Raw genomic sequence first — 42098 nt, 5'->3', positions numbered from 1 at the left:
TATGAAGACCGAAAAGCTCAGGGTAGACCCGCAAATCGGATCCTTACTCGTGCCCGGCAGCTCGCCGAACGTACCGCTGGCGCCTGCGGCTTCGTCAACCGCTTCGTTACTTCGGACTGCGCCCTCGATCCCCTCGAAGCGAAAGCTTCACAGGCTCTGAGTCTGGCCAACCCGGCCGTCGCCGGCTACACGACCTATACCTTCGCCGATGAGGGCGATGTGCTGATCCACGCGCGCATCGCCGCCGACGCCGCTGGCGCGACCAAGATGGACCGTCCGGAGTGGGGCAACCTGAACCCGTCCAACGGCGAGCTCTACATCACGCTCACGAACAACAGCAACCGCCGGCTGAACCCGACCGGCTCGCAGGTCGCGCCGAACGCCGCCAACCCGCGTGCCTACAGCGACGTGCGCGGCGGCACGACGGTGCAGTCGGGCAACGTCAACGGCCACATCGTGCGCATCAAGGATGCCGACCCGGCCGACACCACGTTCACCTGGGACATCTTCCTGTTCGGCGCCGAGTCCGATGCGTCGTCGGTACTGGTCAACCTCTCGGGCCTGACCGACGACCAGGATTTCTCGAGCCCGGACGGCCTCGTATTCACGAAGAGCACCGGCCTGTGCTGGATCCAGACCGACGACGGCGCGCTGGCCGACGAGTCGAACTGCATGATGCTCGCAGCGGTGCCCGGTGCCGTCGGCGACGGCGGACAGGTCACGCTCGACTACGGCAGCACGACCGTGACGACGCGCATGGGCAAGAAGCCCACCGCGACGACGCTCAAGCGCTTCCTCGTCGGGCCGAAGGACCAGGAGATCACGGGTCTGGCCGAAACACCCGACGGGAAGTTCATCTTCATCAACGTGCAGCATCCTGGCGAGGACACGTCGGCGGCCGACATCGCCGACCCGAGCAAGTACACCAGCCACTGGCCGGGCAACGCGGGCTACGGCGTGGGTGGTGCCAATGCGCGCCCGCGTTCGGCCACGGTGATGATCTACAAGAACGACGGCCGCCGCGTCGGCACCTGAGCGCTGCCGCCCCAGTAGCGTCTTTCGCGGGCCCGCTTCGGCGGGCCCTTGTCATTCAGGCGGCCGGCGCCTCGGGTTCGCCGAAGACGTCGACGAACGTGAAGTACAGCGACACATAGAACACGCAGGTGAACATCAACCCGGCCGGCAGTGCGACGAGGCCGGCGAGCTGGCGCGTGCCGAGCAGCCCGAACAGCGCGCCGACGGCGACGCTGAACAGCGCGATCATGCCGACCCACGCGACGACGTACACCGTCATCGCGGCGCGGTTGCGCCACATCGCCAGCGTGCTCGAGAACAGCGACTGCAGCACGCCCTGCCCACCCCAGTGCACGAGCGCCGGCGCGTGCCAGAACGGGATCGCCAGCAGCGCCGCCAGGCCGAAGCGCACGACGAGGCCCCAGGTCAGCCGGTCGTCGGCCAGCAGCGCGTCGAGTTCGGCGTTCTCGCTGGGCGTACGCTCGGGCGTGGCCAGCAGCAGTTGCACGCGCTCGAAGCGCCCGCCGTCGACGGCATCGGCGAGCAGCAGGATCACGACGGTGGCCAGCGCGTAGACGGCGCACAGCTGCAGCAGCGCCGCGCGCCGACGCGGTTCGCCGCGCAAGCCCTCGACCAGATGGCCCGGCTGCGCCGTGCCGCCGCCGAGCACGGCGCGCGCGGCGATCATGTAGCCCAGCGACAGCAGCGGCAGCGCACCCATCACGACGATCTGGCCGACGTAGGGCAGCGCGAGCACGAGGATCGCGCTGAACAGGAAGACGACGAACAGCATCGTCAGCCCGAGCGGGCGCTTCGCGTAGGTGGCAAAGGCCGCGCGCAGCCACGCCAGGCCCTGGCGCGCGGCGACGGTGTGCAGGCGCAGCGCCATCGTGCGGCTATTCGGCCGGCGGCGGGTGCCACGGCGTGGCAATGCGCTCGCGCAGCACGCGCTCGAAGTGTGTCGGGTCGTGCGGCTTGAGCAGGCTCGCGTCGCGCGGCAGGTACAGGTCCCACAGCCGCGACAGCCAGAAGCGCAACGCCGCCGCCCGCAGCAGCGCCGGCAGCAGGCGCCGCTCGCCGCCGGTGAGTGGGCGCACGCGCTCGTACGCGGCGACGAACACGGCGGCACGTGTGTCGACGCCACGGCCGCTGTCGAGGTCGACGCACCAGTCGTTCAGGCACACCGCGAGGTCGAACAGGAAGGTGTCGATGCCGGCGAAATAGAAGTCGAAGAAACCGGTGAGCCGCTCGCGGCCGGGCAGGCCGTCGAACATCACGTTGTCGCGAAACAGGTCGGCGTGGATCGGCCCGCGCGGCAGCGCCGCATAGGCCGCCGACGCGGCCAGCTCCTGCTGGAACGCGAGTTCGCTGGTCAGCAACTCGCGCTGTGCGGCGTCGACGAACGGCAGCACGACCGGCACCGTCTCGGTCCACCACGCCAGCCCGCGCAGGTTGGGCTGGTGGCGCGGGTAGTCGAGCCCGGCCAGGTGCATGCGCGCGAGCATCTCGCCGACCTGCGCGCAGTGGTGGTCGTCGGGCGCGAGCTGGTGGCGGCCGGCGAGCTTGTCGACGAGTGCCGCCGGCTTGCCTTTGAGCGTGTGCAGGATCTCGCCGTTGGCGTCGGCGCGCGGCTCGGGCACTGGGATGCCCTTGCGCGCCAGATGCTTCATCAGGTGTAGGTAGAACGGCAGCTGCTCGAACGTCAGCCGTTCGAAGATCGTCAGCACCCACTCGCCGCGGTCGGTGGTGACGAAGTAGTTGGTGTTCTCGATGCCGGCCGTGATGCCGCGCAGCGCCGTCAGCGTGCCGACGTTCAGGCGTGCGACGAAGGCGCGTGCCTCGTCGAGCGAGACCTCGGTGAAGACGGCCATCTCAGAAGCGCAGGATCGTCCACACGCGCTGGCCGGCCGCGCCGCGGCCCGACGCGGGGCCCGGGCTCATGTCGCGCGCGCCGTCGGCCGGCACGACGTGGTACGTGCCGCCGCGCTCGCCCTTGGTGTGCACCGTGATCTGGCGCACCTCGCCGCGCACGCGCAGTTCCTCGACGCGCACGGCGTCGTCCTCGATCACGGTCGTGCGCACCTGCGGCTCGGGCACCGGTGAGAGCGACGCCGCGGCCGCCGGCGTGGCCGCGTGCACCGCACCGGCGGCGCACGACAGCGCGAAGAGGGCGGCGCAGCGGCGGAGCATGCGCGCGATTCTATCGGCGCGGCCCACAGCGGCGGCCGTACCATGCCGGCATGACGCAAGACACGCTGCTGCTGGTCGACGGCTCGAGCTACCTCTATCGCGCGTACCACGCGATGCCGAACCTGACCGCGCCCGACGGGTTTCCGACCGGTGCGATCCACGGCTTCATCGCGATGCTCAGGCGCCTGCGCGAGCAGATCCCGGCCGCGCACGCCGCGTGCGTCTTCGACGCCAAGGGCCCGACGTTCCGCGACGCGCTGTACCCCGAGTACAAGGCGCACCGCGCGCCGATGCCAGAGGCGCTGGCGCGGCAGATCGGGCCGATCCACGAAGTCGTGCGCCTGCTCGGCTGGCCGGTCCTCGAGGTGTCGGGCATCGAGGCCGACGACACGATCGGCACCCTGGCGCGGCGTGCCGCCGAGACGGGCCACCGCGTCGTGATCTCGACCGGCGACAAGGACCTCGCGCAGCTCGTGACGCCGCAGGTCACGCTCGTCAACACGATGACCAACGAGACGCTCGACGTCGAAGGCGTCAAGGCCAAGTTCGGCGTGCCGCCCGAGCGCATCGTCGACTACCTGACGCTGGTCGGCGACGCGGTCGACAACGTGCCCGGCGTCGAGAAGGTCGGCCCGAAGACGGCGGCCAAGTGGATCGCCGAGCACGGCTCGCTCGACGGCGTGATCGCCGCCGCCGGCACGATCAAGGGCGCCGCCGGCGAGAACCTGAAGAAGGCGCTCGACTGGCTGCCGCAGGCGCGCCGCCTCGTGACGGTGGCCACCGACTGCGACCTGTCGGCCGCCGTGCCCGGGTGGCCGTCGCTCGACGCGCTCGCGCTGCGCGACGTCGACCGCGAGGGCCTGCTCGACTTCTACAACCGCTATGGCTTTCGCACCTGGAAGCGCGAGCTCGAGCAGGCGCTCGGCGGCGCGCGCGCGGCGGCGCCGTCGCCGGCGGCCGGTGCCTCGGCGCCGCTGGCGCGGCACTACGAGACGGTGCTGACCTGGGGGCGGCTCGAACACTGGCTGCAGCGCATCGCCGCGGCCGAGCTCGTCGCGCTCGACACCGAGACCGACTCGCTCGATCCGATGCGCGCGCGCATCGTCGGCATCAGCTTCGCGGTGCAGCCGGGCGAGGCGGCGTACGTGCCGCTCGCGCACGACTACGCCGACGCGCCGGTGCAGCTGCCGCTGGCCGACGTGCTCGCGCGCCTGAAGCCCTGGCTCGAGGACGCGCGCGCACCGAAGATGGGCCAGCACCTGAAGTACGACACGCACGTGTTCGCGAACCACGGCATCGCGCTCGCGGGCATCGCGCACGACACGCTGCTCGAGAGCTACGTGCTCGAAGCCCACCTCGCGCACAGCCTCGAAAAGCTCGCCGAGCGCCACCTGCACCGCAAGGGACTGAGCTACGAGGACCTGTGCGGCAAGGGCGCGAACCAGATCCCGTTCTCGCAGGTCGACGTGCAGCGCGCGACCGAGTACTCGGGCGAGGACAGCGAGATGGCGCTGCACGTGCACCAGGTGCTGTGGCCGCGCCTGCAGGCCGAGCCGGGGCTGCGCTACGTGTACCAGGACATCGAGCTGCCGGTGAGCGCGATCCTCGCGCGCATCGAGCGCCACGGCGTGCTGATCGACACGCGGCTGCTCGAGCAGCAGAGTCGCGAGCTCGCCGAGCGCCTCGTCGCGCTCGAGCGCGAGGCGCACGCGCTGGCCGGCCAGCCGTTCAACCTCGGCAGCCCGAAGCAGATCGGCGACGTGCTGTTCAGCAAGCTCGGCCTGCCGGTCAAGAAGCGCACCGCCAGCGGCGCGCCCTCGACCGACGAGGACGTGCTGACCGAACTCGCCGCCGACTACCCGCTGCCGGCCAAGATCCTCGAGCACCGCAGCCTCGCGAAGCTCAAGGGCACCTACACCGACAAGCTGCCGCAGATGGTCGACCCGGCCACCGGCCGCGTGCACACGAGCTACGCGCAGGCGGTCGCGGTGACCGGGCGGCTCGCGAGCAACGAGCCGAACCTGCAGAACATCCCGATCCGCACGCCCGAGGGGCGGCGCATCCGCGAGGCCTTCGTCGCGCCGCCGGGGCACGTGATCCTGAGCGCCGACTACTCGCAGATCGAGCTGCGCATCATGGCGCACATCAGCGACGACCCCGGCCTGCTGCGCGCGTTCGAGCAGGGGCTCGACGTGCACCGCGCGACCGCCGCCGAAGTGTTCGGCGTGCCGCTGGAGGCCGTGAGCGCCGAGCAGCGCCGCTACGCGAAGGTCATCAACTTCGGCCTGATCTACGGCATGGGCGCGTTCGGGCTGGCGAGCAACCTCGGCATCGAGACCAAGGCGGCCAAGGACTACATCGACCGCTACTTCCAGCGCTTCGCCGGCGTCAAGCGCTACATGGACGAGACGCGCCAGCGCGCGGCCGAGCAGGGCTACGTCGAGACGCTGTTCGGCCGCCGCGTGTGGCTGCCCGAGATCAAGGGCGGCAGCGGCCCGCGGCGCGCCGCGGCCGAGCGGCAGGCGATCAACGCGCCGATGCAGGGCACCGCAGCCGACCTGATCAAGCTCGCGATGATCGCGGTGCAGGGCGCGATCGACCGCGAAGGCAGGGCCACGCGGATGATCATGCAGGTGCACGACGAGCTGGTGTTCGAGGTGCCCGATGCCGAGCTCGACTGGGCGCGCGCCGAGGTGCCGCGGCTGATGGCCGGCGTCGCGCAGCTGAAGGTGCCGCTGCTGGCCGAAGTCGGCGTCGGGGCGAACTGGGACCAGGCGCACTGAAGGGGCCACCCCTGCAGCGCCTGCGGTGCTCCCCCTCGAGGCGGCCGAGCCCGGACACCGAAGGTTCAGTGGACGTTCGGTGCCTGGCGAGGGGCCGGGCCGCAAGGCCCGGCGGGGCCTGCAAGGCCCGCCGGCGCAGCGGCGAAGCCGGATCCGCAGCGGCCGCTTGACGACGTGGCGCGGGTCGGGGCATGCGGGTCGCGCCGGCGCCACACGTCACGGTCGCGTCACGGGCTCGACGTGGGCGTGTCACGGCGGCGGCCGAGCATGCGCGCATGCAGCGCGACCTGCCCCCGTACCTGCACGCCCTGCCCGGCGACCACGACGAGCACGACGACCCGCTGGTCGACGTGCTGCGCGTGCGCACCGTCTGGATCTCGGACCTGCACCTGGGCACGCCGGGCTGCCAGGCGGCGGCGCTGCTCGACTTCCTCAAGCGCGTGCGCTGCGACACGCTGTACCTCGTCGGCGACATCGTCGACGGCTGGCAGCTGCGGCGCAGCTGGTACTGGCCGCAGGCGCACAACGACGTCGTGCAGAAGCTGCTGCGCAAGGCGCGCAAGGGCACGCGCGTCGTCTTCGTGCCCGGCAACCACGACGAGTTCGCGCGCAAGTACGTGCAGCACAACTTCGGCGGCATCGAGGTCGTCGACGAGGCCGTGCATCACACCGCCGACGGCCGCGCGCTGTGGATCACGCACGGCGACCACTTCGACGGCATCATCCAGTGCGCCAAGTGGCTCGCCTACGTCGGCGACTCGGCCTACGAGTTCACGCTCAAGCTCAACCGGCACCTGAACTCGCTGCGAGCGCGCCTGGGGCTGCCGTACTGGAGCCTATCGAAGTACCTCAAGCTCAAGGTCAAGCGCGCGGTCAGCTACGTCAGCGACTTCGAGCACGCGGTCGCACGCGAGGCCAAGCGCCGCGGCGTGCATGGCGTCGTGTGCGGCCACATCCACCACGCCGAGCTGCGCGAGGTCGACGGCATCGTCTACGCCAACGACGGTGACTGGGTCGAGAGCCTGACCGCGCTCGTCGAGCACGCCGACGGCCGGCTCGAGATCGTCGACTGGTCGCAGCGGCACGGCCGCCCGCGCCCGCTGGCGGTGTCCGTGCCGCGGCCCGTCGGTGTCGTGCCGGCCGCGGCGGCGCCGGCGCAGGAGCCGCTGCCCGTGGCCCGCCAGACGGCCTGAGAGCCGCCGGCGCGCCGGCGGGCGGCGCGTCCGATAATCCGCCCGATGAGTCTCGACCGCGCTGCCGACACCACGCCCGCGGCCGCTGCGGCGGCCACGCCGCGCCTGACGCTGCTCAACCGCGAACGCTCGACGCTCGAGTTCAACCGCCGCGTGCTCGCGCAGGCGCGCCGCGCCGACGTGCCGCTGCTCGAGCGGCTGCGCTACATCACGATCGTCTCGTCGAACCTCGACGAGTTCTTCGAGGTGCGCTTCGCCGACTACCTCGAGATGGCGCGCCAGCCCGGCACCGGCGTGTCGCAGCGCGACCTGAAGGACGTCGCCGCCGAGGCGCACCGGCTGATCGACGAGCAGTACGCGCTGTTCAACGACGAGGTCATGCCCGCGCTCGCGCGCGCCGGCATCCGCATCGTCAACCACGCCGAGCGCGACGACGCGCAGCGCGCATGGGTCGCCCGCTTCTTCGAGCAGCAGGTGCGCCCGCTGCTGGTGCCCGTCGGGCTCGATCCGGCGCACCCGTTCCCGCAGGTGGCCAACAAGAGCCTGAACTTCATCGTGCGCCTTGGCGGGCGCGACGCGTTCGGGCGCGAGAACAGCATCGCCATCGTCAAGGTGCCGCGCGTGCTGCCGCGCGTGATCCGGCTGCCCGACGAGGTCAGCCACGGCGAGCAGGTGTTCGTGCTGCTGACCAGCGTGATCCGCGCGCACCTGGGCGAGCTGTTCCCGGGGCGCGAGGTGACGTTCTTCTCGCAGTTCCGCGTCACGCGCGACAGCGACATCGACATTGACGACGTCGAGGTGACGAACCTGCGCCAGGCGATGCGCTCGGGGCTGACGCGGCGGCACTTCGGGCAGGCGATCCGCCTCGAGGTCGTCGCCAGCTGCCCCGACGAACTGGCGGAGCTGCTGCTGCGCCAGTTCGCGCTGCCCGAGGAGGCGCTGTACCGCGTCAACGGCCCGGTCAACCTGGTGCGTCTGACGCGGCTGATCGACGCGGCCGATGCCGACCACCTGCGCTTCCCCCGCTACGAGCCGAGCTGGCCCGAGCGGCGGCTGCCGCGCGAGCGACCGGTCTTCGAGCGGCTGCGCGATGGTGACGTGATGCTGCACCACCCGTTCGAGAGCTTCGAGCCGGTGATCGAGTTCCTGCGCCAGGCCGTGCACGACCCCGACGTGCTCGCGATCAAGCAGACGATCTACCGCACCGGCGAGCAGAGCGTGCTGATGGAGTTGCTGCTCGAGGCGGCGCGCCGTGGCAAGGAGGTGCTCGCCGTCGTCGAGCTGAAGGCGCGCTTCGACGAGGAGGCCAACATCAACTGGGCCGAGCGGCTCGAGTCGGTCGGCGCGCAGGTGGTCTACGGCATCGTCGGGCTGAAGACGCACGCCAAGCTGATGGTCGTCACGCGCCGCGAGGGGCAGCGGCTGCGCCGCTACGCGCACTTGTCGACCGGCAACTACAACCCGAAGACGGCGCGGCTGTACACCGACGTCGGCTACCTCACGGCCGATCCCGACCTGACGGCCGACGCCGACGCCGTGTTCCACCAGCTCGCCAGCCTCGTCAAGGTGCGCGCGCCGCGCCACCTGCTGACGGCACCGTTCGTGCTGCACCGGCGCATGCTGCGCCACCTGCAGCAGGTGGCCGACGCCGCGCGCGCCGGCCGGCGCGCGCGCGTCGTCGTCAAGGTCAACGCGCTGACCGACGTCGCGCTGATCGAGGCGCTGGTGGCCACGGCGCAGGCCGGCGCGCAGATCGACCTCATCGTGCGCGGCGCGTGCATGCTGCCGCCGGGCGTGCCCGGGTTCACCGAACGCGTGCGCGTGCGCTCGATCGTCGGGCGCTTCCTCGAGCACACGCGGGTGATCTACTTCGCCTGGGGCGAAGGCGACGCCGACGAGGTGCTGTACCTGAGCAGCGCCGACTGGATGAGCCGCAACATGTTCCGCCGCATCGAGGTCGCGTGGCCGGTGCGCGACCCCGCGATGCGGCAGCGCGTGATCGACGAGTGCCTGGTGCCTTACCTGTACGACACGCTCGACGCGTGGGAGCTGCGCGCCGACGGCCACTACGAGCGCGTGCGGCCGCAGCGCGGCGAGGCCGTCAGTGCGCAGCAGGCGCTGATGCGCCGCTACGGCGGCTAGCGCAGGGGCTGCGATGGACCTGATCCTGTGGCGCCACGCCGAGGCCTTCGAGACCGCCGACAGCGGCGACGACCTCGACCGTGCGCTCACGCCCAAGGGCGAGCGCCAGGCGCGGCGCATGGCCGAGTGGCTGGGGCGTCACCTGCCGTCGACGACGAAGGTGCTCGCGAGTCCGGCCAAGCGCTGCCAGCAGACGGCGCAGGCGCTGGACCGCAAGTTCAAGACGGTGCCCGCGCTCGCGCCCGACGGCACCGTCGAGTCGCTGCTCGCGGCGGTGCGCTGGCCCGACGCGCGCGAGCCGGTGCTCGTCGTCGGCCACCAGCCGACGCTCGGGCTGACGGCGGCGTACCTGATGGCCGGCGTGATGCAGCCGTGGAGCGTCAAGAAGGCCGCGGTGTGGTGGCTGCGCTCGCGCCAGCGCCTGCTCCAGCGCGAAGTGGTGCTGGTGACGGTGCGCGGCCCCGACAACGTCTGAAGAGCCCCATCCCCGTCGCGCCTTCGGGGGCCCCTCGAGGGGGCCGAGTCCGGACACCGAAGGTCCAGTGCACGTTCGGTGCCTGGCGAGGGGCCGGGCCGCAAGGCCCGGCGCGGCCTGCAAGGCCCGCCCGCGGACCGCCATAGCCGGCTTCGCGGCGCTGGACGTGCGCTCAGCCGGTGAAGTAGCGCTTGACGCCGGCCAGCAGCATCTCGACGGCGATCGCCGTCAGCACCAGCCCCATCAGCTTTTCCATCGCGGTGACCATCGAATCGCCGAGCAGGCGGCGGATGCGGTCGGCGGTGATCAGCACGACGGTGCACACCGCCATCGCCACGGTCAGCGCGCCGACCCACTGCCACAGCTGGCCCGGCTGGCGCGACGCGAGCAGCAGCACGGTGGCCATCGCCGACGGCCCGGCCAGCAGCGGCACCGCGAGCGGGAAGATGAACGGCTCCTTCGCCGCGCCGTCCTGGGCATAGATCTGGGTGCTGCTGCCGAACACCATGCGCATCGCGATGACGAGCAGGATCACGCCGCCGGCGACCTCGAGCGAGCGCTCCGACAGCCGCATCACGTGCAGGAAGGCCTGGCCGCCGACCATGAACGCCAGCAGCACGCTGAACGCGATCGCGCCTTCGCGCAGCGCGACGGCGTTGCGCCGCGCCGGGTCGATGCCGCGCAGCACCGAAATGAAGATCGGCAGGCTGCCGAACGGGTCGAGCACCAGCAGCAGCAGGATCAGGGCCGAGGCGAAGGTGTGGTCCATGGGGCGGTGGGCGCGGGCGGCGGCGTGCCGGCGGCGCCGCGATTGTCGAGGGGGCGCCGCGGCTCAGCTCACGAGCACGAGCTGCAGCGGGCCGGAGCGGTTCCAGGTCTCGGCTTCTTCCTCGAGCAGGAACACGGTGCGTGGGTGCGCGGCGGCCCACTCGGGGCCGAACGACAGTGTCGCGCGCGAGCCGGCGCGCGTCAGGCGCAGCGCGTGCGGGTCGACCTCGCCGCGCGCGTGGCACTTGATGACGGCCAGCCGCAGGCACAGCACCTGCCACGTGAAGGTGTCGTTGACGAAGGCGTGTTCGATCTTGCGCAGCCCGCCGCGCTGGCCGAGCACGAGCTCGCCGATGCGCCGCTGCTGGCTCTGCGAGAACCCCGGCGCATCGACGTGCGCGAGCAGGTACGCGCTGTGGCGGTGGTGGTCGTGGTGCGAGACCATCATGCCGATCTCGTGCAGGTCGCACGCCCAGCCGAGCTCGCGCCGGCTGTCGGCCGCACCGTCGGGGGCGACGCCTTCGTACAGCGCCATCGCGACGCGGCGCACGCGCTGCGCCTGCGCGACGTCGACGTCGAAGCGCCGCTGCAGCTGTGCGACCGACGCGTCGCGCATGTCGCCGCCGCGGGCGCGCTGCCTGGCCATCAGGCGCTCGTGCAGGTCGACGATGACGCCCTGGCGCAGCGCACCCTTGGTCGGGTGCAGCGCATCGATGCCGAAGTGCGCTGCCAGCGTGTACAGGATCGACAGCCCGCCGGCGAGCACCGGGCGGCGGTCGTCGCGCAGCCCGGGCAGCTTCAGGCGGTCGACGTGGCCGGCGTCGATGCAGCGCGCGATGCACCAGCGCAGCGCCGCCGGCGTGATCTCGCCGCCGGTCACGCCGCTGGCCACCAGCAGCTGCGACACCGCGCTGACGGTGCCCGACGAGCCGAGCGCCTCGCTCCAGCGTCCGCGCGCGAACGTCGTCATCGCCTCCTCGAGCTCGGCGCCGGCGGCCACCTGCGCGGCGCGGAACGCCGACTCGGTGAGCCGCCCGTCGGCGAAGAAGCGCTGCGACAGGCTGACGCTGCCGACGCGGAACGACTCGGCCTCCAGCGGCAGGCGTCCCTGGCCGACGATCATCTCGGTCGAGCGCCCGCCGATGTCGACGACCAGCCGCCGGCCTTCCGACGGCTGCACGTGCGCGACGCCGGCGTAGATCAGCCGCGCTTCCTCGCGCCCGGAGATCACCTCGATCGGGTGGCCGAGCACGCCCTGCGCGCGCAGCAGGAAGGCGTCGCGGTTGCGCGCCTCGCGCAGCGTCTGCGTGGCCACCGCACGCACCTGCGACGGCGCGAAGCCACGCAGCCGGCTCGCGAAGCGTGCCAGGCAGTCGAGGCCGCGCTGCGCGGCCGCGTCGGTGAGCAGCCCGTTGGCGTCCAGACCGGCGCCCAGACGCACGGTCTCCTTCAGGTAGTCGATGCGGCGGTAGCGGCCATGGGCGATCTGCCCGATCTCGAGCCGGAAGCTGTTGGAGCCCATGTCCACCGCCGCGAGCAGGCCGGCGGTGCGGGGCGGCGGCGATGTACCCATGAGCGCATTGTGCGGGCATTCGCCGTGCACTCCGCCGGCTTCGAAGGCCGCATTCCTAGAATCGCCGCTCCACCGCTCGCAGGAGACACGACATGCTGGAACAGGACATCGACAGCCTCACGCCGAGTCGGACGTTCAGCCGCCGCGACTTCGTGCGCACCGGCATCGGCACCGGCTTCGCCGCCGCGGTGCTGCCGACGCTGGCGCAGTCGACGATCACGACCGACGCCAGCGGCCTGACGGTCGGCGAGGCGATGATCCCCGTCGGCGGCTTCAACCTGCCGGCCTACGTCGCGCGCCCGCAGGGCAAGACCGGCGCGCCGGTGGTGCTCGTCGTCAGCGAGATCTTCGGCGTGCACGAGCACATCGCCGACGTCGCGCGGCGCTTCGCCAAGCAGGGCTACTTCGCGATCGCGCCCGAGCTGTTCGTGCGCCAGGGCGACCCGATGTCGTACGGCGAGCTGGCGCGGCTGATCGCCGAGGTGATCAGTAAGGTGCCCGACGAGCAGGTCATGGGCGACCTCGACGCCTGCGCCGCGTGGGCGCGCACGCAAGGCGCCGACGCGACCAAGCTCGGCGTCACCGGCTTCTGCTGGGGCGGGCGCATCACGTGGCTGTACGCGGCGCACAACCCGGCGGTCAAGGCCGGCGTCGCGTGGTACGGCCGCCTCGTCGGCGAGCCGAACCCGCTGCAGCCGCGCCACCCGATCGACGTCGCGGCGTCGTTGAAGGCGCCGGTGCTCGGGCTGTACGGCGGCGCCGACACCGGCATTCCCCTTGACACGGTCGATAAGATGAAACAGGCGCTCGCCCAGGGCGGGCCGGCGGCGCGGGCGTCGCAGTTCGTCGTCTACCCCGACGCGCCGCACGCGTTCCACGCCGACTACCGGCCGAGCTACCGCAAGGAGGCCGCCGAGGACGGCTGGAAGCGCTGCCTGGCCTGGTTCCGCAGCCACGGCGTGGCCTGAGCAGGCCGCGCTTCGGCGACGCCACCGCGCCTTCGGGCGCGGTTGTTTTTTGCCTTCGACCTGAGAACGGACATGACGCTCGGCTACATCATCGCGGCGACGCTGTTCGGCGGCGTGCTGTCGGTGGTGATCGCCGCCGCGCTGACGGTGGGCGTGCTCAGCCGCATCGTCAAGAGCCTGGTGAGCCTGTCGGCCGGCGTGCTGCTGGGCACGTCGCTGCTGCACCTGCTGCCCGAGGCGTTCGAGAGCGACGCCGGCGCCGACCGCCTGTTCGCGACGCTGCTGGCCGGGCTGCTGTTCTTCTTCCTCCTCGAGAAGGTCGAGCTGTACCGCCACAGCCACCACCACGAGGGCGACGACCCGCACCACCACCACGCACACGGCTTCGACGCCGAGCAGGCCGGCCGCGGCGGCTGGAGCGTGCTGCTCGGCGACAGCATCCACAACTTCTGCGACGGGCTGATCATCGCCGGCGCGTTCCTCGCCGACCCGACGCTGGGGTGGGTCACGGCGCTGGCCGTCACCGCGCACGAGATCCCGCAGGAAGTCGGCGACTACATCGTGCTCGTCAACGCGGGCTTCAGCCGCTCGCGCGCGCTGCTGTACAACGCGCTGTCGGGCGCCGCCGCGGTGGCCGGCGGGCTGATCGGCTACTTCCTGATCCGGCCGTGGGAAGACGTGTTCCCGTACCTGCTCGTCGTCGCGGCGAGCAGCTTCGTCTACGTCGCGGTGGCCGACCTGCTGCCGCAGCTGCAGCGCCGGCTGCACCTGCGCGAGACGCTCGCGCAGGTGCTGTGGATCGCGGTCGGGCTCGCCGTCGCGCTCGGCGCGATGGCGCTCAAGCACGCCGGCTGACGGCGCGCGGCCCGCACGCCGCGCGCCGTCACTTGACGACGAGCACCGGCGTCGTCGTGTGCGTCAGCACCTTCTGCGTCTCGCTGCCGAGCAGCAGCGCCGCGACGCCGCGCCGACCGTGCGAGGCCATCACGATCAGGTCGCAGTTCTGCGCCTTGGCGTGCTCGCAGATCGCCTCCCACGGGTGCAGCGCCTCGATCGTCGTCGACGTGCACTTGACGCCGGCAGCAGCGGCCTTGTCGGCCACTTCCTTGACGCGTGCGCTGGCGATGCGCTCCTGCGCGTCGTAGAACTCCTGCGGCGGCGTCGGCTGCATCTCGGAGATCGCGCTGTACGGGAACGGCTCCTTGACGCTCATCACGCTCAGCGCCGCCCCGGTCAGCTTGGCCAGCGCGATCGCGTGCTCGGCGGCCTTGGCCGAGATCTCCGAGCCGTCGGTGGGGACCAGGATGTGCTTGTACATGGCGTTCTCCTCGGTGGGTGTGCGGTGCCGACGAGTGTCGCACCGGCGCGCCCCCACGGATTGAGGCACGTCAAGTTGTGCGCGGCTCACCGCCCGTGCGGCGGTGGCGCGTCAGCCGACGGCGATCGGGCGTGCCGGGTCGGACGACCACTCGCTCCACGACCCCGGGTACAGCACGCTCGTACCGAGGCCGGCGTGCTCGAGCGCGAGCAGGTTGTGGCAGGCCGTGACGCCCGAGCCGCACTGCTGCACGATCGCATCGGCGCCGTGGCCGGCCACCAGCGGCTGCCACTCGGCGCGCAGCGTCGCCGCGTCCTTGAAGCGGCCGTCGGCGCGCAGGTTGAGCTGGAAGAAGCGGTTCAGCGCCCCGGGGATGTGGCCGGCGGCGGCATCGAGCGGTTCGACCTCGCCGCGGAAGCGCTCGCCGGCGCGCGCGTCGACGATGCACACGCGGCCCAGCCGTGCGGCGAGCGCATCGGCGTCGATCACCGGCATCGCCACAGGCCGTTGCGGATACGGGGCGGCGTCGCGGCGCGGCGGCACGTCGGCCGACAGGCTGCCGCCGGCGTCGATCCAGGCCGCGACGCCGCCATCGAGCACCGCCACCGCGTCGTGGCCGAGCCAGCGCAGCAGCCACCACGCGCGCGCCGCGTACGGGCCGCCCTGCGCGTCGTAGGCCACGACCGGCACGCCTGGCGCGATCCCGAGGCGGCCGACGGTGGCGGCCCACGCCGCGCGCTCGGGCAGCGGGTGGCGGCCACGGAAGCGCCCCGCGGCGTCGTGCTTCGGGCCCGAGAGATCGCGCTCGAGGTGCAGATAGTGCGCGCCGGGCAGGTGGCCTTGCGCGTAGGCGCGTTCGCCGGCGCTGGCGTCGAACAGGTCGAAGCGGCAGTCGAGCAGCACGAGCGGTGAGCCGCTGCGCTGCAGCGCGAGCAGCGCGTTCGCGTCGATCAGCGTGCGCAGGGGTGCGGGGCGCGGCTCGGCCATCGGCAGTGTCCTCGGTTCACGATTCGGTGGCGGGGCCGCGCGCGTCGGGCGGCGTCGCGCGCGCGCGCAGCAGCGTGGCGGTGATGCCGGCGGCGACGATCAGCGCCATGCCGGCGAGCGCCATCCACGTCACCGGGTCGTCGAACAGCAGCACGCCGTAGACGAACGCGAACACGATGCCCAGGTACTGCAGGCTCGCGTTCGACAGCGTGCGCCCGATCGCGTAGGCGCGCGTCATCATCATCTGCGCGACGGTGGCCAGCGTGCCGATCGCCAGCAGCAGCGCCAGCCCGGTGGCGGTGTGCGCGCTCGCGCCGTGCACGAGCATCGTCGCCGCGCCGGCGACCATGCTGCCGAGCGAGAAGTAGAAGACGATGCGCGACTCGGGCTCGCCGGCGCGGCCCAGCGCCGTGACCTGCAGGTACGCGAGCGCGGCGAGCATGCCCGACACGAGCCCCGCGAGGCCATGCCACAGCTGGCGGTCGTCGATCGTCGGGCGCAGCACGAGCGCGACGCCGGCGAAGCCCACCAGCACCGCCGCCACCAGGCGGCCGTGGACGCGCGCCGAGCCGAGCAGCACCGCACCACCGATCAGGAACAGCGCCATCCACACCGACGACATGTAGTTCAGCGTCATCGCGGTGGCCAGCGGCAGCGCTCCGATGGCGTAGAACCACAGCATCAGCGAGCCGACGCCCACTGCGCTGCGCCAGAAGTGCATCGCCGGCACCGGCGTGCGCAGCGAGCCGCCGCGCCAGCGCGTCAGCCCGGTGATCACGAGCGCGCCGACGAGCCCGCGGTAGAACACGATCTCGCCGGCCGTGTAGGTGGCCGACGCGAGCTTCACGCACACGCCCATCGTCGCGAACAGGTACGAGGCGCCGACCATCAACCAGGGCGCGGACATGCCGCGCATTGTCGGCCAGCGCCGCCGCGCCGGCCGCGCGGCGCCGAGGCTTGCGCGCGGGACCCGTGCGGCCCCGCGCGCGGCCGCATCACGCGCGCGTGCGCCCCATGCCCATGCGCGCGCGGTACCACTCGTGGAAGTGCTGCATGCCGTCTTCCATCGGGCTCTGGTAGGGGCCCACCTCGTCGTCGCCGCGCTCGTACAGCGCGCGCCGGCCGGCGTCCATGCGCAGCGCGATCTCGTCGTCCTCGACGCAGGTCTCCATGTAGGCGGCCTGCTCGGCCTCGACGAACTCGCGCTCGAACGCGGCGATCTCCTCGGGGTAGTAGAACTCGACGACGTTGGTCGTCTTCTGCGGACCCTTCGGGTACAGCGTCGAGACGACGAGCACGTGCGGGTACCACTCGACCATGATCGTCGGGTAGTAGGTCAGCCAGATCGCGCCGTGCGCCGGCGGCTCGCCGTGGCGGTACGCGAGCAGCTGCTCGTGCCACTTGCGGTACGTCTCCGAGCCCGGCTTGGCCAGCGCGGCGTGGATGCCCACCGTCTGCACCGAGTGGTGCGGGCCGAACTCCCAGCGCAGGTCGTCGCAGGTCACGAAGTGGCCCAGCCCCGGGTGGAACGGCGCGACGTGGTAGTCCTCGAGGTAGACCTCGATGAACGTCTTCCAGTTGTAGTCGCACTCGTGGACGTGGACCTTGTCGAGCACGTAGCCCGTGAAGTCGAGCTCGGCGCGCGGGCCCAGCGTCGCGAGGTCGGCGGCCACGTCGCGGCCGTTGTCCTCGAACACCATGCCGTTCCACGTGCGCACCCGGTAGTTGTTCAGGTGCAGGCACGGGTCGTCGGCGAAGTGCGGGGCGCCGACCAGCTGGCCGTGCAGGTCGTAGGTCCAGCGGTGCAGCGGGCAGACGATGTTCGACTTCGTGTTGCCGCGGCCCCTGAGCATCACCGCCTGCCGGTGGCGGCACACGTTCGAGACCAGCTCGACACCGCGCGGCGTGCGCACCAGCGCACGGCCCTCGCCCTCGAACGGCAGCGCGTAGTAGTCGCCGACCTCGGGCACCGCCAGCTCGTGCCCGAGGTAGCGCGGGGCGTGCTGAAAGATCAGCTCCTGTTCCCTGCGGAACAGGCCCTCGTCGAAGTAGGCGGACACGGACAGCTGCGAACGGCTGCGCTCGAGCACGTCGAGCGCGATGCTCAGGTCGGACATGATCCTCAGGATCTCCAAAAACCGATGTCAACCCGCCTGCCACGCCCGGCCGGCACGACGTCCGCCGGCGCGCAGGGCTGATACCCGTACCGGTGGGCGCCGGCGCGGGGCCCGGGATTGTAGCCAGCGGGGCCTTCGGCGGCTCGCTGGCGTCGATGCCCAGACGGGCGATGCGACACCGGCGGTGCCGCACGGGTTCCCCGAGCGCCCTCTCCACAGGAGGCGGTGACTACAATCGGACGCTTCGATTTCACCTTCCGAAATGCCGCGCAGCCCCGCTCCCGCCCCCGCCGAGCCGACCTACGAGCAGGCGCTGGCCGAGCTCGAACAGCTCGTGCAGGCGATGGAGGCCGGGCAGATGCCGCTGGACCGCCTGCTCGAGAGCTACCGCCGCGGCGCCGAGCTGCTGGCTTTTTGCCGCCAGAAGCTGCAGGCCGTCGAGGAGCAGGTCAAGGTGCTCGAGGAGGGGCAGCTCAAGCCATGGACGGCACCGTGACGGCCGCGGGCGCCGACTTCGACACCTGGATGCACGACGCGCTGCGCGACGTCGAGCAGGCGCTGTCGCGCTGGGTGCCGGCCGACGCGCCGGCCGGCCTCGGGGCCGCGATGCGCTACGCGGTGCTCGACGGCGGCAAGCGGCTGCGTCCGCTGCTGGTGCTGGCCGCGAGCGAGGCCGTCGGCGGGCGCAGAGGCGCGGCGCTGCGCGCGGCCGCCGCGGTCGAGCTGATCCACGCCTACTCGCTGGTGCACGACGACATGCCGTGCATGGACAACGACGTGCTGCGCCGCGGCAAGCCGACCGTGCACGTGCAGTTCGGGCAGGCGCAGGCGATGCTCGCCGGCGACGCGATGCAGGCGCTCGCATTCGAGGTGCTGACCCCCGACGACGACGCCGACCTGCCGCCGGTGCTGCAGGCGCGCCTGTGCGGCCTGCTCGCGCGCGCGGCCGGCCACGCCGGCATGGCCGGCGGCCAGGCGATCGACCTCGCGAACACCGGCCGCGCGCTCGACCCCGACGCGCTGCGCGAGATGCACCGCCGCAAGACCGGCGCGCTGCTGCAGGGCAGCGTGCTGATGGGCGCCGCCTGCGGCACGACGACGCCGGCGGCGTGGGCGGCGCTGGCCGACTACGGCGCCGCCGTCGGGCTGGCGTTCCAGGTCGTCGACGACATCCTCGACGTCACGCAGCCGTCGGCGACGCTGGGCAAGACGGCGGGCAAGGACGAGCAGGCGCACAAGCCGACCTACGTCTCGGTGCTCGGCCTCGACGCGGCGCGCGCGCAGGCCGCGGCGCTGCGCGAGCAGGCGCTCGCCGCGCTCGAGCGCAGCGGGCTGGCCGCCGGGCGGCTGCGCGCGCTGGCGCACCGGGTCGTCGACCGCGTGCACTGACCCGGCATCACCGAAGTGTCCGAGTTGCCACGATGAGTGCTTATCCGCTGCTCCAGACGATCGACAGCCCCGCCGACCTGCGCCGGCTGTCGCGCGACCAGCTCGCGACGCTGGCCAACGAGCTGCGCAGTTTCCTGCTGCACAGCGTCAGCAAGACCGGCGGCCATCTGTCGAGCAACCTCGGGACGGTCGAGCTGACGATCGCGCTGCACGCGGTCTACCAGACGCCGCACGACCGCATCGTGTGGGACGTGGGCCACCAGACCTACCCGCACAAGATCCTCACCGGCCGGCGCGAGCGCATGGCCACGCTGCGCCAGCTCGGCGGCATCAGCGGTTTCCCGCGCCGCGACGAGAGCGAGTACGACACCTTCGGCACCGCACACAGCTCGACGTCGATCTCGGCGGCGCTGGGCATGGCGATCGCGTCGCAGCTCAAGGGCGAGCAGCGCAAGGTGGTGGCCGTGATCGGCGACGGCGCGATGAGCGCCGGCATGGCGTTCGAGGCGCTGAACAACGCTGGCGTGCCGCACGCCGGGGTGCCGGCGAACCTGCTCGTCGTGCTCAACGACAACGACATGTCGATCAGCCCGCCGGTGGGCGCGCTGAACAAGTACCTCGCGCGGCTGATCAGCGGCAAGTTCTACGCCGCCGCGCGCGAGGGCGCCAAGCAGGTGCTGAAGAACGCGCCGCCGCTGCTCGAGCTCGCGCGCCGCCTCGAGGAACACGCCAAGGGCATGGTCGTGCCGGGCACGATCTTCGAGGAGTTCGGCTTCAACTACGTCGGCCCGATCGACGGCCACGACCTCGACGCGCTGATCCCGACGCTGGAGAACCTGCGCAGCAAGCCCGGCCCGCAGTTCCTGCACGTGATCACGAAGAAGGGCTTCGGCTACAAGCTCGCCGAGGCCGACCCGATCGCCTACCACGGCCCGGGCAAGTTCGACCCGGCGCAGGGGCTCGTCAAGCCGGCGGCCCCGGGCAAGCCGACCTTCACGCAGGTCTTCGGCCAGTGGCTGTGCGACATGGCCGCCGAGGACGAGCGGCTGGTGGCGATCACGCCGGCGATGCTCGAGGGCTCGGGCATGGTCGAGTTCCAGCGCCGCTTCCCGCGCCGCTGCTTCGACGTCGGCATCGCCGAGCAGCACGCCGTCACGTTCGCCGGCGGGCTCGCGTGCGAGGGGCTCAAGCCGGTGGTCGCGATCTACAGCACGTTCCTGCAGCGCGGCTACGACCAGATGATCCACGACATCGCGCTGCAGAACCTGCCGGTGATGTTCGCGCTCGACCGCGCCGGCATCGTCGGCGCCGACGGCGCGACGCACGCCGGCGCGTTCGACATCGCCTACATCCGCTGCATCCCGAACATGTCGCTGCTGGCGCCGTCGGACGAGAACGAATGCCGCCAGGCGCTGACCACCGCGTACCGCCAGGACCACCCGGTGGCGGTGCGCTACCCGCGCGGCGTCGGCATCGGCGCAGCGGTCGAGCCGACGTTCGCCGCGTGGGAGTGGGGCAAGGGCGTCGTGCGCCGCCAGGGCGAGCGCATCGCGATCCTCGCGTTCGGCACGCTGCTGCACCCGGCGCTCGAGGCCGCCGAGCGGCTCGGCGCGACGGTGGCCGACATGCGCTTCGTCAAGCCGCTGGACACGGCGCTGGTCGAGCAGCTCGCGCGCACGCACGAGGCGCTCGTCACCATCGAGGAAGGCTGCGTGGCCGGCGGTGCCGGTGCGGCCGTGATGGAGGCGCTGCACGCGGCCGGTGTGGCCACCCCGGTGCTCGCGCTCGGCCTGCCCGACGAGTACGTCGAGCACGGCGACGCCGGCAAGCTGCTGGCCAAGCTCGGCCTCGACGCCGCGGGCATCGAGCGTTCGATCGTCGAGCGCTTCGGACTGCGCCCGCCGCGCGCGACGCCGGTCGTCGTCGCGTCGCGCGCCTGAGACCCCGCGTCAAAGGACCCAGGTCGGCACGGGCGCCGTTTTGGTGCGAAGCTACGGGTTTGCCCGGCCGCGCGCACGCAACGGCGCGGTCCCATTCGTTCGATGAGCCATCCCACCGACTCCCTGCACATCCCCGACACGCAAAGCGAGCGCGACCACCGTCGCGTCGCGATCCAGCGCGTCGGCGTCAAGGGCGTGCGCTATCCGCTGCAGGTCCGCGTCGGCGGCGCGGTGCAGCCGGTGCAGGGCACCTGGAGCCTCGACGTGGCGCTGCCGGCCGAGCGCAAGGGCACACACATGTCGCGCTTCGTCGCCTGGCTCGACGACCTGGCCGCCGGCGGCGTCGTGTTCGATGCGCTGACGCTGCGCCAGCAGCTCGCGGCGATGCTCGAGCGGCTGCACGCCGACGAGGGCCGCGTCGAGGTCGGCTTCGCGTTCTTCGTGCGCAAGCGCGCGCCGGTGTCGGGCGTCGGGAGCCTGCTCGACTACGAGGGCCGCTGGATCGCCGAGACGCGCGGCGGCGCGACGGCGGTGTGGGCGCAAGTCGCGGTGCCGGTCAAGAGCCTGTGCCCGTGCTCGAAGGAGATCGCCGACTACGGCGCGCACAACCAGCGCTCGCAGGTGACGATCCGCGCCGAGCTGCTGGCGCCCGTCGAGTGGCACGAGCTGGTGCGCTTCGCCGAGGACAGCGCCTCGAGCGAGCTGTGGCCGCTGCTCAAGCGCACCGACGAGAAGTGGATCACCGAGCGCGCGTACGAGAACCCGAAGTTCGTCGAGGACCTGGTGCGCGACGTCGCGCTGCGGCTGAACGCCGACGCACGCATCGGCCGCTACGCGGTCGACGTCGAGAACTTCGAGTCGATACACAACCACAGTGCCTACGCGCGCGTCGAGCGCGCGTGAGCGCGGCCGCCGCCGCGTCAGGGGCGGCGCTCGAGCCGCAGCACGTCGTTCTCGCGCGTCATCTGGAAGCGCGTGAGGAACGAGTTGCCCAGCAGCACGACGGGCATCGACACCGGCAGCACGGTGGCGGCCACCTGGCCGACCTCGACGTCGCCGACGCGCACCGAGCGCAGCGTCACCGCGTGCGACTGCACGTCGCCGTTGGCGGTGCGCGTGACGACGGGGCGCCCCTCGCGCCACGGCACGCCGAGGCGCTCGGCCTCGTCGCGGCCGAGCGAGACGGTCGTCGCGCCGGTGTCGACCATGAACTGCACCGGTCGGCCGTTGATCGCGCCCAGCGTCACGAAGTGCCCGCCGGGGCCGGCGGGCAGCACGATCGTCGACGCGGCGCCGGTGCTGCCGGCGTCGCCCACCGACACCGGGGCGCCGCCGATGCGCAGGCGCTGGCGGCGCCCGCCGACCTCGACCTCGGCCTCGCTGCCCTGCAACGCGAGCAGCTTGACGCCCTGCACCGTGCTGCCCACCGCGACGGTGCGCGGCTGGCCGTCGATCACGAGCAGCGCGGCGCGTTCGCCGATGCTGCCGCTCATCGACACCGACTGCGCCGCCGCGGCGCCGGCGACGAGGGCCAGCGCGGCCGCGGCCAGGCAGGCGGCGCGTCGCATCGTCAGTCGCGGAAGTTGGTGAACGACAGCGGCAGGTCGGCCACGTCCTTGCGCAGCAGCGCGATGGCGGCCTGCAGGTCGTCGCGCTTGGCGCCGCTGACGCGCACGACGTCGCCCTGGATCGCGGCCTGCACCTTGAGCTTGCTCTGCTTGACGAGCGCCTGCATCTTCTTCGCGTGCTCGGCGTCGATGCCGGCCTTGATGCGCAGCACCTGCTTGACCTTGTCGCCGCCGATCTTCTCGACCTTCGCGCCGTCGTCGACGAAGCGCACGTCGACGCCGCGCTTGGCGAGCTTGGCCAGCAGCACGTCCTTGACCTGGCCGAGCTGGAAGTCGCTGTCGCCGTAGAGCGTGACTTCCTTGCCCTTGTCACCGAGCTCGACCTTGGCGCTCGTGCCCTTGAAGTCGAAGCGCGTGCCGATCTCCTTGCCCGCCTGGTCGACGGCGTTGCGCACCTCGACGAGGTCGGGTTCGAGCACGGCGTCGAAGCTGGGCATCGCGGCAGTCGGATAGGGACGATCGACGAAAATTCTGCCATGCACGATCCCGCGCCCCGAGACCTCGCCGTCGAGCGCAACGTCAGTCTGCGTGAGTTCAACACGTTCGGACTGCCGGCGGTCGCCAGCGCGCTGGTGCGCATCACGAGCGACGCCGACGTGCGCCGGCTGCTCGCCGACCCCGAACTCGGGCGGCGGCCCAAGCTCGTGCTCGGTGGCGGCAGCAACCTCGTGCTCACGCGCGACGTGCCGCACGTCGTGCTCAAGGTCGAGGTGCGCGGGCGGCGCGTCGTCGAGGTGCGCGACGACGCCGTCGTCGTCGAGGCCGGCGCCGGCGAGAACTGGCACGAGTTCGTCGCGTGGACGCTCGACGAAGGGCTGCCCGGGCTCGAGAACCTGGCGCTGATCCCCGGCACCGTCGGCGCCGCGCCGGTGCAGAACATCGGCGCCTACGGGCTCGAGCTGGCCGATCGCTTCGAGTCGCTCGACGCGGTCGACCTCGTCACCGGCCGCAGCGTCACGCTCGACGCCGCCGCGTGCCGCTTCGGCTACCGCGACAGCGTGTTCAAGCACGAAGGCTTCGGCGGGCTGGCGGGCAAGAGCCTGATCACGCGCGTGCGCCTGCGGCTGCCGCGGCCGTGGCGGCCGGTGCTCGGCTACCTCGACCTCGAGCGCAAGATGCAAGAGACCGGCGTCACGGCGCCCGACGCGCGCACGATCTTCGACTGGGTATGCGCGATCCGCCGCGCCAAGCTGCCCGACCCGGCGCAGCTCGGCAACGCCGGAAGCTTCTTCAAGAACCCCGTCGTCACGGCCGAGCAGTGCCGCGACATCATCGGCCGCGACCCGCACGTCGTGCACTACGTGCTGCCCGACGGGCGCTGCAAGCTCGCCGCCGGCTGGCTGATCGACGCCTGCGGCTGGAAGGGCAAGTCGATCGGCCGCGCCGGCGTCTACGACAAGCAGGCGCTGGTGCTCGTCAACCGCGGTGGCGCCAGCGGCGCCGAGGTCGTCACGCTCGCGCGCGCGATCCAGGAGAGCGTCTACGGGCGCTTCGGCATCCGGCTCGAGCCCGAGCCGGTGGTCGTGTAGACGGCCGGCGATGGTCGCGGCGCGCCTGCGCGCACGGCCGGCACGCGCCGGCGACGTGCCCGCCTGCGTCGAGCTGCTGGCGCGCGAGGGCGCGCGTGGCGCCTGGCTCGACGTCGCGTGGCTGCAGGCGCTGCTGACGCAGCGCCGGCTGCTGTGGTACGTGTTCGAGGAGGCCGCCGAGCCCCGGGCGATTGTGCGCGGGTGCGGCATCAGCGGCTTCGTGCCGGCCGCGCGGGCCATGCAGGCGCTGCGCGAGGGCGCCGGCGACTGGGTCGAGGCCCTGCTCGGCGCCGGCCGCGATGGGGCGGCGCCAGCGCTGCTCGACCGTGCCGGTCAGGCGCACTGGCGCGCAGCGGCTGCGCTGGCCGGCGTGGCGCTGAACTTCGCGATCGACACGGCCCCGGGCGCGCCGGCCGACGCCGTGGCGGCGCTGGCGCAGACGGTTTTCGTGCAGGCGCACAGTGGCTACGGTCTCGCGCTGATGCTCGCCGAGGTGCGGCCGTGGGAGGGCAAGGCGCCGGCCTACCGTGCATCGCTGCGGGCGATGGGCTGTGCCGAGACCGCGCCGTGCTCGCGCAGCGGCACGCAGCTGCTGTGGCTGGATGCGCAGCGCATCGCCGAAGCACCGTACCACGTGCTGCAGCCGCTGTTCTTGCGCGATGCACCGCGCTTGGGGCTGACGCCGGCGCAGCAGGACGTGCTCGAACTCGCGGTGCTGGGCGCCGACGACCGCAGCATCGCGCTGGCGCTGGGCGTGTCGCCGCACACGCTGCACAAGCGCTGGCGGGCGATCCACGCGCGCGCCGACGCCGTGCTCGGCCACGCGCCGCCGCCGGCAGGCTCGCTGCCGCGGCGTGGCGCCGAGAAGCGCGCACCCCTCGTCGAGTACGTGCGCCTACATCCGCAGGAAATCCGTCCCTGGCCGCCGCGGCGCCGCTGAGTGTGCGCAAGGCCGTCGGCTGGTGGGACCCTTTTTGAGGCCTTCCGGGGCGAATCGCTTGTCCCTAACGTTCAAGGGCACGTCGTGGCTGCTGCGGCCGCGCCGTGCAGGCGTCAGTCTGGCAATCGACGGGGGGAACAGGGATGGGGACGTGGTGCAAGCCAGCGTTGAAGATCGTGGCCGGCGTGCTGGCGCTGTCGCTCGCCGGCTGCGGGGGTGGGGGCGGCGATGTGCCGACGCTGGTCGTCAAGGGATCGGCATCGGCGGTGGCCACGGTGTCGGCGTCGTCGTGGCAGCGCCTGCTGGCGCTGGCCGGCCTCGGTGCCGTGCACGCCGACGTGACCACCGCGGGTTCGCCCACGGTGCTGAAGATGCGTTTCCACGCGCTGCGCCTCAGCGCCAACGCCGACTGCAGCGGTCCGTACCTGACGGTGCAGGTCTTCGATCCGCCGCGCGAGTTCGACCTCGTCGCCGCACCGACGCTGTTCGAGGGCTCGCCGCCGCCGGGCACGTACCGCTGCATCGTCTTCGAAGCCGACGACCACCTTGCCGTCGTGCCCGACGCCGTCGCCCAGGCGGCGTTTCCGGGCCGCTGTCGCGCCGGCGTCGAACACGTCACCGACCTGTACCGCAGCGGCGATCCGCCGTTTCGCGACCTGGCTGGCGCCACGATCGAGGCGCGCGGCTCGCGCGGCGCACCCGTCGTCGACCGCGTGCACTTCTTCGCGACGACCGATCCCGCGGCGGCGCAGGCGCGCAGCGGCGGGCCGGCAGCGACGCAGACGCTGCCGCTGACGTCGGCCCTCGTCGTGCCGGGGCGCACGACGCTGTACGTCGACGCCACCGACGGCCTGCTCGGCGACACCGAGGACGGTGTCGACTACTGCGTCGTCGAGGCCGGGCGGATGGGATTCCGCTGAAGCGGCAGCAGCGGCGGCCGCGTCAGCGCCCGTCGCTGCCGTCGCCCAGCCGCGGCAGCGGTGCGCCGTGCCCGAGCGACAGCAGCCCGGCGCGCGCGTAGATGCCCAGCTTGTCGCGCGTGTCGACGATGTCGAGGTTGCGCATCGTCAGCTGGCCGATGCGGTCGGCCGGCGTGAACATCGACTCGCCCTTTTCCATCGTCAGCCGCTCGGGGTGGTAGGTCAGGTTCGGGCTCTCGGTGTTCAGGATCGAGTAGTCGTTGCCGCGCCGCAGCTCGAGCGTGACCTCGCCGGTGATCGCGCGCGCGACCCAGCGCTGCGCCGCCTCGCGCAGCATGATGGCCTGCGGGTCGAACCAGCGGCCCTGGTACAACAGGCGGCCGAGCTTGCGGCCGTTGTCGCGGTACTGCTCGATCGTGTCCTCGTTGTGGATGCCGGTGACGAGCCGCTCGTAGGCGATGAACAGCAGCGCCATGCCCGGCGCCTCGTAGATGCCGCGGCTCTTGGCCTCGATGATGCGGTTCTCGATCTGGTCGCTCATGCCCAGCCCGTGCCGGCCGCCGATGCGGTTGGCTTCGAGCATCAGGCTCACCGGGTCGTCGAAGGTCTGCCCGTTGAGCGCCACCGGGCAGCCCTCGTCGAAGCGTACCGTCACCGTCTCGCGCTTCACGTCGACGTCGTCGCGCCAGAACGCCACGCCCATGATCGGCTGCACGATCTGGATGCCGCTGTCCAGCCGCTCGAGGTCCTTGGCCTCGTGCGTCGCGCCGAGCAGGTTCGAGTCGGTCGAGTACGCCTTCTCGACGCTCATCTTGTAGTCGAAGCCGTGCGCGATCAGGAACTCGCTCATCTCCTTGCGCCCGCCGAGCTCGTCGATGAAGGTCTGGTCGAGCCACGGCTTGTAGATCTTCAGCGCTGGGTTCGCGAGCAGCCCGTAGCGGTAGAAGCGCTCGATGTCGTTGCCCTTGTAGGTGCTGCCGTCGCCCCAGATGTGGACGTCGTCTTCCCGCATCGCCGCCACCAGCATCGTGCCCGTGACGGCGCGGCCGATCGGCGTCGTGTTGAAGTAGGTCACGCCGGCGGTCGAGATGTGAAACGCGCCGCACTGCAGCGCAGCGATGCCCTCGGCCACCAGCTGCGCGCGGCAGTCGACGAGCCGCGCGCGCTCGGCGCCGTAGGCCAGCGCGCGCTTCGGGATCGCGTCGTAGTCGGGCTCGTCGGGCTGGCCGAGGTTGGCGGTGTAGGCGTAGGGCACGGCGCCCTTCTTGCGCATCCACAGCAGCGCGGCGCTGGTGTCGAGACCGCCGGAGAACGCGATGCCGACCTTCTGGCAGGCGGGCAGGCTTTGGAGGATCGTGGCCATGGGATTCGCTGGGGTGGGGCGGCGCGCAGGGGGGCGCCGCGAAAAAGTCTTATTGTCGCTGCCCCGCGGCGGGGTCCGCGCGCCGCGCCGGCTGCGACTCAGCGCTCGAGCAGGTCCTGCGTCTCGGGATGTCGTCGCATGTAGACGGCGACGTAGCTGCACAGCGGCCGCACGCGCAGCCCCTCGGCGCGCGCCCAGTCGAGCGCGGCCTGGACGAGCCGCGCGGCGATGCCGCGGCCCTGCAATTCGGGCGGCACTTCGGTGTGCGTCATCAGCAGCACGTCGCCCTGGCGACGGTAGGCACACACGCTGAGATGGCCGTCCAAAAGGACCTCGAAGCGCGAGCGCTCGGGGCGGTGCACGATGTCCATCGTCGTCGGGTGCGTGAAATTCAGGCCGGGAACAGCCGCCGCGGCACCAGCTCGACGGCACGCTCGCCGTCGCCGACCCACACGTGGCCGTCCTGCACCGTGACTTGCAACTGCATCGAGCGCTGCGCGAGGGTGGCGAGCTCGCGCGACGCGTCGCTGGCCAGCTGCCAGACCTCGAGGTTCGTGCAGCGCGCGACGCGCGCGGCCAGCGGCGCCCACCACAGCGCCACCGACGCGCTGTAGGCCAGCACCGTGACGCGCTCGGCGCGCCCGCACGCCTTCAGCAGCCGGCGTTCGTCGGGCTGGCCGACCTCGATCCAGTGCACCATCGCGCCGGTGAGGTCGTGCTGCCACAGGTCCGGCTCGTCGGTGTCGGACAGGCCGCGCGCCATCTCGAGCCGCCCGCGCGTCTCGTCGGGCGGCACCTGCAGCGCGAACGCGAGCAGCCTCACCATCAGCCGTTCGTCGGTCTGCGACGGGTGGCGCGCCAGCGTCAGCGCATGGTCGGCGTACAGCGCGCGGTCCATGTCGGCGATGGCCACCTGGGCCTTGTAGACGGTGGACTTCAGTGCCATCGGCAGGTCGTGCGCGCGCAGGTGCGCCGGCAGGCCCGGTGCCCGCCTCGGGGGTCGGCGCTCGGCGTCGCGGCAAGCGGCATGGGGGTGGGGGTCACGAAGGGCGTGCGCACTGTGCCACAGCCCACGGTCCGTGGGCCGGTGATCGAGGGCCGGGCAGCGGTCAGGCGCCGACGACGCCGAGCGCGCGCAGCAGCACGAGCGCGATGACGCCCGGCGCCCCGTAGCGCAGCACGGCATGCCACGCGCCGGCCCACGGCGCGCGCAGCGTGCTCGCGCGCCGCGCCTCGTGCGCCGACCACACCCAGCCGACGAATGCGGCGATCAGCAGGCCGTTGAGCGGCATCAGCACGTTCGAGGCGACGAAGTCCATCGCGTCGAGCACGCCGAGGCCGGCGATGCGCACGCCGCCGAGCCAGCCGAAGCTCAGCGCCGCCGGCAGCCCGAGCACGAAGATCGCGGCGCCGGCGGCCAGCGCCGCGCGCGGCCGTCGCGTGCGACCGCGGTCGACGACGAACGCGACGACGACCTCGAGCAGCGAGATCGCCGAGGTCAGCGCGGCCACCGCGAGCAGGCCGAAGAACGCGGCGCCGAACACGCGGCCGAACGGCATCTGCGCGAACACCTGCGGCATCGTGACGAACGCCAGCGCCGGCCCGGCGGCCGGGTCGAGACCGAACGAGAACACCGCCGGGAACACCATCACGCCGGCGACGACGGCGAACCCCGTGTCGCCGGCGACGATGGCCACCGCGGGGCGCAGCAGCGCACGCCCGCGCGGCAGGTAGCCGCCGTAGGTCACCATCACGCCGCACGCCAAGCCGAGCGAGAAGAAGGCCTGCCCCATCGCCGCGAGGTAGACGTCGGCGCGCGCGAGCGCGTTCCAGTCGGGGGCGAAGACGAAGGCCAGCCCGTCGCGCGCGCCGGGCAGCGACAGCGAGTAGCCGGCCAGCACGACAAGCACGAGCGCCAGCAGCGGCATCAGCCACGTGGTCGCGGCCTCGATGCCGCGCTGCACCCCGGCGCCGACGATCGCCACGCACGCGGCCATCACCGCGGCCTGCCACGCCACGGGCTGCGGCGACGCGAGGAAGGCCTCGAACGCCACGGACGCGTCGGAGAGGCCGGTGCCGCCGAGCAGGTAGACCACGAAGAACTTCAGCGTCCAGCCGGCGATCACGGCGTAGTAGGCGAGGATCAGCGTCGCCACCGCGATGCCGGGCAGCCCGGCGCGGCGCCACGCGCGGCGCGGCGCGACGGCGGCGAACGCCGCCTCGGGGCCGCGCTGCGCGGCGTGGCCGAGCGCGAACTCGGCAAGCATCAGCGGCAGTCCGACCGCGGCAACGAACAGCACGTAGACGATCAGGAACGCGCCGCCGCCGTGCTCGCCGGCCACGTACGAGAAGCGCCACACGTTGCCGATGCCCACCGCCGCGCCGAGCGTGGCCAGCACGAAGCCGACGCCGCTGCGCCAGTGCTCGCGTTCGTCGGTGGGGCCGCCGGCGCTCGTCATACGGCCATTGCATCACGGCCGAAGCCGCGGCGGCCGCGGGCCGTGTCAGTCCGGCGTCGCGGGGCCGAACAGCAGGTCGAGCGACTTCATGAACGCGCGGAAGTCCAGCGGCTTGGTCCAGTAGTCGGCGAAACCGGCGGCCAGCGCGCGCTCGATGTCCTGCGGCATCGCGTTGGCCGACAGCGCGATGCACGGGATGTCGGCGGTGCGCGGGTCGGCGCGCAGCCGGCGCAGCACTTCGTGGCCGTCGAAGTCGGGCAGCTGCATGTCGATGAGGATCAGGTCGGGGTGCTGCACCTGCGCCGCGCGCACGCCGCCCTCGCCGTCGGCGGCGCTGTCCAGGCGCAGGTCGGGCCGGCGCGCGATCAGCTCCTGCACGATCATCAGGTTGACCGGGTTGTCTTCGATGTACAAAAGCCGCTTGCGGCGCGCCCCGGCCAGCGCTGTGGTCGTCGGCGTGTCGTCGAACAGCGGCACCGGCACCGTTTCGGGCTCGTCGGCGGTGGCGGCCGGCAGCTCGACCTCGAAGCGGCTGCCGACACCGGGCTCGCTGGCCACGTCGATGCGCCCGTCCATGCGCTCGACCAGTGCCTTGACGATCGCCAGCCCGATGCCGGTGCCCTCGATGCCCTCGCGCTCGGCGCCGAGGCGGTTGAACGGCTCGAACAGGTGGCGGCGCTGCGCGGCGGTCAGGCCGCGGCCGCTGTCGGCCACCGTGATGCGCACGCGCCGGCGCGACACGTCGCCGGTGACGGCGGCCTCGACGCGCACCCAGCCGCCGGTGCGGTTGTACTTGATCGCGTTGGACAGCAGGTTCACGAGGATCTGCCGCAGCCGCGTCGCGTCGGCGTGCACGCGCGCGGCCAGCGCGCCGAGCTCGATCTTCACGTCGCGCGCGCGCGCCGCCTGCTCGACCAGCGGCAGCGTCTCGACAACGAGGCGCTCGAGCACGACGGCGCCGGGCTCGAGCCGCAGCTCGCCGCTGTCGACGCGCGACAGGTCGAGCACGTCGTTGATCAGCGACAGCAGGTGGCGCCCGGCCGACTCGATGTGGCGCAGGCGCCCCAACTGCGACGCGACGTCGCCGCGGCCGGCGTCGTGGATCAGCAGCTGCGTGAATCCGAGCACGGCGTTCAGCGGCGTGCGCAGCTCGTGGCTCATGCGCGCGAGGAAGCGGCTCTTGGCCTCGCTCTCGCGCTGCGCGATGAGCTTCTCGCGCAGCGCGGCCTCGGCGGTCTTGACCTCGGTGACGTCCCAGTTGATGCCGATGCGCCGCGCGCCGCGTCCTTCGGCGGCCGGCACGAGCACCGAGCGCGACGCCAGCCAGTGCCAGCTGCCGTCGGGCCAGCGCACGCGGAACTCGACCTGCGTGGGCAGCTGCGCGACGTCGGCGCGCGCATACAGGCCCTGCACGCGCGGCAGGTCGTCGGGGTGCACCAGCGCGAGGCGCTCGGCTTCGCCGAGCGCGCGCGCACCGGGCGGCAGCCCGCGCAGCGCGAACATCTGCGCGTCCCACGTCGCCTCGCCGGTGTCGAGGTCGACCTCCCAGGTGCCGATGCCCACGCCCCGGGTGATCAGCTCGGCGCGCTGGTTCGCGCGCCGCAGCGCCTGCATCGCCTCGTGCTGCTCGGTGACGTCGAGCGCGACGCCGAACAGCCGCCGGCAGTCGGTGCGCTGGCGGTCGACGTCGGCGCGCAGCACGATCCAGCGCGTGCTGCCGTCGCGGCGCAGCGTGCGCAGCTCGACTTCGAGCGGCTCGTCGCCGGCCTTCAGGTAGGCCTTCGCGCGCGCGAGCACCTGCTCGCGGTCGTCGGGGTGCACGCAGCGTCCGACCCATTCGGCCAGCGACGGCGGGCGCGGCTCGCCGACCATGTCGAACAGCTCGTACATCTGCGCGTTCCAGTCGGTCTCGTCGGTCGTGACCGTCGTAGACCAGATGCCCACGCGCGCCGCGCGCGCGGCGGCCTCGAGCCGCGCGGCCAGTTCGAGCGAGCGCGCCGTGCGCTCGACCTGCTCGGTCATGTCCAGCGCGACGCCGACGAAGGCCACCGGCTGGCCGGCGGCGTCGCGCTCGAGCACGCGGCGCATGAACAGGTAGCGCCAGCGCCCGTCGGCGTGGAGGAAGCGCGCCTGTTCGTCGCTCGGCTCGCCGGTGGCGTACGTGCGCTTGGACGACGCGATGACGGCCGGCAGGTCGTCGGGGTGGATCCACGAGCGCACCTCGGCCAGGTCGATGCCGTCGGGGCGCATCGGCAGGCCCAGGATCTGGAACGCGCGCGCGTCGTAGTAGGCGCGGTCGGTGCGCAAGTCGTGCCGCCACACGCCGATGCGAGCCACGTCGAGCGCGAGGCGCAGCTGCTGCTGCGTGCTCTCGACCGAGCGCGCGAGCTCGAACGCCTCGGTGTCGTCCATCATCACGCCGACGACGCGCTCGGGCCGGCCGTCGGCGCCGTCGATCACGCGCCACTGCGAGTGCAGCCGGCGCACGCCGCCGTCGGCGCGCCGCACGCGAAAGCGCGCGTGGTAGGTGCCGGCGCGCTGCAGCGACGCGCGGAACGTCTCGTCGAGCCGGTCCTCGGGCGGCACACGGGCGATCGCGGCGGCGAAGTTCGGCGTCCCCTCGGTCGGCTCCATGTCCCAGAAGCGGAACATGTGCCGGTCCCAGCGGCCCTCGAGCGTGCGCACGTCGCGCTCCCAGGTGCCGATGCGGCCGAACTCCTGCACGAGGTCGAGCCTGGCGGCGAGCTGGCGCTGCTCGCTCACGTCGGCCAGCGACGCGACGAAGCGCCGCTCGCCCGCACCCGCCAGCGGGCGCAGGTGCACGCGGTACGCGTGTGCGCCGCCGCGGCCGTCGGCGGTCTCGAACACGGCGGCGTCGAGGCGGCCGTCACCGGCCAGTGCGTCGAGCAGCGCGCGCGGCTGCGACCAGCCGAACAGATCGGGCAGCGGCCGCCCGCGGGCGGCGTCGGCCTCGACGCCGGCCAGCGCGGCGGCGCCGGGGCTCAGCCACTGCACCCGCGCCTGCGCATCGAGCAGCGCGACGGCGCAGTCGGGCAGCGTCAGCCATGCGTCGATGGCGTCGCGCCAGGGCGACGTCGAGGCATCGGGAGCGGTCATCGCGCGAGGGCTGGAACGGCAGGCACGCCGGCTCGGCGCGTGGCCAGTCTACCGAGGCGCTGCGTGCGCGCCTAGCCGTCGCGTCGTGCGGCGCGGCCGTGCGCTGGGTCACGCGCCGGCACCGGCTATGCTGCGGGCCCCCGAGGAGACCCGACGATGTTCGACACCGCGATCGCCGGCAGCCTGCCCAAGCCCGGCTGGCTGGCCGAGACCCACAAGCTGTGGCCCCAGTGGCGCCTCGAAGGCGACGCGCTGGCCGAGGCGCAGCTCGACGCGACGCTGCTGTGGATCAAGCGGCAGGAAGACGCCGGGCTGACGGTGATCGGCGACGGCGAGCAGGCGCGCCAGCACTTCGTGCACGGCTTCCTCGAGCACGTCGAGGGCATCGACTTCGAGCACAAGGTCGAGATGGGCATCCGCGCCGACCGCTACAAGGCGATGGTGCCGCAGGTCGTCGCGCCGCTGCGCCTGAAGGGGCGCGTGCACGCCGCCGAGGCGCGGCTGCTGCGCGCGCACACGACGCGCAAGACCAAGTTCACGCTGCCCGGGCCGATGACGATCGTCGACACGGTGGCCGACCGCTACTACGGCGACCGCGTGACGATGGCGTTCGCGTTCGCCGAGCTGCTGAACCAGGAGGCGCTCGCGCTGCAGGCCGACGGCATCGACGTGATCCAGTTCGACGAGCCCGCGTTCAACGTCTACCTCGCCGAGGCGGCCGACTGGGGCGTCAAGGCGCTCGAGCGCGCGGCGCAGGGGCTGACGTGCAAGACCGCGGTGCACATCTGCTACGGCTACGGCATCGAGGCCAACGTGCAGTGGAAGAAGACGCTCGGCGACGAGTGGCGCCAGTACGAGCGCGTGTTCCCGGCGCTCGCGAAGAGCACGATCGACCAGGTCAGCCTCGAATGCATCCACTCGCACGTGCCGCCCGAGCTGATGGCGCTGCTGGCCGGCAAGGACGTGATGGTCGGCGTGATCGACGTCGCCAGCGACACGGTCGAGACGCCCGAGGAGGTCGCCGCGACGATCGCCACCGCACTGCGCCACGTGCCGGCGCAGCGCCTGATCGCGTGCACGAACTGCGGCATGGCGCCGATGGACCGCGCCGTGGCCGAGGCCAAGCTGCGCGCGCTCGTGCAAGGCGCGGCGCTGGCGCGTGAGCGGCTGGCCAGCCGATGAACGCGCTGCTGCCGCCGCGCGTGGTCGCGCCGTCGCAGGTCGACGCCGTCTTGCGCGAGCGCGGCTTCGCCGTGCTCGGCGCCGCCGGGCTGTGCGCGCTGCTCGGGCCCGACGCGAGCCCGGCACGGCTCGACGCGTGGTGGCCGTTCTGGGACCGCCTGCCGCCCGACACCCACCTGCGCGACGGCGGGCGCTACCGCTTTCGCCGCCACTCGTGCTTCGTCGTCGATGGCGACGTCGTCGAGCCGGTGCCGCACCGCGCGCACTGGCAGCCGGTCGAGTACAACGCGCTGCACGGCGGCATCGAGCGCTGGTTCGAGCCGATCGAGCCGGCGCTGGCCGCCGACCCGCTGTGGACGCGTCTGCTCGCGGTGACGGCCGCGCGCGCGAGCGCGCTGCGCGGCGCACGGCGCTGGTACGTTGAGGCGCACCCGTTTCGCATCGACACCGCCTCCGGCATCGGGCGCCCGACTCCCGAGGGTGCGCACCGTGACGGCGTCGATCTGGTCGCGGTGATCCTCGTGCATCGCGTCGGCGTCAAGGGTGGCGAGACGCGCGTGTTCGACGCCGACGGGCCGCGCGGCGAACGCTTCACGCTCGCCGAGCCGTGGAGCGTACTGTGGCTCGACGACGCGCGCGTGATCCACGAGACGACGCCGATCCAGCCGCTCGACGCGGCGCGGCCCGGCTTTCGCGACACGCTCGTGCTGACCTGCCGCGCCGGCGGCTTCCAGGGACCCGAGGGGCACTGACGCGGCGCGTGCGCCCGCCGGCGCTCAGGCCGGCAGCGTGGCCAGCAGCCGGCGCGCGCGCTCGCGCAGCGTCGCGCAGTTCGACGCGATGCCGAGCTGCAGGCAGTGGCGCGCATAGTCGCGGTCGGCCTGCAGGCGCTCCAGGTGCACCGGGTGGCCCGCTGCGGCCATCAGCCACTTGAAGTCGACCCACTCGAGCAGGTCCGCGGGGCATGCGGTGGCGTTCATCGCGGTCCTTCCAAACACAAGCGATTGGACCGCGGCGCGCGACGCACGATCGGCGCTGCGGACCGAGAGGGCTCTCTACTCCGCCTGCGCCCCGCGCGTGAAGCCGGCACCCGCGCTCGCTCAGACCGGGCGGTCTGCCGGCTGCGCCGGCGTTGCGCGCGGCAGGTACTGCGACGAGGTCACGCCCATCGAGACGTAAATGCTCGTCAGCGCCTCGACGCCGACCTCGGCCGGCGTCACCCAGTGCTCGGGCACCCACAGCAGCCCGCCGCCGACCGGCACCGGCGCGGTCGGCACGAGCACGGCGATGCAGCGTCGCCCGTCGATCAGCACCGGCTCGGCGTTGGACAGCAGCGCCAGCGCGATCGCACCGCCCGGCCCGCCGAAGTGGCACCACACCGGACGCATCGACTTCAGGCCGCCTTCGGCCGCGTTGCCGCGCTGCGCCACGAGCTCGACCATGCGGCGGATCAGCGCGTAGACGGTGTTGACGAGCGGGATGCGCGTGACGAGCGCGTCGACCAGCCGTGCCAGCCCGCGCTGCAGCCCGGCCTCGACGAGCAGGCCGAGGCCGAAGATCGCGGCGGCGACGATGCCCACGCCGACCAGGTAGCCGATCAGTTCCGAGCCGGTGACGCCGAAGCCGATCGCCTTGAGCACCTGCCCGAACAGGCTGTCCGGGCCGAGCCAGCCCAGCAGCAGCCTGGCGGCCCACACGAAGATGAGGATCGTCGGGGCCAGCGGCAGCGCGGCGAGCAGGCCGGTGGCGAAGATGCGAAGCAGGGTGCGCGTGCTGGCGGTCATGGTGCGTCCTCGCGGGCGTGGGCGGCGGGCGGCGGCAAGGCGGCCGATTATGCGAACCCGCTGCCGCGGCGCCCGTGCCCCGGCGCGCCGCGCCATCACGCGGATGCGCGCGGCGCGAAACGAATTGGCGCCAGAAGAGCGCCGTTGTCTGCACGATGCCGGCCCGAACGCGATGCGGGGGCATCCTGCGCAGCGGTGCCGATGCGGTGTATGGTCGCACCCCCGCCTCACCGACGAGCTCCACCGCCCCCGATGCCACCGCCCCGTTGCCGACCCACGCCACCGCGCGGCCCGTGCCGCGAGTGCCTGCGATGACGCCGGCCGAGCTGTGGGCGACGTGGGTCGCGAGCCCGTGGTCGCTGCGGCCCGACACGCTGCTCGGCGCGGCGCTGCTGCTCGTGCTCGCGGCACTGCTCGGCGAGCTGCTGTGGCGCGCGCTGCGCTGGCCGCGGCTGATGGGTTACGTCGCCATCGGCGTCGTGCTGGCGCTGGCCGGCGTGCGCGCCGACCCCGACGAGCCGGCGGTGCGGCTGGTGATCGACGTCGCGCTGGCGCTGCTGCTGTTCGAGACCGGCGCGCGGCTGAACCTGCGCTGGCTGGTGCGCAACCCGTGGCTGCTGGCCAGCGGGCTGCTCGAGGTGGTGCTGTCGGCGGTCGCGGTGTATCTGACGGCGCGCGCGTTCGGGCTCGGCCTGCAGGTCTCGGCCGTGCTGGCGCTGATCGCGATGAGCGTGTCGCCGGCCGTGGTGCAGCGCGTCGTCGGCGAGTGCGGCGCCGCCGGGCAGGTCACCGAGCGGCTGCTCGCGCTGACGGCGCTGAACACGCTGCTCGCGGTGCTGGCGATCAAAGCGCTGAGCGCCGGGCTGCTGCTCAGCCGGCCCGACACGTGGCAGACCGCGCTGCCGGCGGTGACGATCTCGCTGGCCGGCTCGTTCCTGCTCGGCGTCGCGCTCGGCTCGGCGATCGCGTGGATCGCGCGCCGGCTCGACCTGCGCAACGAGAACGCCGTGGTGCTGCTGCTCGGGTTCGTGCTGCTGGCCATCGTGGTCGCGAAGGCGCTGCACCTGTCGGCGCTGCTGGTGCCGCTGCTCGCGGGCCTGTGGCTGCGCAACCGCACCGACCGCCCGTGGGTGTGGCCGCGGCACTTCGGCAGCGCCGGCGGCGTGCTCGTGCTGGCGCTGTTCGTCGCGGTCGGGTCGGCGTGGTCGCCGGCCGACGCGCCGGCGCTCGTCGGGCTCGCGGCGGCGCTGCTCGCGGCGCGCTGGGTGGCCAAGGCGGCCGCGGTGTTCGTGCTCGCGCGGCCTTCGGGGCTCGCGTGGCGGCAGGCGGCGAGCCTGAGCGCCGGGCTGCTGCCGATGTCGGCCACCGCGTGGGTGCTGGCGCTGGACTTCGGCGCCGCGCACCCCGACACCGGCGCCGTCGTGATGCCGCTGCTGCTGACGGCGCTGGCGCTCGTCGAGCTCGTCGGACCGCTCGTGCTGTGGTATGCGCTGCGCACTGCCGGCGAGCTCGACGTGGCCGACACCCCCGACGCCCGCAGCGTCGCCGGGCCGAGGAGGACCGCATGAGCCTGGGCGAGTTCGCGATCTCGAAGCCGTTCACGCTCGGCGTCGAGCTCGAGCTGCAGATCGTCAACCGCCACGACTACGACCTGACGCCCGGTGCCGCCGACCTGCTGCGCCTCGTCGAGCGCCACAAGATGGCCGCCGACGTGAAACCCGAGATCACGAGCAGCATGATCGAACTGTCGACGGGCGTGTGCGAGCGCCACCCGCAGGTCATCGAGCAGCTGCACGAGGTGCGCGACGTGCTCGTCGAGTGCGCCGGCCAGCAGAACCTGCGCCTGTGTGGCGGCGGCACGCACGCGTTCCAGGACTGGAGCCGCCGCCGCATCTTCGACACGCCGCGCTTCCACCATGTCTCGCAGCTGTACGGCTACCTGTCGAAGCAGTTCACCGTGTTCGGCCAGCACGTGCACATCGGCTGCCCGAGCCCCGACCAGGCGCTGTGGCTGCTGCACGCGATGAGCCGCTTCGTGCCGCACGTGATCGCGCTGTCGGCGTCGTCGCCGTACGTGCAGGGCTACGACACCGGCTTCCACTCGGCGCGGCTCAATTCGGTGTTCGCGTTCCCGATGTCGGGCCGCGCGCCGTACGTGCTGACCTGGGACGGCTTCAAGGCCTACTTCGAGAAGATGACGCGCACCGGCGTCGTCGAGTCGATGAAGGACTTCTACTGGGACATCCGCCCGAAGCCCGAGTTCGGCACGATCGAGGTGCGCGTGATGGACACGCCGCTGACGGTCGAGAAGGCCGCCGCGATCGCGGTGTACCTGCAGTGCGTCGCGCGCTGGCTGGTGCTCGAGCGCCCGTTCGAGCCGCACGAGGACGACTACCTCGCCTACACCTACAACCGCTTCCAGGCCTGCCGCTTCGGCCTCGACGGCGAGGTCGTCGACCCGCGCACCGCCGAGCACCAGACGCTGCGCACGCTGATCGCGCAGACGCTGCGCGACGTCGAGATGCACGCCATCGAGCTGCGCGCCGAGCGCGGGCTGGCGCTGATCCGCGACCAGCTCGCGAGCCACCACGGCACCGACGCGAACTGGCTGCGTGCGATCCAGGCCGACGAGCACTACCTGCCCGAAGTCGTGCGCCGGCAGTGCCTGCGCTTCGAGGGGCAGGGGAGCTGAGTACGGCGGCCGGCCGGCGCTCGGCGCCTCACTCGCCGATCAGGTGCAGCACCACCTGCCGCACGTGCGCGCGCCGCCGGTGTTCGTAGACGTAGACCGCCTGCCAGGTCCCGAGCGCCATCCGCCCCGCGACGACGGGCACCGCGAGCTGCGTGGCCGTCAGCGCGGCGCGTACGTGCGCCGGCATGTCGTCGGGGCCCTCGCTGCGGTGGCGAAACAGCGCGTCGCCGTCGGGCACGAGGCGCGCGAGGAAGCGCTCGAGGTCGGACTGCACGTCGGGGTCGGTGTTCTCCTGGATTAGCAGGCTGGCCGACGTGTGGCGGATGAACAGGGTCAGCAGCCCGGTCGCGATCCCGGTGGCGTCGACCCAGCGCGCGACCGCCGGCGTGATGTCGGTCAGGCCGCGGCCCGGCGTGGTGATCTCGAGCGTGGTGTGCGACTGGCGCATGGCGACGCGGCGGCGTGGCTGGCGATGCGGCGATGATGCCCGTACCGCCCGGCCGGCGCGGTGTCGTGCTCCGGTAGAGTCGCACGCCAGCCGCGGGGCCACGACGCCGCGGCGACGCACGATGCAACTGTCGGACTGCAGCGAGGAGGAGCAGGCGGGGCTCGCACGCCTAGAGGCGCGCATCGGCCGCACGCACCTGCGCCAGCGCCTGGGCCTCGAGGGCGAGCACGAGGCGCACGTCGTGCGGCCCGGCACGCACTTCTTCCACCTCGAGAACTGGTACTCGGTGCACGGGCTGATCCGCGGCGTGCTGACGCTGGCCGGGCTGCACGGGCGCGGGCGGCGCAACGTGCTCGACATCCGCCGCCGCGAGCACGACGTGCCGCTGCCGGGCCTGCCGGCACCGTTCGACGGCTTCACGCTGCTGCACCTGAGCGACCTGCACCTGGACCTCAGCGACGCCTTCGTCGACCGCCTGATCGAGCGCGTGCGCGGCCTTGCGCACGACGCGTGCGTGCTCACCGGCGACTTCCGCTTCCGCACCTTCGGCCCCTACGCGCCCGCGCTCGCGGCGCTGGCGCGCCTGCGCCCGCACCTGGGCGAGCGCGTGTGGGCCGTGCTCGGCAACCACGACACGATCCGCATGGTGCCGGGCATCGAGGCGCTGGGCATCCGCGTGCTGATGAACGAGTCGGTGCGCATCGAGCGCGGCGGCGCGTCGATCGTGCTGGCCGGCATCGACGACGCGCACTACTTCCGCACGCACAACCTGCACGCGGCGGCGGCCGACATGCACGCCGGCGACTGCGCGATCCTGCTGTCGCACACGCCCGAGCCGTACCGCCAGGCCGCGCACGCCGGCTTCGCGCTGATGCTCAGCGGCCACACGCACGGCGGCCAGATCTGCCTGCCCGGCGGCGTGCCGATCCTCACCGACTCCGACGCGCCGCGCGCGCTCGCGCGCGGGCCCTGGCAGCACCAAGGCATGCGCGGCTACACGTCGGTGGGCTGCGGCGCGTCGGTGGTCGACGTGCGGCTGAACTGTCCGCCCGAGGTCGCGCTGCACCGGCTGCGCCGGGCCTGACAGCGGGCAGGCAAGACGGCCTTCCGTGCGGCCTTCGGTACGCCCTTCAGTACGGCCGCTCGTGCAGCCCGAGCCGGTGCGCGAGCCACGCGACCGGCCGCTGCAGCACGAAGAATGCCGCCGTCACCGCCGCGACCTGCAGCCACGACAGGTCGAGCGCGCCGCGCGCCACGAGCAGCGGCAGCAGTGCCTCGGGCACCTGGTCGAGCCCCGTCGCGCGGCCGCTGGGCGCGACGCCCAGGCGCCGCTTGACGAAGCTCGACAGCGCGTCGCCGGCCATCGCCGCCGCGCCGACGGTCGCACCGAGGGCCGCCGGCAGGCCGAACAGCGCGGCGGCCAGCGTCGTCGCGAGCACGGACGCGACGACGCCGCGCACCGTCTTCGCCGGCCCGAGCAGCGGGCGGCCGTCGATGAAGCGCAGCCCGCCGTCGAGCGGCGCGCTCCAGCGCGCGCCGAGCACGCGCTTGGCCGCCACCGGCGCCGCGTTGGCCACGCCGAGCAGCACCAGCGCGCGCAGCCCGCTCCACACCTCGTCCATCGTGGGCGCGATGCTAGCCGTGCGCCGTCGCGCGCCGCGTTGGCGTAGGCTTGCGCCCATGCCCGCCGCGCTCAACGTGCCCAACGCGATCACGCTCGTGCGCTTCGCGCTCGTGCCGGCGATCGCGCACGCGCTGCTCACCGACGCGTGGGCGCACGCGTGCGCGCTGTTCGTCGTCTCGGCGGTGTCCGACGTCGCCGACGGCTTCATCGCGCGACGCTGGAACCTGCGCACGCGCTTCGGCGCCGTCGCCGACCCGCTGGCCGACAAGCTGACGATGCTCGTCGTCGCGCTGCTGCTCGCGGGGCAGGGGGCGCTGCCGTGGTGGTTCGCGCTCGCGGTGGTCGCGCGCGACGTGCTGATCGTCGGCGGCGCGCTGGCGTACCACCTGCGGCACGGCGCGTTCGAGGTGGCGCCCAGCCGCGTGTCCAAGCTCAACACCGGGCTCGAGTTCGCGCTGCTGCTCGGCGTACTGGCCGCGGGTGCCGGCGTCGTGCCCGACGGTGCGTGGCTCGACGCGCTGCTCGCCGCGACGCTCGCGACGATCGTGTGGTCGGGGGCCGACTACGTGGTCGTCTGGAGCCGCAAGGCGGCGCGGGCGCGGCGGTCGGCGCTGTCGCGCTGAACGGCGCCTGCCGGCGCCGCGGCGGTGACTGCGGCGCCGTTCAGCCGCAGCAGCCGGTGCCGCAACCGGTGCCGCCGCGCTGCTGCTGCACCGGCGGGCACGGCACCGAGCCGTACGAACAGAACACGCAGCAGTCGCCCGGCTTCGGCCGCAGCACGCTCTTGCAGTGCTCGCACTCGTAGAAGAACTGGCAGGCGTTGGTCGTCATGACTTCGCGCCGGGCGTGGCCGCACACGGGGCACGTCAGCACCGATTCGAGCCGGGGGGTGGTCGTCATCGCGTCGAAGTCCTGGGGGTGGCGGCACCGTCGGTCGGGGCCTCGATCGAGGCCGGCACGATCGGCGCCAACGGGTGATGGACCGCGCAGTCTACGGGCCTGCCTCGCCACGGCGTCGAGCGGTGCGACGACGGCCGCGCCGTCGCTGGGCAGGCGTGCGAGCCCACTCGTTTTTGACGCCGATCAGACTTGCGCGAGATGACAGGAGCCCTTTGGTCTGGATCAAACCCGCCGGCGGCGATGGCGGATCAGATGCAGTTCGTGTGATGCACCAACCGGAGCCCGCGATGCATGCGCTGATCGACTTCTTCTCCACCGACTACGGCCTGATGAGTGCCGGCGTGATCGCCTTCATGCTCGGCATGGGTGTGTTCTACGTGCGCTTCTTCGTCTCGCACATCCACGACGAGGAGCAGCGCGCGCAGCGCCCCGGCGCCCCGCGCTGAAGCGCCGCAGCGGCCTGCCGGCTCAGAGGCTGAGAGGCAATTGATCGCCGCAGACGCCCGTCGAGTTGGCCTCAAAGCCAGAGGAACGAACGTCACGCGGCGCTGCTGCGCGGATGATGTCGCTGCGACGGGCTCGTGCGCGCTTCGCAGCGCTTGATGCGGGTCGATTTCTCATCTTCCGCACCCCTTACGCGGCCGCCAGGGCCGCT

The 42098-nt window shown here is 72.6% G+C and carries 42 protein-coding genes; 21 read left to right on the top strand and 21 right to left on the bottom strand.

Annotated features, from left to right (window positions below):
• Positions 1–1035 (top strand): PhoX family protein (locus DRV96_RS13990; RefSeq protein ID WP_119292179.1); only part of this gene is annotated, 1035 nt, incomplete at its 5' end.
• A 55-nt stretch (positions 1036–1090) separates the two neighbouring features.
• Here DRV96_RS13990 and DRV96_RS13985 read toward each other — a convergent pair.
• Genes DRV96_RS13985 through DRV96_RS13975 form a run of 3 tightly spaced genes read right to left on the bottom strand, consistent with a single transcriptional unit; the run spans position 1091 to position 3204 of the window.
• Entirely contained in the window at positions 1091–1903 is an 813-nt protein-coding gene (locus DRV96_RS13985) for a BPSS1780 family membrane protein (protein WP_119292172.1), read from the bottom strand.
• A 7-nt stretch (positions 1904–1910) separates the two neighbouring features.
• Positions 1911–2885 (bottom strand): homoserine kinase, encoded by a 975-nt coding sequence (locus tag DRV96_RS13980; RefSeq protein WP_119292170.1) that lies wholly within the window; start codon positions 2883–2885, stop codon positions 1911–1913.
• A 1-nt stretch (position 2886) separates the two neighbouring features.
• Positions 2887–3204 (bottom strand): DUF2782 domain-containing protein, encoded by a 318-nt coding sequence (locus DRV96_RS13975; protein WP_235823407.1) that lies wholly within the window; start codon positions 3202–3204, stop codon positions 2887–2889.
• A gap of 50 nt (positions 3205–3254) precedes the next feature.
• Between DRV96_RS13975 and polA the strand changes: the two genes are divergently transcribed.
• The 4 genes from polA (at position 3255) to DRV96_RS13955 (ending at position 9797) form a co-directional block, all read left to right on the top strand.
• A complete protein-coding gene (gene polA / locus DRV96_RS13970) occupies positions 3255–5987 on the top strand; it encodes a DNA polymerase I (RefSeq protein ID WP_119292168.1) in 2733 nt (910 codons plus the stop codon).
• 275 nt (positions 5988–6262) lie between these two features.
• Positions 6263–7180: a UDP-2,3-diacylglucosamine diphosphatase gene (locus DRV96_RS13965; RefSeq protein WP_119292165.1), complete on the top strand. Its 918-nt coding sequence runs from the start codon at positions 6263–6265 to the stop codon at positions 7178–7180.
• Between the two features lie 45 nt (positions 7181–7225).
• Positions 7226–9322 carry a polyphosphate kinase 1 gene (gene ppk1 / locus DRV96_RS13960; RefSeq protein ID WP_119292163.1) on the top strand — a complete coding sequence of 699 codons (2097 nt, stop codon included), beginning with the start codon at positions 7226–7228 and terminating at the stop codon, positions 9320–9322.
• 13 nt (positions 9323–9335) lie between these two features.
• On the top strand, positions 9336–9797 hold the full coding sequence (locus tag DRV96_RS13955; protein WP_119292161.1) for a SixA phosphatase family protein: 462 nt from the start codon (positions 9336–9338) through the stop codon (positions 9795–9797).
• A 172-nt stretch (positions 9798–9969) separates the two neighbouring features.
• Here DRV96_RS13955 and DRV96_RS13950 read toward each other — a convergent pair whose 3' ends face one another.
• Both DRV96_RS13950 and ppx read right to left on the bottom strand, forming a co-directional pair.
• Positions 9970–10566, bottom strand: a complete 597-nt coding sequence (locus tag DRV96_RS13950) for a MarC family protein (RefSeq protein WP_119292159.1) — start codon at positions 10564–10566, stop codon at positions 9970–9972.
• 63 nt (positions 10567–10629) lie between these two features.
• Positions 10630–12138: an exopolyphosphatase gene (gene ppx, locus DRV96_RS13945; protein ID WP_119292158.1), complete on the bottom strand. Its 1509-nt coding sequence runs from the start codon at positions 12136–12138 to the stop codon at positions 10630–10632.
• A 92-nt stretch (positions 12139–12230) separates the two neighbouring features.
• On the opposite strand from ppx, the gene DRV96_RS13940 reads away from it, so the two are divergent.
• Together DRV96_RS13940 and DRV96_RS13935 are read left to right on the top strand one after the other, a co-directional pair.
• On the top strand, positions 12231–13106 hold the full coding sequence (locus DRV96_RS13940; protein WP_119292156.1) for a dienelactone hydrolase family protein: 876 nt from the start codon (positions 12231–12233) through the stop codon (positions 13104–13106).
• Between the two features lie 72 nt (positions 13107–13178).
• On the top strand, positions 13179–13961 hold the full coding sequence (locus DRV96_RS13935) for a ZIP family metal transporter (protein WP_119292154.1): 783 nt from the start codon (positions 13179–13181) through the stop codon (positions 13959–13961).
• Positions 13962–13989: 28 nt separating this feature from the next.
• On the opposite strand, the gene DRV96_RS13930 is transcribed toward DRV96_RS13935, so the two are convergent.
• From DRV96_RS13930 to DRV96_RS13915, 4 genes are all read right to left on the bottom strand, one after another.
• A complete protein-coding gene (locus DRV96_RS13930) occupies positions 13990–14424 on the bottom strand; it encodes a universal stress protein (protein ID WP_119292152.1) in 435 nt (144 codons plus the stop codon).
• A gap of 111 nt (positions 14425–14535) precedes the next feature.
• Positions 14536–15411, bottom strand: a complete 876-nt coding sequence (locus tag DRV96_RS13925; protein WP_119292150.1) for a sulfurtransferase — start codon at positions 15409–15411, stop codon at positions 14536–14538.
• Positions 15412–15427: 16 nt separating this feature from the next.
• On the bottom strand, positions 15428–16318 hold the full coding sequence (locus tag DRV96_RS13920; protein ID WP_162911062.1) for a DMT family transporter: 891 nt from the start codon (positions 16316–16318) through the stop codon (positions 15428–15430).
• 88 nt (positions 16319–16406) lie between these two features.
• Positions 16407–17528 carry an aromatic ring-hydroxylating oxygenase subunit alpha gene (locus DRV96_RS13915; RefSeq protein ID WP_119292145.1) on the bottom strand — a complete coding sequence of 374 codons (1122 nt, stop codon included), beginning with the start codon at positions 17526–17528 and terminating at the stop codon, positions 16407–16409.
• Between the two features lie 262 nt (positions 17529–17790).
• Between DRV96_RS13915 and DRV96_RS13910 the strand changes: the two genes are divergently transcribed.
• From DRV96_RS13910 to folE2, 4 genes are all read left to right on the top strand, one after another.
• Positions 17791–18024 carry an exodeoxyribonuclease VII small subunit gene (locus tag DRV96_RS13910; RefSeq protein WP_119292143.1) on the top strand — a complete coding sequence of 78 codons (234 nt, stop codon included), beginning with the start codon at positions 17791–17793 and terminating at the stop codon, positions 18022–18024.
• Complete coding sequence (locus tag DRV96_RS13905; RefSeq protein ID WP_119292140.1) at positions 18009–18917, top strand: polyprenyl synthetase family protein; 909 nt, start codon at positions 18009–18011, stop codon at positions 18915–18917. The genes DRV96_RS13910 and DRV96_RS13905 overlap by 16 nt, the downstream gene beginning before the upstream one ends.
• A gap of 32 nt (positions 18918–18949) precedes the next feature.
• Positions 18950–20857, top strand: coding sequence for a 1-deoxy-D-xylulose-5-phosphate synthase (gene dxs, locus DRV96_RS13900; protein ID WP_119292138.1), 1908 nt, complete (start codon positions 18950–18952; stop codon positions 20855–20857).
• Between the two features lie 102 nt (positions 20858–20959).
• Positions 20960–21760 carry a GTP cyclohydrolase FolE2 gene (gene folE2 / locus DRV96_RS13895; RefSeq protein ID WP_119292136.1) on the top strand — a complete coding sequence of 267 codons (801 nt, stop codon included), beginning with the start codon at positions 20960–20962 and terminating at the stop codon, positions 21758–21760.
• 17 nt (positions 21761–21777) lie between these two features.
• On the opposite strand, the gene DRV96_RS13890 is transcribed toward folE2, so the two are convergent.
• On the bottom strand, positions 21778–22425 hold the full coding sequence (locus DRV96_RS13890) for a retropepsin-like aspartic protease family protein (protein WP_119292134.1): 648 nt from the start codon (positions 22423–22425) through the stop codon (positions 21778–21780).
• A gap of 2 nt (positions 22426–22427) precedes the next feature.
• Positions 22428–22922 carry a YajQ family cyclic di-GMP-binding protein gene (locus tag DRV96_RS13885; protein WP_119292132.1) on the bottom strand — a complete coding sequence of 165 codons (495 nt, stop codon included), beginning with the start codon at positions 22920–22922 and terminating at the stop codon, positions 22428–22430.
• Between the two features lie 39 nt (positions 22923–22961).
• Between DRV96_RS13885 and murB the strand changes: the two genes are divergently transcribed.
• The 3 genes from murB (at position 22962) to DRV96_RS13870 (ending at position 25874) form a co-directional block, all read left to right on the top strand.
• Positions 22962–24014: a UDP-N-acetylmuramate dehydrogenase gene (gene murB, locus DRV96_RS13880; protein ID WP_119292129.1), complete on the top strand. Its 1053-nt coding sequence runs from the start codon at positions 22962–22964 to the stop codon at positions 24012–24014.
• 10 nt (positions 24015–24024) lie between these two features.
• Positions 24025–24954, top strand: coding sequence for a helix-turn-helix domain-containing protein (locus DRV96_RS13875; protein ID WP_119292127.1), 930 nt, complete (start codon positions 24025–24027; stop codon positions 24952–24954).
• A gap of 167 nt (positions 24955–25121) precedes the next feature.
• Positions 25122–25874, top strand: a complete 753-nt coding sequence (locus DRV96_RS13870) for a hypothetical protein (protein ID WP_119292125.1) — start codon at positions 25122–25124, stop codon at positions 25872–25874.
• Positions 25875–25896: 22 nt separating this feature from the next.
• Here the strand turns inward: DRV96_RS13870 and argG are convergent, their stop codons facing one another.
• The 5 genes from argG to DRV96_RS13845 all read right to left on the bottom strand — a co-directional run bounded on the left by argG (position 25897) and on the right by DRV96_RS13845 (position 32813).
• Complete coding sequence (argG, locus tag DRV96_RS13865) at positions 25897–27237, bottom strand: argininosuccinate synthase (protein ID WP_119292123.1); 1341 nt, start codon at positions 27235–27237, stop codon at positions 25897–25899.
• 98 nt (positions 27238–27335) lie between these two features.
• A complete protein-coding gene (locus DRV96_RS13860; RefSeq protein ID WP_119292121.1) occupies positions 27336–27608 on the bottom strand; it encodes a GNAT family N-acetyltransferase in 273 nt (90 codons plus the stop codon).
• A gap of 20 nt (positions 27609–27628) precedes the next feature.
• Positions 27629–28183 carry a YaeQ family protein gene (locus tag DRV96_RS13855; RefSeq protein WP_119292119.1) on the bottom strand — a complete coding sequence of 185 codons (555 nt, stop codon included), beginning with the start codon at positions 28181–28183 and terminating at the stop codon, positions 27629–27631.
• Between the two features lie 163 nt (positions 28184–28346).
• Positions 28347–29696, bottom strand: a complete 1350-nt coding sequence (locus DRV96_RS13850) for a sodium-dependent transporter (RefSeq protein ID WP_119292118.1) — start codon at positions 29694–29696, stop codon at positions 28347–28349.
• Positions 29697–29741: 45 nt separating this feature from the next.
• Entirely contained in the window at positions 29742–32813 is a 3072-nt protein-coding gene (locus DRV96_RS13845; protein ID WP_119292117.1) for a PAS domain-containing protein, read from the bottom strand.
• Positions 32814–32969: 156 nt separating this feature from the next.
• On the opposite strand from DRV96_RS13845, the gene DRV96_RS13840 reads away from it, so the two are divergent.
• Positions 32970–33995 (top strand): methionine synthase, encoded by a 1026-nt coding sequence (locus DRV96_RS13840; RefSeq protein WP_119292116.1) that lies wholly within the window; start codon positions 32970–32972, stop codon positions 33993–33995.
• Positions 33992–34747 carry a 2OG-Fe dioxygenase family protein gene (locus DRV96_RS13835; RefSeq protein WP_119292114.1) on the top strand — a complete coding sequence of 252 codons (756 nt, stop codon included), beginning with the start codon at positions 33992–33994 and terminating at the stop codon, positions 34745–34747. The genes DRV96_RS13840 and DRV96_RS13835 overlap by 4 nt, the downstream gene beginning before the upstream one ends.
• A 24-nt stretch (positions 34748–34771) precedes the next feature.
• Here DRV96_RS13835 and DRV96_RS13830 read toward each other — a convergent pair whose 3' ends face one another.
• Positions 34772–34975 (bottom strand): hypothetical protein, encoded by a 204-nt coding sequence (locus DRV96_RS13830; RefSeq protein WP_119292112.1) that lies wholly within the window; start codon positions 34973–34975, stop codon positions 34772–34774.
• Between the two features lie 120 nt (positions 34976–35095).
• Positions 35096–35779 carry a DUF502 domain-containing protein gene (locus DRV96_RS13825; RefSeq protein WP_119292110.1) on the bottom strand — a complete coding sequence of 228 codons (684 nt, stop codon included), beginning with the start codon at positions 35777–35779 and terminating at the stop codon, positions 35096–35098.
• A 311-nt stretch (positions 35780–36090) separates the two neighbouring features.
• Between DRV96_RS13825 and DRV96_RS13820 the strand changes: the two genes are divergently transcribed.
• Both DRV96_RS13820 and DRV96_RS13815 read left to right on the top strand, forming a co-directional pair.
• A complete protein-coding gene (locus DRV96_RS13820; protein WP_119292108.1) occupies positions 36091–37347 on the top strand; it encodes a cation:proton antiporter in 1257 nt (418 codons plus the stop codon).
• Positions 37344–38471 carry a YbdK family carboxylate-amine ligase gene (locus DRV96_RS13815; RefSeq protein ID WP_119292107.1) on the top strand — a complete coding sequence of 376 codons (1128 nt, stop codon included), beginning with the start codon at positions 37344–37346 and terminating at the stop codon, positions 38469–38471. The genes DRV96_RS13820 and DRV96_RS13815 overlap by 4 nt, the downstream gene beginning before the upstream one ends.
• A gap of 28 nt (positions 38472–38499) precedes the next feature.
• On the opposite strand, the gene DRV96_RS13810 is transcribed toward DRV96_RS13815, so the two are convergent.
• The gene (locus tag DRV96_RS13810; RefSeq protein ID WP_119292106.1) at positions 38500–38919 is read right to left on the bottom strand and encodes a secondary thiamine-phosphate synthase enzyme YjbQ; all 420 of its coding nucleotides are present in this window, start codon (positions 38917–38919) and stop codon (positions 38500–38502) included.
• A gap of 121 nt (positions 38920–39040) precedes the next feature.
• Here DRV96_RS13810 and DRV96_RS13805 point away from each other — a divergent pair, with 121 nt between their 5' ends.
• The gene (locus tag DRV96_RS13805) at positions 39041–40003 is read left to right on the top strand and encodes a metallophosphoesterase (protein WP_119292105.1); all 963 of its coding nucleotides are present in this window, start codon (positions 39041–39043) and stop codon (positions 40001–40003) included.
• A gap of 46 nt (positions 40004–40049) precedes the next feature.
• On the opposite strand, the gene DRV96_RS13800 is transcribed toward DRV96_RS13805, so the two are convergent.
• A complete protein-coding gene (locus DRV96_RS13800) occupies positions 40050–40541 on the bottom strand; it encodes a CDP-archaeol synthase (protein ID WP_119292104.1) in 492 nt (163 codons plus the stop codon).
• A gap of 58 nt (positions 40542–40599) precedes the next feature.
• Between DRV96_RS13800 and DRV96_RS13795 the strand changes: the two genes are divergently transcribed.
• Positions 40600–41166 carry a CDP-alcohol phosphatidyltransferase family protein gene (locus DRV96_RS13795; protein ID WP_162911061.1) on the top strand — a complete coding sequence of 189 codons (567 nt, stop codon included), beginning with the start codon at positions 40600–40602 and terminating at the stop codon, positions 41164–41166.
• 40 nt (positions 41167–41206) lie between these two features.
• Here the strand turns inward: DRV96_RS13795 and DRV96_RS13790 are convergent, their stop codons facing one another.
• Positions 41207–41443 carry a GDCCVxC domain-containing (seleno)protein gene (locus DRV96_RS13790; protein ID WP_119292102.1) on the bottom strand — a complete coding sequence of 79 codons (237 nt, stop codon included), beginning with the start codon at positions 41441–41443 and terminating at the stop codon, positions 41207–41209.
• A 287-nt stretch (positions 41444–41730) separates the two neighbouring features.
• Between DRV96_RS13790 and DRV96_RS13785 the strand changes: the two genes are divergently transcribed.
• Positions 41731–41889, top strand: a complete 159-nt coding sequence (locus DRV96_RS13785; protein ID WP_210757053.1) for a DUF3149 domain-containing protein — start codon at positions 41731–41733, stop codon at positions 41887–41889.
• Positions 41890–42098 lie beyond the last annotated feature (209 nt).

Source organism: Azohydromonas sediminis (assembly GCF_003574675.1).
Taxonomy (GTDB): domain Bacteria; phylum Pseudomonadota; class Gammaproteobacteria; order Burkholderiales; family Burkholderiaceae_C; genus Calidifontimicrobium; species Calidifontimicrobium sediminis.
This window is presented reverse-complemented; position numbering and strand designations above follow the sequence as displayed.

Excerpts from the sequence above, each read along its gene's own strand:
- DRV96_RS13985 (WP_119292172.1), bottom strand. The coding sequence starts at position 1,903 with ATGGCGCTGCGCCTGCACACCGTCGCCGCGCGCCAGGGCCTGGCGTGG.
- DRV96_RS13980 (WP_119292170.1), bottom strand. The coding sequence starts at position 2,885 with ATGGCCGTCTTCACCGAGGTCTCGCTCGACGAGGCACGCGCCTTCGTC.
- DRV96_RS13975 (WP_235823407.1), bottom strand. The coding sequence starts at position 3,204 with ATGCTCCGCCGCTGCGCCGCCCTCTTCGCGCTGTCGTGCGCCGCCGGT.
- polA (WP_119292168.1), top strand. The coding sequence starts at position 3,255 with ATGACGCAAGACACGCTGCTGCTGGTCGACGGCTCGAGCTACCTCTAT.
- DRV96_RS13965 (WP_119292165.1), top strand. The coding sequence starts at position 6,263 with ATGCAGCGCGACCTGCCCCCGTACCTGCACGCCCTGCCCGGCGACCAC.
- ppk1 (WP_119292163.1), top strand. The coding sequence starts at position 7,226 with ATGAGTCTCGACCGCGCTGCCGACACCACGCCCGCGGCCGCTGCGGCG.
- DRV96_RS13955 (WP_119292161.1), top strand. The coding sequence starts at position 9,336 with ATGGACCTGATCCTGTGGCGCCACGCCGAGGCCTTCGAGACCGCCGAC.
- DRV96_RS13950 (WP_119292159.1), bottom strand. The coding sequence starts at position 10,566 with ATGGACCACACCTTCGCCTCGGCCCTGATCCTGCTGCTGCTGGTGCTC.
- ppx (WP_119292158.1), bottom strand. The coding sequence starts at position 12,138 with ATGGGTACATCGCCGCCGCCCCGCACCGCCGGCCTGCTCGCGGCGGTG.
- DRV96_RS13940 (WP_119292156.1), top strand. The coding sequence starts at position 12,231 with ATGCTGGAACAGGACATCGACAGCCTCACGCCGAGTCGGACGTTCAGC.
- DRV96_RS13935 (WP_119292154.1), top strand. The coding sequence starts at position 13,179 with ATGACGCTCGGCTACATCATCGCGGCGACGCTGTTCGGCGGCGTGCTG.
- DRV96_RS13930 (WP_119292152.1), bottom strand. The coding sequence starts at position 14,424 with ATGTACAAGCACATCCTGGTCCCCACCGACGGCTCGGAGATCTCGGCC.
- DRV96_RS13925 (WP_119292150.1), bottom strand. The coding sequence starts at position 15,411 with ATGGCCGAGCCGCGCCCCGCACCCCTGCGCACGCTGATCGACGCGAAC.
- DRV96_RS13920 (WP_162911062.1), bottom strand. The coding sequence starts at position 16,318 with ATGTCCGCGCCCTGGTTGATGGTCGGCGCCTCGTACCTGTTCGCGACG.
- DRV96_RS13915 (WP_119292145.1), bottom strand. The coding sequence starts at position 17,528 with ATGTCCGACCTGAGCATCGCGCTCGACGTGCTCGAGCGCAGCCGTTCG.
- DRV96_RS13910 (WP_119292143.1), top strand. The coding sequence starts at position 17,791 with ATGCCGCGCAGCCCCGCTCCCGCCCCCGCCGAGCCGACCTACGAGCAG.
- DRV96_RS13905 (WP_119292140.1), top strand. The coding sequence starts at position 18,009 with ATGGACGGCACCGTGACGGCCGCGGGCGCCGACTTCGACACCTGGATG.
- dxs (WP_119292138.1), top strand. The coding sequence starts at position 18,950 with ATGAGTGCTTATCCGCTGCTCCAGACGATCGACAGCCCCGCCGACCTG.
- folE2 (WP_119292136.1), top strand. The coding sequence starts at position 20,960 with ATGAGCCATCCCACCGACTCCCTGCACATCCCCGACACGCAAAGCGAG.
- DRV96_RS13890 (WP_119292134.1), bottom strand. The coding sequence starts at position 22,425 with ATGCGACGCGCCGCCTGCCTGGCCGCGGCCGCGCTGGCCCTCGTCGCC.
- DRV96_RS13885 (WP_119292132.1), bottom strand. The coding sequence starts at position 22,922 with ATGCCCAGCTTCGACGCCGTGCTCGAACCCGACCTCGTCGAGGTGCGC.
- murB (WP_119292129.1), top strand. The coding sequence starts at position 22,962 with ATGCACGATCCCGCGCCCCGAGACCTCGCCGTCGAGCGCAACGTCAGT.
- DRV96_RS13875 (WP_119292127.1), top strand. The coding sequence starts at position 24,025 with ATGGTCGCGGCGCGCCTGCGCGCACGGCCGGCACGCGCCGGCGACGTG.
- argG (WP_119292123.1), bottom strand. The coding sequence starts at position 27,237 with ATGGCCACGATCCTCCAAAGCCTGCCCGCCTGCCAGAAGGTCGGCATC.
- DRV96_RS13860 (WP_119292121.1), bottom strand. The coding sequence starts at position 27,608 with ATGGACATCGTGCACCGCCCCGAGCGCTCGCGCTTCGAGGTCCTTTTG.
- DRV96_RS13855 (WP_119292119.1), bottom strand. The coding sequence starts at position 28,183 with ATGGCACTGAAGTCCACCGTCTACAAGGCCCAGGTGGCCATCGCCGAC.
- DRV96_RS13850 (WP_119292118.1), bottom strand. The coding sequence starts at position 29,696 with ATGACGAGCGCCGGCGGCCCCACCGACGAACGCGAGCACTGGCGCAGC.
- DRV96_RS13845 (WP_119292117.1), bottom strand. The coding sequence starts at position 32,813 with ATGACCGCTCCCGATGCCTCGACGTCGCCCTGGCGCGACGCCATCGAC.
- DRV96_RS13840 (WP_119292116.1), top strand. The coding sequence starts at position 32,970 with ATGTTCGACACCGCGATCGCCGGCAGCCTGCCCAAGCCCGGCTGGCTG.
- DRV96_RS13835 (WP_119292114.1), top strand. The coding sequence starts at position 33,992 with ATGAACGCGCTGCTGCCGCCGCGCGTGGTCGCGCCGTCGCAGGTCGAC.
- DRV96_RS13830 (WP_119292112.1), bottom strand. The coding sequence starts at position 34,975 with ATGAACGCCACCGCATGCCCCGCGGACCTGCTCGAGTGGGTCGACTTC.
- DRV96_RS13825 (WP_119292110.1), bottom strand. The coding sequence starts at position 35,779 with ATGACCGCCAGCACGCGCACCCTGCTTCGCATCTTCGCCACCGGCCTG.
- DRV96_RS13820 (WP_119292108.1), top strand. The coding sequence starts at position 36,091 with ATGACGCCGGCCGAGCTGTGGGCGACGTGGGTCGCGAGCCCGTGGTCG.
- DRV96_RS13815 (WP_119292107.1), top strand. The coding sequence starts at position 37,344 with ATGAGCCTGGGCGAGTTCGCGATCTCGAAGCCGTTCACGCTCGGCGTC.
- DRV96_RS13810 (WP_119292106.1), bottom strand. The coding sequence starts at position 38,919 with ATGCGCCAGTCGCACACCACGCTCGAGATCACCACGCCGGGCCGCGGC.
- DRV96_RS13805 (WP_119292105.1), top strand. The coding sequence starts at position 39,041 with ATGCAACTGTCGGACTGCAGCGAGGAGGAGCAGGCGGGGCTCGCACGC.
- DRV96_RS13800 (WP_119292104.1), bottom strand. The coding sequence starts at position 40,541 with ATGGACGAGGTGTGGAGCGGGCTGCGCGCGCTGGTGCTGCTCGGCGTG.
- DRV96_RS13795 (WP_162911061.1), top strand. The coding sequence starts at position 40,600 with ATGCCCGCCGCGCTCAACGTGCCCAACGCGATCACGCTCGTGCGCTTC.
- DRV96_RS13790 (WP_119292102.1), bottom strand. The coding sequence starts at position 41,443 with ATGACGACCACCCCCCGGCTCGAATCGGTGCTGACGTGCCCCGTGTGC.
- DRV96_RS13785 (WP_210757053.1), top strand. The coding sequence starts at position 41,731 with ATGCATGCGCTGATCGACTTCTTCTCCACCGACTACGGCCTGATGAGT.